Source organism: Devosia beringensis, assembly GCF_014926585.1.
Classification (GTDB): Bacteria; Pseudomonadota; Alphaproteobacteria; order Rhizobiales; family Devosiaceae; genus Devosia; species Devosia beringensis.
The window spans coordinates 727,350-783,263 of the sequence record NZ_CP045422.1; the positions used below are offsets into that span (position 1 = coordinate 727,350).

General features: G+C 63.9%; 58 protein-coding genes and 2 riboswitches (2 of these 60 running past the window's edge). Of the genes, 30 read left to right on the plus strand and 28 right to left on the minus strand.

Features of this window, described 5'->3' with window-relative positions; translation table 11 throughout:
* Window positions 1–610, minus strand: partial view of an SDR family NAD(P)-dependent oxidoreductase gene (locus tag GDR53_RS03590; protein WP_193336737.1) — the 5' portion only. 140 nt of this gene lie to the left of the window's left edge; 610 of the gene's 750 nt are visible here — the first part of the coding sequence; it begins with the start codon at window positions 608–610; its stop codon lies off the left edge, out of view.
* Window positions 611–762: 152 nt separating this feature from the next.
* Here GDR53_RS03590 and GDR53_RS03595 point away from each other — a divergent pair, with 152 nt between their 5' ends.
* Together GDR53_RS03595 and GDR53_RS03600 are read left to right on the plus strand one after the other, a co-directional pair.
* A complete protein-coding gene (locus GDR53_RS03595) occupies window positions 763–1,347 on the plus strand; it encodes a TetR/AcrR family transcriptional regulator (RefSeq protein WP_408639797.1) in 585 nt (194 codons plus the stop codon).
* Between the two features lie 88 nt (window positions 1,348–1,435).
* Window positions 1,436–1,801, plus strand: coding sequence for a cupin domain-containing protein (locus GDR53_RS03600; RefSeq protein WP_193336738.1), 366 nt, complete (start codon window positions 1,436–1,438; stop codon window positions 1,799–1,801).
* Between the two features lie 94 nt (window positions 1,802–1,895).
* On the opposite strand, the gene mutY is transcribed toward GDR53_RS03600, so the two are convergent.
* Complete coding sequence (gene mutY, locus GDR53_RS03605; protein WP_193336739.1) at window positions 1,896–2,948, minus strand: A/G-specific adenine glycosylase; 1,053 nt, start codon at window positions 2,946–2,948, stop codon at window positions 1,896–1,898.
* 69 nt (window positions 2,949–3,017) lie between these two features.
* Between mutY and GDR53_RS03610 the strand changes: the two genes are divergently transcribed.
* The 3 genes from GDR53_RS03610 (at window position 3,018) to smc (ending at window position 7,998) form a co-directional block, all read left to right on the plus strand.
* A complete protein-coding gene (locus GDR53_RS03610) occupies window positions 3,018–3,533 on the plus strand; it encodes a DUF721 domain-containing protein (RefSeq protein WP_193336740.1) in 516 nt (171 codons plus the stop codon).
* 88 nt (window positions 3,534–3,621) lie between these two features.
* Window positions 3,622–4,431: a thioredoxin domain-containing protein gene (locus GDR53_RS03615; protein WP_193336741.1), complete on the plus strand. Its 810-nt coding sequence runs from the start codon at window positions 3,622–3,624 to the stop codon at window positions 4,429–4,431.
* Window positions 4,432–4,542: 111 nt separating this feature from the next.
* Entirely contained in the window at window positions 4,543–7,998 is a 3,456-nt protein-coding gene (smc, locus tag GDR53_RS03620) for a chromosome segregation protein SMC (RefSeq protein ID WP_193336742.1), read from the plus strand.
* Here smc and GDR53_RS03625 read toward each other — a convergent pair whose 3' ends face one another.
* From GDR53_RS03625 to GDR53_RS03635, 3 genes are all read right to left on the minus strand, one after another.
* A complete protein-coding gene (locus tag GDR53_RS03625; RefSeq protein ID WP_193336743.1) occupies window positions 7,999–8,682 on the minus strand; it encodes a DUF2270 domain-containing protein in 684 nt (227 codons plus the stop codon).
* A gap of 95 nt (window positions 8,683–8,777) precedes the next feature.
* The gene (locus tag GDR53_RS03630; protein WP_193336744.1) at window positions 8,778–8,921 is read right to left on the minus strand and encodes a lmo0937 family membrane protein; all 144 of its coding nucleotides are present in this window, start codon (window positions 8,919–8,921) and stop codon (window positions 8,778–8,780) included.
* A gap of 322 nt (window positions 8,922–9,243) precedes the next feature.
* Complete coding sequence (locus tag GDR53_RS03635) at window positions 9,244–9,669, minus strand: hypothetical protein (protein WP_193336745.1); 426 nt, start codon at window positions 9,667–9,669, stop codon at window positions 9,244–9,246.
* Window positions 9,670–10,366: 697 nt separating this feature from the next.
* Here GDR53_RS03635 and GDR53_RS03640 point away from each other — a divergent pair.
* From GDR53_RS03640 to gcvPB, 10 genes are all read left to right on the plus strand, one after another.
* Complete coding sequence (locus GDR53_RS03640) at window positions 10,367–11,017, plus strand: DUF2161 domain-containing phosphodiesterase (RefSeq protein WP_193336746.1); 651 nt, start codon at window positions 10,367–10,369, stop codon at window positions 11,015–11,017.
* 560 nt (window positions 11,018–11,577) lie between these two features.
* Window positions 11,578–11,967, plus strand: coding sequence for an AtpZ/AtpI family protein (locus tag GDR53_RS03645; RefSeq protein WP_193336747.1), 390 nt, complete (start codon window positions 11,578–11,580; stop codon window positions 11,965–11,967).
* Between the two features lie 63 nt (window positions 11,968–12,030).
* The gene (locus GDR53_RS03650) at window positions 12,031–12,765 is read left to right on the plus strand and encodes a F0F1 ATP synthase subunit A (RefSeq protein ID WP_193337946.1); all 735 of its coding nucleotides are present in this window, start codon (window positions 12,031–12,033) and stop codon (window positions 12,763–12,765) included.
* Window positions 12,766–12,831: 66 nt separating this feature from the next.
* On the plus strand, window positions 12,832–13,059 hold the full coding sequence (locus GDR53_RS03655) for a F0F1 ATP synthase subunit C (RefSeq protein ID WP_108462026.1): 228 nt from the start codon (window positions 12,832–12,834) through the stop codon (window positions 13,057–13,059).
* A gap of 99 nt (window positions 13,060–13,158) precedes the next feature.
* On the plus strand, window positions 13,159–13,788 hold the full coding sequence (locus GDR53_RS03660) for a F0F1 ATP synthase subunit B (RefSeq protein ID WP_408639798.1): 630 nt from the start codon (window positions 13,159–13,161) through the stop codon (window positions 13,786–13,788).
* Window positions 13,789–13,794: 6 nt separating this feature from the next.
* A complete protein-coding gene (locus GDR53_RS03665) occupies window positions 13,795–14,277 on the plus strand; it encodes a F0F1 ATP synthase subunit B family protein (RefSeq protein WP_193336749.1) in 483 nt (160 codons plus the stop codon).
* A gap of 133 nt (window positions 14,278–14,410) precedes the next feature.
* Window positions 14,411–14,499, plus strand: a riboswitch (glycine riboswitch).
* Window positions 14,500–14,600: riboswitch (glycine riboswitch) on the plus strand.
* 57 nt (window positions 14,601–14,657) lie between these two features.
* Complete coding sequence (gcvT, locus tag GDR53_RS03670) at window positions 14,658–15,824, plus strand: glycine cleavage system aminomethyltransferase GcvT (RefSeq protein ID WP_193336750.1); 1,167 nt, start codon at window positions 14,658–14,660, stop codon at window positions 15,822–15,824.
* Window positions 15,825–15,834: 10 nt separating this feature from the next.
* Window positions 15,835–16,200: a glycine cleavage system protein GcvH gene (gene gcvH, locus GDR53_RS03675; protein WP_193336751.1), complete on the plus strand. Its 366-nt coding sequence runs from the start codon at window positions 15,835–15,837 to the stop codon at window positions 16,198–16,200.
* A gap of 9 nt (window positions 16,201–16,209) precedes the next feature.
* Window positions 16,210–17,553: an aminomethyl-transferring glycine dehydrogenase subunit GcvPA gene (gcvPA, locus tag GDR53_RS03680; RefSeq protein ID WP_193336752.1), complete on the plus strand. Its 1,344-nt coding sequence runs from the start codon at window positions 16,210–16,212 to the stop codon at window positions 17,551–17,553.
* Window positions 17,550–19,097, plus strand: a complete 1,548-nt coding sequence (gene gcvPB, locus GDR53_RS03685) for an aminomethyl-transferring glycine dehydrogenase subunit GcvPB (RefSeq protein ID WP_193336753.1) — start codon at window positions 17,550–17,552, stop codon at window positions 19,095–19,097. The genes gcvPA and gcvPB overlap by 4 nt, the downstream gene beginning before the upstream one ends.
* A gap of 57 nt (window positions 19,098–19,154) precedes the next feature.
* On the opposite strand, the gene GDR53_RS03690 is transcribed toward gcvPB, so the two are convergent.
* The 3 genes from GDR53_RS03690 to GDR53_RS03700 form a co-directional block, all read right to left on the minus strand.
* A complete protein-coding gene (locus tag GDR53_RS03690; protein ID WP_193336754.1) occupies window positions 19,155–19,742 on the minus strand; it encodes a hypothetical protein in 588 nt (195 codons plus the stop codon).
* 22 nt (window positions 19,743–19,764) lie between these two features.
* Complete coding sequence (locus GDR53_RS03695) at window positions 19,765–20,259, minus strand: peroxiredoxin family protein (protein ID WP_232846718.1); 495 nt, start codon at window positions 20,257–20,259, stop codon at window positions 19,765–19,767.
* 122 nt (window positions 20,260–20,381) lie between these two features.
* Entirely contained in the window at window positions 20,382–21,194 is an 813-nt protein-coding gene (locus tag GDR53_RS03700; RefSeq protein WP_193336755.1) for a protein-disulfide reductase DsbD domain-containing protein, read from the minus strand.
* 128 nt (window positions 21,195–21,322) lie between these two features.
* On the opposite strand from GDR53_RS03700, the gene GDR53_RS03705 reads away from it, so the two are divergent.
* The gene (locus GDR53_RS03705) at window positions 21,323–21,898 is read left to right on the plus strand and encodes a YqgE/AlgH family protein (RefSeq protein ID WP_193336756.1); all 576 of its coding nucleotides are present in this window, start codon (window positions 21,323–21,325) and stop codon (window positions 21,896–21,898) included.
* A 20-nt stretch (window positions 21,899–21,918) separates the two neighbouring features.
* Here the strand turns inward: GDR53_RS03705 and GDR53_RS03710 are convergent, their stop codons facing one another.
* The 12 genes from GDR53_RS03710 to coxB all read right to left on the minus strand — a co-directional run bounded on the left by GDR53_RS03710 (window position 21,919) and on the right by coxB (window position 34,780).
* The gene (locus GDR53_RS03710; RefSeq protein ID WP_193337948.1) at window positions 21,919–24,798 is read right to left on the minus strand and encodes a putative bifunctional diguanylate cyclase/phosphodiesterase; all 2,880 of its coding nucleotides are present in this window, start codon (window positions 24,796–24,798) and stop codon (window positions 21,919–21,921) included.
* A gap of 165 nt (window positions 24,799–24,963) precedes the next feature.
* Entirely contained in the window at window positions 24,964–25,587 is a 624-nt protein-coding gene (locus tag GDR53_RS03715; protein WP_193336757.1) for a GNAT family N-acetyltransferase, read from the minus strand.
* A complete protein-coding gene (locus tag GDR53_RS03720) occupies window positions 25,588–26,850 on the minus strand; it encodes a M16 family metallopeptidase (RefSeq protein WP_193336758.1) in 1,263 nt (420 codons plus the stop codon).
* A 52-nt stretch (window positions 26,851–26,902) separates the two neighbouring features.
* The gene (thrC, locus tag GDR53_RS03725; protein ID WP_193336759.1) at window positions 26,903–28,297 is read right to left on the minus strand and encodes a threonine synthase; all 1,395 of its coding nucleotides are present in this window, start codon (window positions 28,295–28,297) and stop codon (window positions 26,903–26,905) included.
* Between the two features lie 69 nt (window positions 28,298–28,366).
* Window positions 28,367–29,137, minus strand: a complete 771-nt coding sequence (locus GDR53_RS03730) for an SURF1 family protein (protein WP_193336760.1) — start codon at window positions 29,135–29,137, stop codon at window positions 28,367–28,369.
* A complete protein-coding gene (locus GDR53_RS03735; protein ID WP_232846719.1) occupies window positions 29,134–29,487 on the minus strand; it encodes a DUF983 domain-containing protein in 354 nt (117 codons plus the stop codon). Before GDR53_RS03735 ends, GDR53_RS03730 begins: the two co-directional genes overlap by 4 nt.
* A 66-nt stretch (window positions 29,488–29,553) precedes the next feature.
* Entirely contained in the window at window positions 29,554–30,387 is an 834-nt protein-coding gene (locus GDR53_RS03740; protein ID WP_193336761.1) for a cytochrome c oxidase subunit 3, read from the minus strand.
* 2 nt (window positions 30,388–30,389) lie between these two features.
* Window positions 30,390–30,950, minus strand: coding sequence for a cytochrome c oxidase assembly protein (locus GDR53_RS03745; RefSeq protein ID WP_193336762.1), 561 nt, complete (start codon window positions 30,948–30,950; stop codon window positions 30,390–30,392).
* Window positions 30,950–31,132, minus strand: a complete 183-nt coding sequence (locus GDR53_RS03750; RefSeq protein ID WP_193336763.1) for a hypothetical protein — start codon at window positions 31,130–31,132, stop codon at window positions 30,950–30,952. The genes GDR53_RS03745 and GDR53_RS03750 overlap by 1 nt, the downstream gene beginning before the upstream one ends.
* A complete protein-coding gene (locus GDR53_RS03755) occupies window positions 31,129–32,037 on the minus strand; it encodes a heme o synthase (RefSeq protein ID WP_193336764.1) in 909 nt (302 codons plus the stop codon). The genes GDR53_RS03750 and GDR53_RS03755 overlap by 4 nt, the downstream gene beginning before the upstream one ends.
* Before the next feature lie 92 nt (window positions 32,038–32,129).
* Window positions 32,130–33,824, minus strand: a complete 1,695-nt coding sequence (gene ctaD / locus GDR53_RS03760; protein ID WP_193336765.1) for a cytochrome c oxidase subunit I — start codon at window positions 33,822–33,824, stop codon at window positions 32,130–32,132.
* Between the two features lie 23 nt (window positions 33,825–33,847).
* Window positions 33,848–34,780 (minus strand): cytochrome c oxidase subunit II, encoded by a 933-nt coding sequence (gene coxB / locus GDR53_RS03765; protein ID WP_232846720.1) that lies wholly within the window; start codon window positions 34,778–34,780, stop codon window positions 33,848–33,850.
* Window positions 34,781–35,118: 338 nt separating this feature from the next.
* Here coxB and GDR53_RS03770 point away from each other — a divergent pair, with 338 nt between their 5' ends.
* Complete coding sequence (locus GDR53_RS03770) at window positions 35,119–35,631, plus strand: invasion associated locus B family protein (protein ID WP_408639784.1); 513 nt, start codon at window positions 35,119–35,121, stop codon at window positions 35,629–35,631.
* 173 nt (window positions 35,632–35,804) lie between these two features.
* On the opposite strand, the gene GDR53_RS03775 is transcribed toward GDR53_RS03770, so the two are convergent.
* Window positions 35,805–36,065 (minus strand): hypothetical protein, encoded by a 261-nt coding sequence (locus GDR53_RS03775; protein WP_193336767.1) that lies wholly within the window; start codon window positions 36,063–36,065, stop codon window positions 35,805–35,807.
* A 153-nt stretch (window positions 36,066–36,218) separates the two neighbouring features.
* Here GDR53_RS03775 and GDR53_RS03780 point away from each other — a divergent pair, with 153 nt between their 5' ends.
* Genes GDR53_RS03780 through GDR53_RS03795 form a run of 4 tightly spaced genes read left to right on the plus strand, consistent with a single transcriptional unit; the run spans window position 36,219 to window position 40,193 of the window.
* Entirely contained in the window at window positions 36,219–37,109 is an 891-nt protein-coding gene (locus tag GDR53_RS03780; protein WP_193336768.1) for a LysR family transcriptional regulator, read from the plus strand.
* 48 nt (window positions 37,110–37,157) lie between these two features.
* A complete protein-coding gene (gene xseA / locus GDR53_RS03785) occupies window positions 37,158–38,771 on the plus strand; it encodes an exodeoxyribonuclease VII large subunit (RefSeq protein WP_193336769.1) in 1,614 nt (537 codons plus the stop codon).
* Window positions 38,772–38,817: 46 nt separating this feature from the next.
* Window positions 38,818–39,039 (plus strand): DUF2093 domain-containing protein, encoded by a 222-nt coding sequence (locus GDR53_RS03790; RefSeq protein ID WP_193336770.1) that lies wholly within the window; start codon window positions 38,818–38,820, stop codon window positions 39,037–39,039.
* Window positions 39,039–40,193, plus strand: coding sequence for a glycosyltransferase family protein (locus GDR53_RS03795; RefSeq protein WP_193336771.1), 1,155 nt, complete (start codon window positions 39,039–39,041; stop codon window positions 40,191–40,193). Before GDR53_RS03790 ends, GDR53_RS03795 begins: the two co-directional genes overlap by 1 nt.
* 19 nt (window positions 40,194–40,212) lie before the next feature.
* Here GDR53_RS03795 and GDR53_RS03800 read toward each other — a convergent pair whose 3' ends face one another.
* Together GDR53_RS03800 and GDR53_RS03805 are read right to left on the minus strand one after the other, a co-directional pair.
* On the minus strand, window positions 40,213–40,458 hold the full coding sequence (locus GDR53_RS03800) for a DUF4170 domain-containing protein (RefSeq protein WP_193336772.1): 246 nt from the start codon (window positions 40,456–40,458) through the stop codon (window positions 40,213–40,215).
* A 3-nt stretch (window positions 40,459–40,461) separates the two neighbouring features.
* Window positions 40,462–41,316, minus strand: coding sequence for a 3'(2'),5'-bisphosphate nucleotidase CysQ (locus GDR53_RS03805; protein WP_193336773.1), 855 nt, complete (start codon window positions 41,314–41,316; stop codon window positions 40,462–40,464).
* Between the two features lie 268 nt (window positions 41,317–41,584).
* Here GDR53_RS03805 and GDR53_RS03810 point away from each other — a divergent pair, with 268 nt between their 5' ends.
* On the plus strand, window positions 41,585–42,097 hold the full coding sequence (locus GDR53_RS03810; protein ID WP_193336774.1) for a DUF6101 family protein: 513 nt from the start codon (window positions 41,585–41,587) through the stop codon (window positions 42,095–42,097).
* 128 nt (window positions 42,098–42,225) lie between these two features.
* Entirely contained in the window at window positions 42,226–43,017 is a 792-nt protein-coding gene (locus GDR53_RS03815; protein ID WP_193336775.1) for a class I SAM-dependent methyltransferase, read from the plus strand.
* A 3-nt stretch (window positions 43,018–43,020) separates the two neighbouring features.
* Here GDR53_RS03815 and ubiA read toward each other — a convergent pair whose 3' ends face one another.
* Window positions 43,021–43,953, minus strand: a complete 933-nt coding sequence (gene ubiA / locus GDR53_RS03820; protein ID WP_193336776.1) for a 4-hydroxybenzoate octaprenyltransferase — start codon at window positions 43,951–43,953, stop codon at window positions 43,021–43,023.
* 137 nt (window positions 43,954–44,090) lie between these two features.
* Between ubiA and GDR53_RS03825 the strand changes: the two genes are divergently transcribed.
* From GDR53_RS03825 to GDR53_RS03845, 5 genes are all read left to right on the plus strand, one after another.
* Window positions 44,091–44,831, plus strand: a complete 741-nt coding sequence (locus GDR53_RS03825) for a 16S rRNA (uracil(1498)-N(3))-methyltransferase (protein WP_193336777.1) — start codon at window positions 44,091–44,093, stop codon at window positions 44,829–44,831.
* Between the two features lie 74 nt (window positions 44,832–44,905).
* Window positions 44,906–46,276, plus strand: coding sequence for a glutamate--cysteine ligase (locus GDR53_RS03830; protein ID WP_193336778.1), 1,371 nt, complete (start codon window positions 44,906–44,908; stop codon window positions 46,274–46,276).
* A gap of 75 nt (window positions 46,277–46,351) precedes the next feature.
* On the plus strand, window positions 46,352–47,623 hold the full coding sequence (gene purD, locus GDR53_RS03835; RefSeq protein WP_193336779.1) for a phosphoribosylamine--glycine ligase: 1,272 nt from the start codon (window positions 46,352–46,354) through the stop codon (window positions 47,621–47,623).
* Window positions 47,624–47,677: 54 nt separating this feature from the next.
* A complete protein-coding gene (locus GDR53_RS03840) occupies window positions 47,678–48,577 on the plus strand; it encodes a patatin-like phospholipase family protein (protein ID WP_193336780.1) in 900 nt (299 codons plus the stop codon).
* 81 nt (window positions 48,578–48,658) lie between these two features.
* Window positions 48,659–49,027, plus strand: a complete 369-nt coding sequence (locus tag GDR53_RS03845) for a DoxX family protein (protein WP_193336781.1) — start codon at window positions 48,659–48,661, stop codon at window positions 49,025–49,027.
* 18 nt (window positions 49,028–49,045) lie between these two features.
* On the opposite strand, the gene GDR53_RS03850 is transcribed toward GDR53_RS03845, so the two are convergent.
* A complete protein-coding gene (locus GDR53_RS03850; protein WP_193336782.1) occupies window positions 49,046–50,113 on the minus strand; it encodes a sensor histidine kinase in 1,068 nt (355 codons plus the stop codon).
* Between the two features lie 113 nt (window positions 50,114–50,226).
* Window positions 50,227–50,661 (minus strand): nucleoside deaminase, encoded by a 435-nt coding sequence (locus GDR53_RS03855; RefSeq protein ID WP_232846721.1) that lies wholly within the window; start codon window positions 50,659–50,661, stop codon window positions 50,227–50,229.
* Between the two features lie 115 nt (window positions 50,662–50,776).
* On the opposite strand from GDR53_RS03855, the gene mutL reads away from it, so the two are divergent.
* Window positions 50,777–52,621: a DNA mismatch repair endonuclease MutL gene (mutL, locus tag GDR53_RS03860; RefSeq protein ID WP_193336783.1), complete on the plus strand. Its 1,845-nt coding sequence runs from the start codon at window positions 50,777–50,779 to the stop codon at window positions 52,619–52,621.
* Between the two features lie 362 nt (window positions 52,622–52,983).
* Complete coding sequence (locus tag GDR53_RS03865; protein ID WP_193336784.1) at window positions 52,984–53,418, plus strand: hypothetical protein; 435 nt, start codon at window positions 52,984–52,986, stop codon at window positions 53,416–53,418.
* 101 nt (window positions 53,419–53,519) lie between these two features.
* Here GDR53_RS03865 and edd read toward each other — a convergent pair whose 3' ends face one another.
* Entirely contained in the window at window positions 53,520–55,334 is a 1,815-nt protein-coding gene (edd, locus tag GDR53_RS03870; RefSeq protein ID WP_193336785.1) for a phosphogluconate dehydratase, read from the minus strand.
* A 68-nt stretch (window positions 55,335–55,402) separates the two neighbouring features.
* Window positions 55,403–55,914, minus strand: partial view of a 6-phosphogluconolactonase gene (gene pgl / locus GDR53_RS03875; protein ID WP_193336786.1) — the 3' portion only. The gene runs 193 nt beyond the window's last position; only the last 512 of its 705 coding nucleotides appear in the window; its start codon lies off the right edge, out of view — the gene reads right to left on this strand; its stop codon occupies window positions 55,403–55,405.

Sequence of the window (55,914 nt, forward strand, 5' to 3'; positions counted from 1 at the left end):
GACCTGGGCAGGCGATATTGACCTTGATGTTTGTGGCTTCAAGGGTGAGCGCAAAAGCCAGGGTGGCGGCATGCGCCGCCGTCTTGGACGACGAATAATTGCCATACATTGTACGATGCGCGTTGTCGGGCTTGGAATTTTCGCCCATCGAACCGCCGGAACTGCCGATCGTCACGATCCGACCTGCAGGAGACTGACTGAGCAGTGGCAGCATGGCCTGGGTGACGGCGATGAGGCCGAAGACATTGGTATCCCAGACCGCCCGGACATCGTCGATATCAGCGGTGGCGAGGGAGTTGGTCTTCATGATTTCCGGAAAAGTCATGCCGGGACGGCCGGCATGGGAGACACCGGCATTGTTGATCAGGATATCGAGGCGGCCAAATTCGGCGCGAATGCGCTCGGCTGCAGCGGCGATCGAGGCCGCGTCCGTTACGTCCAACTGAACTGCATGGGCGGCGGCGCCGATGCTTTTGGCAACAGCGGTGCCGTTTTCGAGATTGCGCGAGCCGACCAGGACGGTGAGGCCCTGCTTTGCCAGTCCCTGCGCAATGGCGAGGCCAATGCCCTTATTGGCGCCCGTTACGAGGGCAATGCGTTGATCGGTCATGAGAGTATCTCCAGGTGATTTTTGTTGTGACGTCGTTGCGGTTCCGATAAACACAAGCGGAACATCTGTCCGTTTAAATACGGAACAATGTTCCGTTTAACAAGGAGTATTCCGTGGACGACGCTGATTTGGCGCGAAATGGGCTCTCAACGCTGGACGAACAGCCACAGGCCGGTGGGCGCCGGGCTGATGCCAAGCGCAATCTGGAAAGCCTTTTGCAGGCCGCAAAAGCGGTCTTTGCCGAGACGGGCGTTGATGCCCCCGTGCGCGAAATTGCCGAACGGGCGGGGGTCGGCGTGGGCACCTTCTACCGGCACTTCCCCCAGCGCTCGGATCTGATCGAGGCGGTGTTTCGGCAGGAAGTGGATGTCTGTGCCGCCGCAGCATCGACCATTGCGGCAGACCACGAGCCGGAGCAGGCGCTTATGCTCTGGATGGAGCGCTATCTCGATTTCATCGCCACCAAGCGTGGATTGGCGAAATCACTGCATACCGGCAATCCGGCTTTTGCCACCTTGCCTGCCTATTTCGAGACCCGCCTCAAACCGGCCTGCGCGGCGCTGTTGCAGGCTGCTGTAGCGGCTGGAAAGGTTCGTGACGACGTTGACGCATGGGACCTGCTGCGGGCGATAGCGCTGCTCTCCACCCCGGACCATGATGGCAAGCCCGACCATTCCAACCAGATGGTTTCATTGCTTCTCGATGGCCTGAAACGCGGCGCGACTAGTCCCGATTAATCGCCCCGCAGGTGAAATGCGGCACTGAGCATCGCGCTATTCCCCGAGATTTCTTAGGTCTGCCCTTACCATCGCATTTGAGGTTCATATGCTTTCCCCTACAACCCTCGAGGCCGCGTTCGAACGCGTAACAGATTACTGGTCGCCAAAGGTTATCGGCCAAGTCAACGATCAACTCCTCAAGGCGGCCAAGCTCAAGGGCGAACTCGTTTGGCATGCCCATGACGGCGAGGACGAACTGTTTTACATCGTAAAGGGATCGCTCCGGATCGAATTCGAGGATGGCCCAATCGATCTAGAGAAGGGCGATTTCCTGACCGTGCCGAAAGGCGTTCGTCACAATCCCGTCGCGCATGAGGAATGCTGGGTGCTGCTGATCGAGCCAGCCTCGACCAAGCACACCGGCGACGAGATGACGTCACGCACGCGAAGCCTGGAAGATCAGCTTGGCTAAAATCTCCGCGGTTCTATGCATTTTGCGCCCAAAAGCCGCCGGTCCCCTCCCCATCCCGTTTCGATAATCACGCGCAAAAAACAGCGCGACGCCCTTACTCCAGACCCGCCTGAGCCAACACTTTCCGGAACAAAGTCGGTAGCGCCTCGCCCTTTAGTGCGGCGGGCTCGGCCCACCAGCCGCCGTCCAGCGTTTCCGGTTTCACCTCGGCCGACCAGACGTCAAGTTCGAGGCGGAAGTGGGTGAAGATGTGGATCACCTGGCCGCGATGGGACCAATCTGCCGCTAGCGGATAGGCGACCTCGGCCAGGTCGGCACCCCAGTCCGAGCCGGGCACTTCGGTCATGCCACCGAGCAGGCCCTTGGCCGGCCGGCTCTGGAGATAGACGTCGCCCTGGGCGTCGCGCATGACGAAGGCATGGCCCTTGCGCACCGGGCGCTCGGCCTTTTCCGGCTTGATCGGATAGATTGTCGGATCGCCCTGTCTGGTGGCGATACACCCGGGCTGGATGGGACACAGCAGGCAGGCGGCAGCGCGGGGGGCGCAGATGGTGGCGCCCAGATCCATCATGGCCTGGGCGAAATCGCCGGCGCGGGCCGGCACCGAGGCCTGCAGCGCCGCGCGCAGCTCGTCCTTGGCCTCGCGCACCGGCACGTCGAGCGCATAGTAGCGCGCCAGCACGCGATCGAGATTGCCGTCGAGTACGGCCACCGGCTCGTCAAAGCAGATGGCGGCAATGGCGGCGCTGGTATAGGCGCCGATGCCCGGCAGGGTCTGCAGCGCTTCGGACGTATTCGGGAACACTCCGTCATGCGCATTGACCACCGCCTGGGCGCAGGCATGTAGGTTCCTGGCGCGGGCATAATAGCCCAGGCCAGCCCATTCCTTGAGTACCGAATCCAGCGGCGCGGCAGCCAGGTCGAAGACCGTGGGCCAGAGGCTGGTGAAGCGGATGAAGTAGCTTTTGACGGTGGCCACCGTCGTCTGCTGCAGCATGACCTCGCTCAGCCAGACCCGATAGGGATCGGGGTGCTTTCCGGCCGCCCGATCCTTAGGCGCGATGCGCCAGGGCAGATCGCGGGCATGGCGATCATACCAGGCGAGCACGGCAGCGGCGTCGATGCGGGCGGGATTGGGGAGATGCATGGCGGGCAGATTTGGAGTAGGACACGCCAACGCGCAAGTCCCTAACCCCACAGTGTCACTGCCCAGCCCATGGCCAAAGACGATCTTCCAGAGCCCAAGCGTCGCAACCGGACCATGAGCGTGGCCGATGTGCTGGCGGGCGCGCTTGATCCGGTGCTGAAAAAGCGCGGCTTTGCCAGCCGGGACATCATCGCCCACTGGTCGGTGATGGCGCCCAAGCCCTATGACACCGTCGCCATTCCCGACAAGCTGAGCTGGCCGCGTGGCGAGCGCAGCGCCGAAGGGGCGACGCTGGTGCTGCGCTGCGTGCCGGGCCATGCGCTGGCCATTTCGCATGAGGGCGACAAGATCGCCGCGGCGATCAACCGCTATTTCGGCTTCGTGCTGGTGGGCTCTGTCCGCCTGTCGCCGGAGGCGTTCACCCCCGGTTCAGGCAAAAAGGTCGAGGCTCCGTTTCAACCCAGCCCGGATGTGCAGGCCAAGGTGGCCGCGCAACTGGCCGAGGTGGACAATGCCGAACTGCGCGAGGCGCTGCGGACCTTGGGCCATGCGCTATCGAGCCGGACGGAGCGCAACAACGGATAGTGCGTTCACCCAGCAGTGATAGTCATGCCCACTTGCTCCCACAATTGTCCCGTGTAGTGTCGCCGAAATCAAAACAGGAGCGTTAGCTGTGAATTTTACCCGTCGTGACACCCTTATGCTGGCCGCTGCCGCATCGGCTCTGAGCCTGTGTGGGGTCGCCACCGCCAATGCTGCTGAAGGCGACATGATCGCCGTCGACAAGCTGATGGCGCCCGCCGGTGACTATGTCGATCACGCCCAGGGCAGCGAAACCGCGCCGGTGACCGTGATCGAATATGCTTCGCCCACCTGCCCGCATTGTGCTGACTTCTCCAACAATGTGCTGCCCGGCTTCATTGCTGCCTATGTCGATACCGGCAAGGTGCGCCTGATCACCCGTCCCTTCGTGCGCAATGTGCTCGATGCCGCCGTGTTCATGCTGGCGGAAGCTGCCGGCCCGACCAATTACCACAATGTGGTCTCGACCTTCTTCAAGACGCAGACCACCTGGGCTGCCTCGGAAGCGCCGCGCGACGCGATCCTCGAAGTGGCCAAGCAGCTGGGCTTTACCCAGGAAACTTTCGATGCTGCATTGACGAATCAGGCCCTGTTTACCGGGATGGAAGCGGTGCGGGATCAGGCACTCAACGAATTCGGCCTTTCGGGAACCCCGACATTCTATGTCAATGGCAAGACGCTTAGTGGCGACAAGACGCTCGAGGAACTGGCGGCCGAAATCGACCCGTTGGTGCCGGCTGACTTTGTCGCGACCACGGGCGCCGCTACCCCGGCTGTTCCCGCTGCTGACACACCCGCTGCCACCACCGTTACCCCGGCTGAGCCGGCCGCGGCGCCCGCTGGCGGCGCAATGGCACCGGCCACACCCGATGCCATGGCTCCGGCTGCCCCTGCGCAGTAAGGCACTCTTCGGTAGCGCCACTTCGGTGGCGCGCCATTCGAGCGTAGCTCTTATGGCCTTCTCACCTCAAATCGCGCCACCGGCGCGATTTGCCCTGTGGGACGGTTCGAAGTGAAATTCTCCCGCCTCAGGCTGCATGGCTTCAAGTCGTTCAGCGACGAAACCACCCTGGTGATGGAGCCGGGCCTGACCGGCATTGTCGGCCCAAATGGCTGCGGCAAGTCCAATCTCGTCGAAGCCATGCGCTGGGTGATGGGCGAAAGCTCGTACAAGGCGATGCGCGCCTCGGGCATGGACGACGTGATCTTTTCCGGCTCGGGCAACCGGCCGGCACGCAATTCGGCCGAAGTCACGCTGGTGCTCGACAATTCCGATCGCACGGCGCCCGCCGCCCTCAACCATGCCGATATTCTCGAAGTCACCCGCCGCATCGAGCGCGAGGCTGGCTCGGTCTATCGTGTCAATGGCAAGGAAGTGCGCGCCCGCGACGTACAATTGCTGTTTGCCGACGCGTCCACGGGCGCCCATTCGCCGGCCATGGTGCGGCAGGGCCAGATCGGCGAACTGATCTCGGCCAAGCCGACCGCCCGCCGGGCCCTGCTCGAAGAGGCCGCCGGGATTTCCGGGCTGCATTCGCGCCGGCACGAGGCCGAACTGCGGCTGCGCGCGGCCGAGACCAATCTCGAACGGGTCGATGACATCATCGCCCAGGTCGACAGCCAGCTCGAAACCCTCAAGCGCCAGGCGCGGCTGGCCACACGCTATCGGGCGCTGAGCGGCGATATCCGCCGCGCCGAGGCGACGCTGTTTCATATCCGCTGGGTCGCCGCCCGCTATGCCGAGCAGGAAACCGCGGCGCAGCAGGCGGTGCTGATCCGCGAACTGGCCGATGCCACCCATCTCGAACTGCAGGCGCAAAAGGCGCTGGAAGCCGCCGATGCCGCGCTGCAGCCGCTGCGCGAGCGCGAGGCGGTAACCGGGGCGGTGCTGCAGCGTTATACGATCCTGGCCGAACAGCTGGCCGAGGAAAACCGCCGCGCCAGCCAGCGCCAGGCCGAACTGGAAGATCGCATCCGCCAGCTGGCGGCCGATGGCGCGCGCGAACGCGAGCTGGTGGCCGAAAGCGAGACCACGCTCGAATTCAACGCGGAGGAACTGGCCCGGCTGCAGGACGAGGGCGAAGAAGCCCAGACCGATTTCGACGTGGCGCGGCAGGCGGCGGATGACGCACGGGCCGCGGTCGACGCGGCGGAAGCCGCGGCGCGCGCCGCTGCAGATGCCCTGGCCGAAGTGCGGGCCCGACGCGACCAGGCCGCGCGCAGCGCTGCCGATGCGGCCGCCCGCACGGCGCGGCTCGGACAGCAGCTGGCCGAGGTCGATGCGGAGGCCCAGACCATTACCGCGAAGCTCGATGCCGACGAGACGCTTAGCCAGAAGCGGCAGGCGCTGTCCTTTGCCCAGGAGCGGACGGCCGAGGCCGAAGCGGCGGCCATCACCGCCGAGGAGGCCAGCGCCACCGCCCAGGCGAAACTGGATGCGGCAAGGCCGCGCCTGGCCGAGATCGATGCCGCGCTCAACCGGCTCGAAGCCGAGGCAGCGACGCTGGGCAAGATGCTCAATGTCGGCGCCAGCCTGTGGCCGGCCATTGTCGACGAACTTAAGGTGGCGCCGGGCTACGAGACCGCTCTGGGCGCTGCGCTCGGAGATGATCTCGAGGCCAGCTCCGATGCCGGGGCGCCGATGCACTGGTCGGTGCCGGTCGATCACAGCGATGATGCCGCCCTGCCCCAGGCGGCCGAACCGCTCAGCCGCTATGTCACGGGCAGCCCGTTGCTCAAGCGCCGGCTCGACCAGATCGGGCTGATCCATGCCGTGGATGGCCCCAGCCTGATGCATGCGCTCAAGCCGGGCCAGCGGCTAGTGACGCTGGAGGGCGCGGTGTGGCGCTGGGATGGCTTCATTGCCGCGGCCGATGCGCCGAGCGCCGCGGCGCAACGGCTGGCGCAGCGCAATCGCCTCGCCGAACTCGATGCCGAAATTGCCCAGATCAAAAGCGAGCGCAATGGCTGGAAGCGCGATGTCGATGGTCTGATCGCGGCGCTCGATGCTGCTCGGCAGGCCGAACGGCAAGAGCGCGAGGCCTGGCGTGCGGCGCAGCACGCCATTGGTGCGGCGCAGACCGAGGTGGACCGGGCGCAGCGCGCCATTGGCGATCTCACCACACGGCAGACCACGCTGGAGGAGGCCCGTACCCGGCTCGGCGCCAGCCTGGCGGAAGTCCAGGCCCAGCATGAGGCGGCCCAGCACGCTTTGGCCGAAGCGGGCACCGAGGACGATGCGGTGCGGCTTGCCGATGAGAAACAGGCCGTGCTGGTGGCGGCGCGTGAGCGGGCCGAGCAGGCGCGGCTCCGGCTGGGCGGGTTTGAAAATGCCGCCCGCCTGCGCGACAGCCGGCTGGCCCAGTTGCAGCGCGACAGCGAGAGCTGGACCCGCCGCCGCAACAGCGCCTTGGCACAGTTGGCCACGCTTGACCAGCGCAGCGCCGAGGTCAGCGCCCAGCTGGCCGCCTCGAGCCAGACCCCGGATGGCTTTGCCGCCCGCCGCGCGCAGCTGGACGATCAGATCGAGACGGCCAAACTTGAGCACCAGGCGGCCGGCGACCGCTTCAACCTGGCCCAGACCGGGCTGCGCGAGGCCGACAAGGCGCTGCGCGCCGCCAGCGAGACCCTCGCCAATGCGCGGATCGAGCTCACCCGCATCGAGGAGCGCGGCAAGGGCTTTATCGTGCAGCGCCAGCAGATCGAGCGGCAGATCGAGGAAACCCTCGATATTCCCGCCTCCAAGACGCTTGAGGCATCGGGCATCCGCCCCGAGGAAGCCCTGCCGGCCGAGGCGGCGACCGAGCAGAAGGTGGACCGGCTCAAGGCCGAGCGCGAGCGGCTGGGCGGGGTCAATCTCTCGGCCGAAAAGGAAGCCAATGAGGTGCAGGCCAGGCTCGACCTCATGGTCAAGGACAAGACCGACCTGATCGAGGCCATTGCCAAGCTGCGCACCGGGATTTCCTCGCTCAACCGGGAGGGCCGCGCCCGGCTCAACGAGGCCTTCATCAAGGTCAATGTGCATTTCCAGGAGCTGTTCACCACCCTGTTCGGCGGCGGCACCGCGGAGCTGACCTTTGTCGAAAGCGATGATCCGCTCGAGGCGGGCCTCGAGATCAGTGCCCGGCCGCCCGGCAAGAAGCCGCAGACCATGACGCTGCTCTCCGGCGGCGAGCAGGCGCTGACCGCCATGAGCCTGATCTTTGCGGTGTTCCTCACCAATCCGGCGCCGATCTGCGTGCTCGACGAGGTCGATGCGCCGCTCGACGACGCCAATGTCGAGCGCTTCTGCAACCTGCTCGATTCCATGCGCCAGCGCACCAATACGCGATTTATGGTCATCACCCACAATCCGATCACCATGAGCCGGGTCGACCGCCTGTTCGGCGTCACCATGGCCGAACGCGGCGTCAGCCAGCTGGTCTCGGTGGACCTGACGACGGCAGCGACGTTCCTCGAGGCTGGCTGATCACACATGCACCTCGTCGCCGCCCCGGTCCTTGCCCTTGAGGCAGGCGATGGCCAGACCCAGGTAAAAGCCCGCAACAAGCGTGAGCACCATCCAGCCGGGCACGGGGCCGACCGCCGCATGGCCGACAAGCGTGGCCACGGGGCGCGCGGCGTCCAGAGAGGCGCCGGCCTGCAGGTCGGGTGAGGCGATCTTGACGATCCAGGCGCAGAGCAGGATGGCGAACATCCACACATAGTTGCGGCGCAGACGACGCCTGAGGGCCAGGGCCAGGGTGATCCGGAACTTGGGGTGGCGCAGGTCCTGCGCCAGCATCTTGAGCCAGGGTTCGGGCCCACCCTGCGGGTCCGCCTCGAAGAACTGGCCGAAATAGTGCCGCTCGAACTGCCGGATCCGCATCCGGTAAACGTCGCAATACCGATAGCGCCGCGCTTCGACAAACAGCATCAGCAGGATGATGACCATGGCGAAGAGGGTCAGGCCATGATGCGCATTGGCATTGGAGAGCGACACGGAAAGCAGCGCCGCCACGACGGTGATGGCCCAGTTGCTGGTCAGGTCGAGCCGGGAGCGCCACGCATTCATCCGGGTCATTTCGGCCCGGTAATAGTGGATCATCAGGTTGGTCGCCTCGACCGAGTTGGTCGGCAGCGTGGGAGTCACGATGGGGAGTGTGTCAGGCATTGCCGGTCCAATCAGTGGCGAAAAGCCCTGATCAACGTCGGGAATGGTGTTGGGTTCACCCGATCAGAGGCTGACGGTGCGTCTGCCGGCAGTCATCAAGATTTCCGACCGGCAAACATCTTGAACAGGACCATGATCAAGGCGATCACCAGCAGAAGGTGGATCAGCGCACCCGCCACCTTGAAAGCCAGCCCTACAGCCCAGAGGATGAGCAGGATGATCGCAAGTGTCCAAAGCATGGGTAGTCTCCGTCCTGTTGCTCATCGGATGCATTGCTAATGTCTAACAGAGCAGGATGTTCCGAAAAATGCCAATGGGATTGAGGCGAGGCTAGCAGCCGAGGGGGAATGGGCTGGTTTCGACCCCATTTTGGACATTGACGACCGAAGTGCAGACGCCTGAAAACTGCCAATCCCAAGAGGCATCAGTTCTGTCCGATATGACATGGGCAGCCGTCTGCCTTTCCAAGGGCTAGTGCAGTGCCCTATCGGGCAACGAGAACGGCTTTAATGTCGGGCCAGCGGAGCGTCGTCGTCGGTCAAAATCTAATAAAAGTAACATCTACGAAGCAATCCAATTGCCATTCTTATCTTTCCACACCATCGGGGCAATCTCATAGAAGTATAAATTTAGCTCTTCGTCATCAAAGTGACGGGCGGAATTGGGCCAATGTTTCCGCAAATACGCCAAAATATCTTCGCTTGAAGCGATACAATGTGTCTCGATTTGTTTTGCTTGCCTTGTTGGCGGATCACGGTGCGCTACAAAGTATACATCCAATTCAGGATTGATAAACCGAATTATTCCATCGTCGATCAACCGCCCGACCAGGTATAAGAAAGCTTCCTTTAACTGGACAAAATCGTCGACACCGTCGTACCTGCGCCATAGACAATTTGACCAGAGACCGAAGCAATCTGCAGCAACAGCATCATATGCGGAATCTACCGATTTTCTTGTCTTCTCGCTCAGCCTATTACTGCTCAAGTTGAAGCCTCCGGCAAACCAGCGCAGTTAAATATCCGTTGCGACCGGTTTATTCTTAATCACAATTGAATGGCTTCTTTCGTCACCGCTAACATCAACAGCCGCCAGTCCGCAAGCCACCCCGAACAAGCTGGTCTGATGCCGACCCCATTTCGGCCGTTTGCGGTCAGACCGAAAGGCACCTAAAGCAGCCGCTCGTCCGCTAAGTCCGATTGCGACGCGGTCGCCGCATGATCATCGACGCTTTAATGCCAGCAACGAGAACAAAAAACAGGGTAGCCACCGCGACGATCCCGGTGATTGGTCCAATTCCAATATCGTGTCCAGACGGGCACGCGTCGGCGCAATTCAGAGTTGACCAAAAGTCAATCCAGAGCCCCATGAGGCATACGGTGCCGGGCAAGAGCACTAATAAAAACAGGGGCCAGTTCCGAGCCGACAGCAGAAAGCCTGATCCTACAACGACGGCAGATGCCAAAAAATAGATGTTTTCCACTTGGCCACCACTCTGGCATTGACGGGCAAAGCTTAGCTGAGAAGAGCCCGACCTCACAGCGGGATGTTACGGGGGCGGCAGCTTACGCTGGTGTGTGAGCCAACAGCGCCAGTCCGCTTTCCACCCCATCGTTTCCATACAGCGTGGCCTCACGGACTCAGTTACATCCAAGGCGTGAGCAACTCGATCTGAAGTGACCATGTGGCCGAAACTGACCTTTACCTTCCCCTGAAGGCCTTTCTGGAAAACGCTGGGTATGCCGTCAAAGGCGAGATCATCGATTGTGACCTGGTTGGCGTAAAAGACGGCGACCTGCCGGTGGTCATCGTCTGCGAAATGAAGCTGAGCTTCAATCTCGAACTGGTCATGCAGGGCGTCAAGCGGGCCGCGTTTTGCGATGAGGTATGGCTGGCGGCCCGAGCCTCCAAGACCGCGCGGGGGCGAGAGCATGATGCGCGTTTCCGCAATCTGTGTCGGCGGCTTGGCTTCGGGGTGATGGCCGTTTCGGACGCCGGCGATGTGTCTGTCATCGTCACTCCCTTTGCAGCCATGCCGCGCCGTGACGCCAAAAAACGGTCTCGCCTGCTCGACGAGCACAGACGCAGGGTGGGCGATCCGCAGAAGGGTGGCGGGCGTGGCAAGCCCGTGATGACCGCCTATCGACAGGATTGCATTTTGTGCGCCACCGCCTTGCTGAGCGGGCCACAGAGTCCAAAACAGCTCAAGGCACTGGTCGCCAGAGCGCCGGCAATATTGAGCCGCAATGTCTATGGTTGGTTCGTGCGGGAAAGCAGAGGCATCTACGGCTTGACCGAGTTGGGGAGAGCCGCCGTGTCGTCGCCACAGGACTGATAGGGTCAGCATCCGTCCGGGTGCGGCCCGGAAGCGCCACTTCGATCCTGCCTGATTTATCCCCGCCGCCAAAACCGCGCGCATAATCGCCCCATCACCCCACGCGGCGGCCTGCAGGCGAACAGTGGTGGGGTGGGCCGGGTGGAGGTTTTGCCTCTTCCACAGGTTCCGAGACGGCCGTGCGAGGACGAGCGATCCCGTGCCGCCGAACAGTTCCAAAAACCGGCACCCCGAGGCGGTTATCGTCTCACTTCTAAAACTACTCAGAGGCGAAAGCCGTCTCGGGGTCCGTCCATCACTTTCAGCACCCGGTTGGCGCCGTGTGGCGCTTCGGCATGCCCGGATGATGGCGAGAATCCCCCTGCCCCCGCCCTGACTCCACCATGATGGCGGGTGGACAGCATGCCGCACCCCGGCGACACCGCGTTTTATGACGCTATAACAATGGGTTACGGTGGGTAAGGTTATCTTGACACTCTCGGACCCCACTACTATGTTGCGCGCGACTAAAAAGGGCGTCCCGAAAAGAACGGGGCAAAGGCCGACCGAGGAGCGAGCGGATGGCAAAACCGCAAGATACCAAAGGTCGGTCCGACAACGCCCAGGGGGTGACGCACGATCTCGCATCGCGCATCGCCTCTGCCAAGCGGGACCGCGATATCGAGGACAACAGAGCCTCGAGAGAAGCTTCCCCGGAGATGAGTGGTATGGCGCGCGGCATGCGCATCGGTACCGAGTTCATCGCCGCGATCCTGGTGGGTGCCGTTATCGGCTACCTCATCGACCTTGGCCTGGGGACCAGCCCCTGGGGCTTGCTCATCATGCTACTGGTGGGCTTTGCTGCTGGAATACTCAATGTCACCCGCGTGGTGGCGCAAATGAATGCCGCTTCGCCTCCCCCGCCGGGGTCCGATCTCGGGCCAGACGTGGAAGACGAGACAGACAAATGATGACGCTTAGAGGGCTCTATCTTGGCCGGTACTGATCCGATCCACCAATTCGTCATCCAGGACATGTTCCCGCTGTTCACCCTGGGCGGTGACGGCACCGAAGGCAGCGGGATGAGCTTTGCCTTCACCAATTCGTCCCTGTTCATGGTCGCCACGGTGGCCATTATCGGGCTCTACCTGATCCTGTCGACGGGATCGAAGAGCGTGATCCCGGGCCGGGCGCAACTGCTGAGCGAACTGGTCTATGGCTTTGTCGCCAATATGGTGCGAAGTGCCGCCGGCACGGCCGGCATGACCTTCTTCCCGCTGGTGTTCAGCCTGTTCACCTTCATCTTCGTGGCCAATATGCTGGGCATGGTGCCGTATTTCTTCACCGTCACCAGCCACATCATCGTTACCTTCGCGCTGTCGATGCTGGTCTTCCTGACCGTTGTGATCTACGGCTTTGCCAAGAACGGCCCGAAATTCCTCAAGCTGTTCGTGCCCGCCGGCGTGCCCGGCTATATCCTTCCCATCGTGGCGCCTATCGAGTTCATCTCGTTCATGAGCCGCCCGATCTCGCTTTCCGTGCGTCTGTTCGGCAATATCCTGGCCGGTCACATCACGCTCAAAGTCTTCACCGGCTTCATCGTCACCATGGGCAGTCTGGGTTTCCTGGGCATCCTTGGTTCGGCGCTGCCGCTGATCATGGCCGTCGCGCTGACCGGTCTCGAATTTCTCGTCGGTGCGGTTCAGGCCTATGTCTTCGCGGTCCTGACCTGCATGTATCTCAACGACGCGATCCACCCATCTCACTAACTACCAGTCACGGCGGGCTGTTCCGCCAGAACCCCCGCTTAAAAGTCGCTTGAAAGGACTAATATTATGGAAGCTGAAGCCGCAAAGTACATCGGTGCCGGTATTGCTTGTTTCGGTATGGCTGGTGCCGCCATTGGCGTGGCCAACATTTTCGGCAACTTCCTGTCGGGCGCCCTGCGCAACCCGTCGGCAGCACCGAGCCAGTTCTCGAACCTGATCTTCGGCTTCGCCGTGACCGAAGCCCTGGGCATCTTCTCGTTCCTGGTCGCCCTGATCCTGCTGTTTGTGGTCTAAGACCCAACGCAGCGACCCAATCTTCCGCAGCCGGGCTCGGTCCGGCTGCGTGCTCTTTTCCGGCCTCGCGCCGGCTGACCGGATTTAACGGGACCTGACCTGATGGCAACGCAAGCCTACGCCCAAGAAGCGGTTGTACCGGCCGAAGAACCCGTCGCGGCGCCTGCCGTTGACGCAATTCACGCCGATCCCACTGCCGATACCCATGCCACGACCGAAGCCCATGGCGGCGAGCATGATACTGGCGTGTTCCCGCCGTTCGACCCCGCAACATTTCCATCGCAGCTGCTGTGGCTCGCCATTACCTTTGGCGCCCTGTACCTGGTGATGAGCCGGATTGCCCTGCCCCGCATTGGCGGCATCCTGGAAAACCGCAAATCCATCATCGATGCCGATCTGGCCGCTGCCGACGCCTCGCGTCAGAAGACCGATGCCGCCATCGCTGCCTATGAAGCCGCGCTGGCAGCCGCCAAGGCCAAGGCCCAGGGCATTGCCAATGAGAGCCGCGAGGCCATCCAGGCCGATCTGGCTGCCAAGCGCAGCGCCGTCGAGGCCGACCTGACCGCCAAGGTCAGCGCCGCCGAGGCCCGCATCATGACGACCAAGACCGAAGCGTTGACCCATGTCGACGAGATCGCCACCGAAACCGCCCAGACTGTCGTGAGCCAGCTGGTCGGCGACGTGTCGGCCGACAGCGTGCGCGCTGCGGTCGCCAAGGCCAAGGAGTAAGCGAGCATGGAATTCGACAACACTTTCTATGCCGCCGTAGCCCTGGTCATCTTCCTCGGCCTGGCGATGTATTTCGGCATCCACACGATCATCGCCAAGATGCTCGATGCGCAGATCAAGAAGATCGCCGACGACCTGGCCGAAGCCAAGAAGCTGCGCGAAGAAGCCGCCGCCCTGCTGGTCGAATATGAGCAGAAGCGCGTTGCCGCCGAGAGCGAAGCCGAGGGCATCATCGCTGCCGCCAAGGAAGAGGCCACCCGCCTCACCGCCGAGGCGCAGACCTCGCTGGCCGAGCTGATCACTCGCCGCACCAAGTCGGTGGAAGACAAGATCGCCCAGGCCGAATCGCAGGCCGTCGCCGAAGTGCGCGCCCGCTCGGCCGATATCGCCATCGAAGCGGCACGGCTGGTGCTGACCGACGAAATGAACCGCAAGGGCGGCCAAGTCGTCGACAAGGCCATCGCCGATGTGGGCAACCGCCTGAACTAGGCGTCGCGCCGATTTAAGATTTGAGGGCGGGCATTTATGCCCGCCCTTTTCGTTTGGGTTAAGCTCGTCCAGCACAAATCAATGTGGCCATGCACGCGGCGCAATTGACGCCCCCCGCTTTCTCCACCATGGTGCCGCCACTGCGGGAGAGACTGGTTTTTCTCCAGCGCCGAAGGAGCAACCGCCCCGGAAACTCTCAGGCAAAAGGACCGCAGCAGGCTACAACTCTGGAAAGCGGACCGCCCGATGGGCTGGGTCCCACCGAAGGAGCAACCGGCGCTCAGCCGGGAAATCTCTCAGGTGATCAGGACAGAGGGGGCACGGGATTCGCCGCAAGGTGAGTATAGTCGTGTCACCGTGTTCATTTCCGGGAAGTGTTGATGGCCCAGAGCCCCGCCGAAACTCTCAAGACAACGCCGCTGATCGCGCGCCATATCGCTGCCGGCGGCCGCATGGTCCCTTTTGGCGGCTACAATCTGCCAGTCCAGTACCCCAGCGGCATCATGGCCGAGCACAAGTGGACGCGCGAGCATGCGGGCCTCTTCGATGTCAGCCATATGGGCCCGAGCTTTCTCGTGCTCAACAATCCGAGCGGCGATGCCGAAGCTGACCATGCCGCCGTCGCGGCGCTCATCGAGCCGCTGATCTGCGGCGACATTGCCGGCCTCAAGCCCGGCCAGATCCGCTACACCATGCTGCTCAACGAGACGGGCGGCGTCATCGACGACCTTATGGTGGCGCGCTCGCCCAAAATGCCCGGCTCGCTCTATGTCGTGGTCAATGCCGGCACCAAGGACAATGACTTCGCGCTGATTGCTGCCGCGGCCGGCGACACGGCCAAGCTGACCCGCGCCGATAATGGCGCGCTGCTGGCACTGCAGGGCCCTGAAGCCGTCCTGGCCATCGCCGCTTTGGCGCCGGGTGCTGCAGAACTTGGCTTCATGAACTATGCCCCCTTTGAGTGGCAGGGCACGACCCTGGTCATCGGCCGCTGTGGCTATACCGGCGAGGATGGCTTTGAAATCCTCTGCGACGCCAACATGGCCGAAGCGGTCTGGGATGCGCTGGTCGCCGACGAGCGCGTCAGGCCGATCGGTCTGGGCGCCCGCGACAGCCTGCGCCTCGAGGCCGGCCTGCCGCTTTACGGCCATGACCTCAACGAAACCGTTTCACCCGTCGAAGCCGATCTGGGCTTTGCCCTCTCCAAGCGCCGCCGCGAGGCTGCCGATTTCCCCGGCGCCGCCCGGATCCTGGCCGAACGCGATGGCGCACCCAGCCGGATACGCGTCGGGCTGATCGTCGAGGGCGCTCCGGCCCGCGAGGGTGCCGAGATCCTCGATGCATCCGGCGCGGCCGTTGGCGTGGTCACCAGCGGTGGCTTTGCGCCCACGCTGGGCAGGGCAATAGCCCTGGGTTTCGTGCCGCCAGCGCATGCCGCCGTCGGCAGCAGCCTGCAGGTGAGCGTGCGCGGCCGGGCCCAGACCGCCGCAGTCGTCGAGACGCCTTTCGTGCCCCACACCTATTTCCGCAAGCCCAAAGCCAGTTGAGAGATCAGCCATGACCACCAAGTTCACCCCTGACCACGAATATATCCGCGTCGAGGGATCGACCGGCATTGTCGGCATCACCCCCTATGCCCAGGAAGCCCTGGGCGACATCGTCTTTGTCGAGCTGCCAGCCGTCGGCAAGGTGCTCAAGAAGGGCGACGAGGCCGCCGTCGTTGAATCGGTCAAGGCCGCTTCGGAAATCTACGCGCCGGTGTCCGGTACGGTCACCGAGGTCAACGAGACCCTCAGCGGCGAACCCGGCCTGATCAATGCCGATCCCGAGGCCAAGGGCTGGATCTACAAGATCGCCATCGCCGATGCCGGCGAGCTCGACGGTCTGCTCGATTCCGACGCCTATGCCGAACTGACCCTTTAAGAGTACCCCATGCGCTATCTCCCCCATTCCGATCACGAACGCGCCGAAATGCTGGGCGTCATCGGCGCGACCCATATCGACGAGTTGTTCAGCGCCGTCCCTTCGAGCGCTCTGAACAGTTTCGATCTGGGCCTGCCCGCCCATAGCCCGGAATTCCTCGTCGAAGCGCATATGAAGGCGCTGGCGGGCCAGAACCATGCGGGCGCCGACGGCCCGTTCTTTGTCGGCGCCGGCGCCTATCGCCACCATGTGCCGGCCACGGTGGACCACCTGATCCAGCGCTCGGAATTTCTGACCGCCTATACGCCTTACCAGCCGGAAATCTCGCAGGGCACGCTGCAGATGCTGTTCGAGTTCCAGACCCAGGTGGCCAAGCTCACCGGCATGGATGTGGCCAATGCGTCGCTCTATGACGGGTCCACCGGCACTGCCGAGGCCGTGCTGATGGCGCGGCGGCTGACCAAGCGCAACAAGATCGTGCTGTCGGGCGGGCTGCACCCGCATTACCGCGACGTGGTGAAGGCCTATCTCAAGGACGATGCCGATCTCGAATGTCTCTCGGCTTCACCGGAAGGCCAGGGCGACATTCTCGACCATATCGACGAGCAGACCGCCGCCATCGTGGTGCAGACGCCGGACTTCTACGGCCATCTGCGCAATATCAAGAAGGCCGCTGACGCCGCCCATGCCAAGGGCGCGCTGCTGATCGTGGTGATTACCGAGGTCGTCTCGCTTGGCCTGCTCGAAGCCCCCGGCGCCCTGGGCGCCGATATCGTGGTGGCCGAGGGCCAGTCGATCGGCAATGCACTCAACTTTGGCGGCCCCTATCTGGGCCTCCTCGCCACGCGCAAGGAATTCATCCGGCAGATGCCTGGCCGCATCTGCGGCGAGACGGTGGATGCCGAGGGCCAGCGCGGCTTCGTGCTGACGCTGTCGACCCGCGAGCAGCATATCCGCCGCGAGAAGGCGACCAGCAATATCTGCACCAATTCGGGGCTCTGTGCGCTGGCCTTCTCGATCCATATGGCGCTGCTGGGCGAAGCTGGCTTCACCCGGCTGGCCCGGCTCAACCACGCCAATGCCTGCAAGCTGGCCGATGCGCTGGCAGCGGTGCCCGGCGTCGAGGTGCTCAACAAGACCTTCTTCAACGAGATGACCATCCGTACCAGCAAGCCGGCTGCGGCACTGATCGAAGCCTTGGCCAAACGCGGCATTCTGGGCGGTGTCCCGGTCAGCCGGCTGGAGCCGACCGATGCCAGCGTCAACAACCTGATCGTGCTGGCGGCCACCGAACTGACGACCGAGACTGACATCGCCGCGCTCTGCGCCGCCCTGACGGAGGAACTGGCATGAGCATGAACAATCAAGGCCGCCCTACCGGCACCGGCACTTCGGGCTTTGCCTCCACCTCGGGCTCGTCGCTGCTGCCCAATGAACCGCTGCTGTTCGAGATCGGCGATACCGAGCATTCCGGTGTCGACCTGCCGGATGCAGAGATCAGCAATGACCGCCTGGGTGGCTTCGAGCGCAAGATGCCGCTCGATCTGGCCGGTCTGACCGAGCCGGAGGCGATGCGCCACTATGTGCGCCTCAGCCGCCTCAACCACTCGATCGATTCCGGCATGTATCCGCTGGGCTCGTGCACGATGAAGCACAATCCGCGCCTCAACGAGAAGATGGCCCGCCTGCCCGGCTTTGCCGATATCCACCCGCTGCAGCCGGTCTCGACCGTGCAGGGCGCGCTCAAGCTGATGAACGAGCTCAGCCACTGGCTGATGACGCTGACCAATACCTCGGCCGTGGCGCTCACGCCCAAGGCCGGTGCACATGGCGAGCTGCTGGGCATGATGGCGATCAAGGCGGCGCAGGAAGCCGCCGGTCAGGCGCACCGGACCATCGTGCTGGTGCCCGAAAGCGCGCATGGCACCAATCCGGCGACGGCAGCGTTCCTGGGCTATTCGGTCAAGTCGATCCCGGCCCGCGCCGATGGCACGGTCGACGTGCAGGCGGTCAAGGATGCGCTGTCGCCTGAAGTCGCGGCGATCATGCTGACCAATCCCAATACCTGCGGGCTCTTTGAACCTCAGGTCATCGAGATCGCCAAAGCCGTGCATGATGCCGGGGCCTTCTTCTATTGCGATGGCGCCAATTTCAACGCCATCATGGGCGTGGTGCGGCCGGGCGATCTGGGCATCGACGCCATGCACATCAACCTGCACAAGACCTTCTCGACGCCGCATGGCGGCGGCGGGCCGGGCGCCGGTCCCGTAGTGCTGTCGGCAGCGCTGGCGCCATTTGCGCCCGTGCCCTTCGTCCGCAAAGGCGCGGACGGGCTGGAACTGGTCGAGCATAACGAGGGCGAGGCGCTGGGGCGCATCACCGCCTTCCAGGGCCAGATGGGCATGTATGTCCGCGCCCTGACCTATATGCTCAGCCATGGCGGCGACGGGCTGGCCCAGGCGGCGCAGGATGCCGTGCTCAACGCCAACTATATCAAGGCGCGGCTGGGCCATGTGTTCTCGGTGCCGTTCCCCGATTACCCGACCATGCATGAGGCGCTGTTCGATGACAGCTTCCTTGCCGGCACCGGCGTCACCACGCTCGATTTCGCCAAGGCGCTGATCGACGAGGGCTTCCACCCGATGACCATGTATTTCCCGCTGGTGGTGCATGGGGCCATGCTGATCGAGCCGACCGAGAGCGAGAGCAAGCAGACGCTGGACCGCTTCTGCGACGTGATGGAAGAGCTGGCGCTGGACGCCAAGGCGGGCAATGCCACGCGCTTTACCGCTGCGCCGCTGTATGCCCCGCGCCGCCGTCTCGACGAGACACGGGCGGCCCGCTCGCCAATCCTGAAATGGGAACGGCCGGTCGAAACGCTGAAGGCCGCGGAATAAAGCAAAGGGCCCGTAGAGCGATCCACGGGCCCTTGTTCAAACTAAAATGGCGCCGCGTTAGTTGCGGGTGTCGAAGCCGACCCAGATGACGATGTCCTCGCCGCCCAGATAGGGGATGGCGACATTGTCGACGACCTGGACGAACTCGGCCGAACGGGCCGGTGCCACGACCGGCACGGCCACGGTGTATTTTTCGGAATAGACGGCCTGGCCGTCACGCTCGACGGCAAAGCGGATCGGGGCATTGACCGAGCTCTGATTGCCTTGGGGGCCGAGCAGCACCCGCCCGGTGACGCCCATATTGACGGTGATCAGCCCGTTGGAGACCACGCAATTGCGCGTCGTTTCGTCGATCACGCCCTGATATTGCAGCGCGCGGGCATCGCCCGTCTTGCCGCTACCGTAGTAGAACATGGCTTCGCTGCCCGGACGCACGCGGATCGGCGGGCACTGGGTGGCAATGGCCGGCAGAGCATTGGTCTGGGCCGCGGCGACCGCGGCGGGGGTCGGGGTGGCGTTCTGCAGGGTCTGGGTCTGGGTGGCATTACCGCCGCCAAACATGCCGCCCATCGAGCAGCCGGCCAGAACGGTCGCGGCAGCGGCGGCGGCAGACAAACGCAGGGCCAGGGGCGTGAAAAGGGTCATCGGCAAGTCTCCTGACGCAATACTAGCTGTTGGCGGCTTCAAGGGCCATCAGAATAGCGGGTGCCCCGCTGGCACCGACGCCAGGACCATCCTCGACAAACACATCCTGCACCACGCCATCGCGGATCAGCACGGCAGAGCGCGCAAAGCGCGGCCCCATGCCGGCGACCGTCAGGTCGAGCTGCAGGCCGAAGGCCTTGGCCATGGCGCCATTGCCATCGGCGAGGAAATCGATGTGACCCAGGGCGCCGGTATTCTCGGCCCAGGCCTTCATGACGTGGTGATCGTTGACCGAGGCGCAGACGATGCGCGTGACGCCGGCAGTCCTGAGTTTGGCCTCATTGGCCAGAAAGCCGGGCAAATGGTTGACATGGCAGGTGGGGGTGAAGGCGCCCGGCACGGTGAACAGCACGACCAGCCCCTGCCCCAGCACGTCGGTCGTGGTGGTGTCGGCAATGCCGTCGGCGTTGACGAGCTTGGTGGGGACGGACGGAAGTGCACTGCCGCGTTCAATCATAATTCGATAGCCCCGTGGATTGGGCCGCCCGCAGGCAGCGCTTCGCCTTGCTCAACATGTGTCCGGAATATGCGGCTTTGCTTCCGCAGACAAGGCCCTGCCGGCCTTTCCCCGTGCACTCTCTAGTCGGTTGGCGTTACCGTGACGGCGCGGTCGATTTCAAAGGCGCCGTGGTCCGTCATGAAGGTGAGTTCAACCGGCTGGTCCGCCAGATCGGTCTCGTCGACCTGCCCCAGAACCGGGATGAGTACTAGGTTTGGTTCCGGGCTTTTTTGCGGCGCGCCAAACAGGGGCAGCCCGCTGGCTGTGGCGGCAATCAGCGAGGTCGGATCGAGGGCGGGATCGCTGAGCGGTACCTCGAGCATGCCGGAGGCGGCGTCGTAGACGACTGTGCCAATGGGCGTGGTTGAATGATCCCAGTCGATGGGTGTGAGTGCCACGGCCTGGCGCAGGCGCAGGCCATTGGCGCGGTCGGGCGTGGCTTCTGCCAAGGCCAGGGAGAACCGCACCTGGGCCGGCACGCAGATGTCCGAACAGATGCCCAGCACCGCCGTCATGTCGGCATGCGGGGCATGGGGCGACACCGTCACCGCGATGGGCAAGACGGTGGGCCCATAATAGACGTAGTCGGCATAGCCATTGGTGGTGTCGAGCGTGGGATAGGGCCAGAGGATCTCGTGTGCGGTGACGGCCGACGCGCCGCCGAAATCGAGTTCGGTGGGCAGCCCGGTTTCGCCGGGCACGCGCCAATAGGTCTTGGTGCCGGCCGGCATGTCGATCTCAAGGCCGAGCAGCGTCGTGCCGTCGGGCTTGACCTCGCCGGTACTGATCAGCCGCAGCTTGACGCCAGGGGCCACCTCCTGCCACGGCGTTTCGCCCGCAAAGGCGGATTGGGTGAACAGCACTAGGGCAAGGACGAGCAAAATGGGACGCATGGCACTGCCAATAGCGCAGGAGAAGGTGAAGAAACAGCTGCGCAGCCATCATGCCTTCGTGAAGGCGACCTCGCGCCATCAGCCAATGAGGAACTTGGCAGCGGCGGCACAAGTGCTAGACTGCCCCCATGAACACGCTCGAAGGACAATTCCTGGTCGCCATGCCCGACATGGATGATGAACGCTTCGCCGAAAGCGTCATCCTGGTGGTTGGCCATGGCGGCGAAGGCGCGGTGGGTCTTGTGGTCAACCATGAGCTCGAAGAATTGCGCTTTGCCGACATTATCGACGAGCTCGACCTGGGCGATCCTGACAGCGTCATTCGCCTGCCCGACGAAATCCGGCAGCGTGCCGTGATGCGCGGCGGACCGGTCGAGCGGGGCCGCGGCTTCGTGCTGCATTCGCAGGACTATCACAGCGGCAACAGCTATCGCGTGGCCGAAGGCACCAGCCTGACGGCAACGCTGGACGTGCTCAAGGCCATGGCTTTCGGTCCGGCCCCCAAGGCGTCCCTGTTCGCGCTGGGCTGCTGCGGCTGGGGCGCCGGCCAGCTGGAAGACGAGATCGCCCGCAATGGCTGGCTCACCGCACCCTTCTCGCGCACGCTGGTATTCGATACGCCGGTCAAGGACCGCTATGCGGCGGCCCTGGCCAGCCTGCATATCACACGGGCCACGCTCAGCCCGGATGCCGGGCACGCCTAGCGCGCCTTGCGCAGGACGGCCTAGCGCTTGAGCTGGAAGGCCAGCTGCTTGCCGAATTCGGTACCCGTCATGGCCGCGCCAAAGACGAAGCCCTGGGCATAGCGACAGTTCAGCGTGCGCAGGCGCTCCAGCTCGTCCTGGTTTTCAACACCCTCGGCGATCACCATCAGATCGAGATCGCTGGCCAGCGTCACGATCGACTTGATGATCGGCACCTGGGTATGGGCGATGCCATGGCCCTCGCTCAGCCGCACGAAGGGCTGGGGAATCTTGATGGTGTCGAAGGGGAAGCGGTGCAGATAGCTCAGTGAGGAATGGCCGGTGCCGAAGTCGTCGAGTGCCAGGCCAAGGCCGAGATTGCGCAAAGCCTGCAGCATATAGGCGGAATGTTCGGGATTGGTCATCACCTGGCTCTCGGTGATTTCGAGCTTGAGGTGGCGGGCCAGTTCCTTGTCCTGGCTGACCAGGCTGCGCATGTCGTTGAGCAGGGTCTCGGTGGCCAGCTGGGTGGGCGAGAGATTGACCGAGATAAAGAAGTCCTCGGGCAGGCCGAAGGCTGTCATCCAATCCTTGGCCTGGGCAGCCGATTGCTCGAATGCCAGCCGGCCGAGCTTTTCGATCTGGCCGGAGCGCTCAGCCAAAGGCACAAACTCGTCGGGGCTGACCGAGCCGCGGGTGGGATGGGTCCAGCGCATCAGCGCCTCGGCCCCGACCATCTGGTTGGTCTGGATATCCATTACCGGCTGGAACTGCACATGCAGCTCGCCATGCTTCATGCCGCGCTCGAGATCTTCCTCGCTGGCGCGGTTATAGGCGGCAATCGAGCGCGCCGACGCGCGATAGGCCTCGATACGGTCGCCGCCCAACCGCTTGGCGTAATACATGGCCAGCTCGGCATCACGCAGCACGTCGACGGCCTCGGCGGGGTTGCTGTCATAGATGGTGACGCCAATCGAGGCAGTCAGCGTCAGGTCGCGGTCGCCGAAGTTGAACGGCGCCTTGAGTGCCTTGCGGATCTGCTCGGCCGTCTCGGCGATCTTGCCGGCGGCCTGCTCGGACGCCAGGATCACGGCGAACTGGTCGCCGGTAATGCGCGCCACCGTATCGAGCGGGCGCATGATGCGGGCAATACGCCGGGAAATGGCCAGCAGCACCGAGTCGGCCGCAGCGTGGCCGATGCGCTCCTCGAGCTCCATGAAGCGGTCGATATCGATAAGGAAGACGGCTGGCTTGGTGCCACCGGGCTGGCGGGCGCGCAGCAAAGCGCGCTCCAGCCGATCAAGGAACAACTGACGATTGGGCAGGCCGGTCAGGCTGTCATGAACAGCATCGTGCAGCAGGCGCTCGCGCGCGGCGCGGTCTTCGGTGACATCCTGCAAGGTGCCGACAATGCGGTTGACCTGGCCGTCGCCGCCCAGCACCGGCTTCACCCGCATGCGGAAGGCGCGGTAATTGCCGTCATGGCTGGCGATGCGCATGTCGGCGGACACCTTGCCGCGGCGCAGTTCGACCAGGGTATCGAAGGCGGTGCGGAAGCGATCGCGGTCATCGGGATGGACGCGATCGAGCCAGAGCTTGATGGCGCCGCGCAGGGCGCCGCGCCGTTCACCCAGGCGCACGGCCAGTTCGTCGCTGACGGCGACGCGATCGCGCTCGATATTCCAGTCAAAGACGAAATCGCCCGAACCGGTTAGCGCCAAAGCGCGGCGTTCGACTTCCGACAGCGTGCCGATGCTGACCTGGCCCTCGGAAAAGGCGTGCTGGACTGCAGTGAAGCCGAGCAGCATGACGATCAGCACAAGGCCGCCGCCCACTGCCGGCTGAGCCACGTCGTTGGAGACCTGGCCGGACACGACCAGCCAGGAATAGAACAGCCAGGCGATGACGATGATCCAGGTGGGTACCAGCAGCACGGCGCGGTCATAGCCGCGCAAGGCCAGTAGCAGGATCAGGAAAAAGCCCGAGAGGCCGAGCAGCGCCAACACCAGCCGGGCAATGGTCGCGGCGATGGCAGGCTCGAAAAAGGCAAAGCCGAAGAGGGCTAGGAACAGAGCCGCCAGCCCGAGCGCCAGATGGACGAAGCGCAGATGCCAGCGATGCAGATTGAGATAGATGAAGAGAAAGCCAGCCAGAGTGGTGGCTATACCCGCCTCGGCGGCGGCGCGCAGCGGCGGGACGCCGGTGGCCGAGAGACCCAGCAGGCGCCCCAGCACGCCGAAATCGATCAGCAGATAGATCAGCACCGCCCAGGCCACGGCAGCGGTGGCGGGAAACACGCCGCGCCCCTTGACCACGAACATGATGGACAGGAATACCGAAGCCAGCGAGGCCACGCCCAGCACTACGCCGCGGAACAGGGTGAAGGAGTTGACGTAGTCGCGATAGGCATTGGGCTGCCAGAGATAGAGCTCGGGCAGGCCGGCGCCGGTCAGTTCGGCGACAAAGGTGACGGTGGCGCCCGGATCAAGGGTGACCTCGAAGACGTCGGCCTCGGAATCGGTCAATCGTACCGGACGAATGCCGGCGCTGGGCGTCAGCGCGGTGATGCGATCGCTGCCCAGATCGGGCTGCACGATGCCCGAGCCGGGCAGACGATAGAACGGCGCCACCAGCAGTCGCTCGATCTGCTGGTCGCTGTCATTGCTCAGCGCAAACAGGGCAAAGCCGGGATCGGTACCCTTTTCGGAAGCCAGCACCTCGATGCGCCGTATGATGCCGTCGGCGCCGGGAGCGGTGGACAGTTCGACGCGACCGCCGTCGCCGGGCCGTATCTCCAGCACTTGGGACAGGTTGACGGCGTTGACATCGTCGGGGACCGAGATGACTTCCAGGGCTTGGGCGGGAGCGAGAGATGCCAGCACCAGGGCAAGACACATCGCGAGTGCATAAAAGTGACGCATCAAGGGCGAGTATATCCTGCGGTAGGCTTCATTGTGGCAGCGATCCGGCGACACACCGAATATTGGCGCGGCACGGAACGGCGTCCTCTTGAGGGGAGCGCCCTTTGGTAGCGGGGTTTGATCCGAGCGACAAGCTTGGCGAACTGTTGCCAAAAAGGCACACAGCTAGACCACCCGTCTGGCAAAGCAGGCCAGCTCGTAGCGTTCGCGGTTGAGACCGAACAGGACATGGTCTTCCCAGCGGCCATTGATCTGCAGATATTTCTCCGCGAAGCCCTCTTCCACGAAGCCATTCTTTTCGAGCACCCGGCGCGAGGCCATGTTGCCGGGCAGGAAGGCGGCGTGGATGCGGTGCAGGTCGAGGGTGTCGAAAACGAAGGGCAGACAGGCCGCCACAGCCTCGGTCATCAGGCCCTTGCCGGCATATTGCTGGCCCATCCAGTAGCCCAGATTGACGAACTGGGCAGCGCGGCGGCGCACATTGGACAGGGTAATGCCGCCCACCAGCGTTTCGTCCCGGCCATCGGGCAGGAAAATGAACAGGGCATAGTCAGTGCCCTCCTCCGCCTCTTCGCGGGCGCGCTTGACCCGGCTGGTGAAGACGCGGCGCGCCAGGTCCGCCTCGGTCCAGCGCGGTTCGAAAGGCATAAGGAAGGCCCGGCTGGAGCGGCGCAGGGATTGCCATTGCTCATAGTCCGACAGCTGCGGCAGGCGCAGGTGCACGCCGGCGCCGCGCAGGCTGATCAGCGATGGCGGCGACGACCAGGGCCAGAGCACGGCTTTGGCCATTCAACGCTTGAGATGATCGCCAATGGCCTGGACGTCCGCCAGATTGCCGATCGGCCCAATGCCGGCCAGGGTGGGCGTGCCCTGGGTGAATATCTGTTCGGCAATCTCCTGCACGCGTCGGGCGGTGATGGCGTTGATGCGGTCCACCGTCTCCTGCATGGGGATGGGGCGACCCCACAGGATCTGCTGGCGCGCCAGCTGGCCGGCGCGGGCCGAGGGGCTTTCGAGCGACATCAGCAGGCCGGCGCGGATCTGGTTGCGGACGCGGATCACTTCTTCGTCGGTGATGTTCTCGGTGGCGCGCTTGAGTTCGTCGAGCACGACCGGGACGAGGTCGGCGACTTCGTCGGCGCCGGTGGCTGCCGCGACGCCGAAGACGCCGCTATCGGCAAAGGCCCAGTGGAACGAATAAACCGAGTAGCAGAGGCCACGCTTTTCGCGGATTTCCTGGAACAGGCGCGAGCTCATGCCGCCACCCAAGATCGAGGCCAGCACCTGCGCTGCATAGAAGCCGTCGGCATTGTAGGCGCGACCCTCGAAGCCGACCACGATATGGGCCTGCTCATGGTCGGAAACCAGGCGTTCCTGGCCGCCCTGATATTCGGCGCGCTGCGGCGCCGGGGCGCCATTGGGCTTGAGAGTGGCAAAGCGCTCGCGCGCCACATCGACCAGGTTGTCGTGGCTGACATTGCCGGCCGCAGCCAGCACCATATGGTCGCCGACATAGTTGCGGTTCATATACTTGCGGATGGTGTCGGAATTGACCGCACGCACCGAATCCACCGTGCCCAGAATGGTGCGGCCGATCGGCTGGCTGGGAAAGGCGGCTTCCTGGAACAGGTCGAATACCTGATCATCGGGATTGTCGCGGGCGGCGCCGATTTCCTGGACGATGACCTGCTTTTCGCGGGTCAGCTCGTCCTCGTCGAACAGCGAATTCTGCAGGATGTCGGAGAGAATGTCGGCGGCCAGCACCACATCTTCCTTGAGTACCCGCGCAAAGTAACCGGTATGCTCGATGGAGGTCGCAGCGTTGAGGTCGCCGCCCACATTCTCGATGGCTTCGGCGATCTGGAGGGCATTGCGCGAGCTGGTGCCCTTGAAGGCCATGTGCTCGAGCAGATGGGAAATGCCGTGCTCGGTCTTGCGCTCGGAGCGCGCGCCTGCCTTGACCCAGACCCCCAGCGAAGCACTTTCGAGATGGGACATGTGATCGGTCAGGATCACCATGCCATTGTCCAGGGTCGTCGTTTCTACGCTCACTCAGGATTCTCCTCAGGCCCAGCGATCCGGTGACCGCTGGTCCCTCTTGTCGCTAGGCAGCGCGCGTGCGCGCTGAAATGAAATCTTCGACCGCCTGAGGGTCATTGGCAAGCACGCTGAGGCGCTCGGGCCGATCATAGAGATCGGCCAGCCAGGCCGGCAGCGCCGGATCGACGCCCGAGGCGGCCTTGACGGCGGCAGGAAACTTGGCTGGATGGGCCGTGGCCAGGGTAATCATCGGCGTCGCGCCCTGCGGCTGCAGAAGGGCAACATGCAGGCCCACGGCGGTGTGGGGATCGAGCAGATAGCCGCTCCCCTGCAGCGTTTCGGCAATGGTGGCGTGGGTGGCAGCCTCGTCTGTGGTGGCGGCGGCAAAGCCGGCGCGGATGGCCTTGAGCGCCGCTTCGGGCACGGCAAAGCCGCCCGACTGCTTGAGGCTATCCATCATGGCCAGCACGGCCGGTGCGTCACGCCCGGCAGCCTCGAACAGCAGGCGTTCGAAGTTGGACGAAATCTCGATATCCATGGACGGACTGATGGTGGGGGAAACCCCATCCATGTCGTAGCGGCCGGTCTCGATGGTGCGGCGCAGGATGTCATTGGCATTGGTGGCAATGACCAGGGTCTCGATCGGCAGACCCATGGCACGGGCGCAATAGCCGGCGAAGATATCGCCGAAATTGCCGGTCGGTACGGTGAAGCTGACTTTGCGATGCGGGGCGCCGAGGGATACCGCTGCGGTAAAATAATAGACGATCTGGGCGACGATGCGGCCCCAGTTGATCGAGTTCACGCCAGACAGGCGTACCCGGTCGCGGAAGGCGTGGTTGTTGAACATCGCCTTGACGATGTTCTGGCAGTCGTCAAACGTGCCCTCAAGCGCGATATTGTGGACATTGGCATCAAGCACGGTGGTCATCTGCAGTCGCTGCACCGGCGAGGTGCGCCCCTGGGGATGCAGGATGAAGATGTCGGTGGTGTCGCGACCGCGAAAGGCCTCGATGGCGGCCGAGCCGGTATCGCCCGAGGTGGCGCCGACAATGGTGGCCCGCAGGCCGCGCTCGAGCAGGATGTGGTCCATCACCCGGCTGAGGAACTGCATGGCGACGTCCTTGAAGGCCAGGGTCGGACCGTGGAACAGCTCGAGCAGGAAATGGCCCGGCGCCAGTTCGACCAGTGGCGCGACGGACGGGTGGCGGAACATGGCGTAGGAATCGTCGAGTATCTGCTTGAGCTTGGCCGGCGCAATCTCATCGCCGGTGAAGCGGCTGATGATGGCATAGGCGACATCGGCATAGGGCTTGCCGGCAAAACCGGCGATCTCGGCGGCGCTCAGCTGCGGCCAGGACTGGGGTACATAGAGCCCGCCATCGGCTGCCAGGCCAGCCAGTACTGCGTCAGAGAAGCCGAGCACGGGTGCCTGACCGCGCGTTGAGACAAACTGCATTGGGGGGAAGCGCCCTTTTAGAATTGTTGCAACGTAGTGAAACCGTCACCGAACCGCAAGTTCGCTGGCTCAGTTGGCGTCGGGGTTCTTGCTGCTGGCCCGCTGCCGCGCCAACCAGAAGCCCAGCATGACGACGGCGACAATGGCAAAGCCGAACCAGGTATAGGCATAGCCGAGATGGTTGTTGGGAAACTCGATCACCGTCTCGCCGCCCTGGGGCAGTTCGCCGGGCGCGCCGGCCGGCAGGTCGACATAGAAGGGCGCGATGGGCGCCAGCATGGGGTCGACCATGGCCGCCAACCGCATTGGATCGCGCACCCATTCGATGCGATTTGACGTGTCGGGCGCGGGGGTCATGAAGCCGGCCGCCTCGCCGGGACGCAGCAGGCCGAAAATGGTCACCGGGGTGACGTCGGCTTCGCCGTCGGTCACGGCGGCTTCCTGCAGCGCCGCGGGAACAAAGCCGCGATTGACGAAGACGGTGCCGCCCTGGGCCAGGACAAAGGGCGTGACCACCCAGTAGCCGGGACCGGAGGCCTGGCCGCGGGCATCGCCGAGGCTGGTGAAGACGGTGACGGTCTGGTTGTAGCGGAAGGCGCCGGTCAGCGTAACAGGGCGGAAGTTGAGATCGGCGAGATCAAGGTTCGCCCACTGGTCGGCACCTGGCACCGGGATCGGGGCGGCGTCGAGGCGTTGGTCGACGGCCAGGATCAGCGCCTCCTTCTCGGCCAGGCGCTCAAGCTGCCAGAAACCGAGCCAGCTGCAGGTGATGGCCAGCGCCAGCATCAGCACCACGAAGGTGGCGGTCTTGATACGACCCATGACCGGCGCCTGCTTCATTGATGCCCCTCATGGGCATCGTGACGATACTGCAGCGCCACCAGCACGCCCTTGAAAGGCGGCAGCAAAGCCAGCGACAGGACGATGGTGGCCGGGATCCACAGCATCAGATGCACATAGGGGGGCGGGTTGAATGCCGCGCTGACCATGAGCGCCAGGATAATGATGATGGGCGCGACGAGGAAGATCACAAAGATGGCGGGACCGTCGCCGCTATCGGCAAAGCCCAGATCGAGAGCGCAAACGGCGCATGTCGGCGCGACCTTGAGATAGCCCTTGAACAGTTTGCCCTCACCACAACGCGGGCAACGGCAGAGTAGACCGGCGACGAAGGGCGAAGGCTGGGCCAAAACAGGTCTCCAAAAAGGTTCGGGGCGCAGCTTATGCCACGCCCCGTGCAATCATTCAGGCGAACCCTAGTGTGACAGTGGAACGCCCCAGGCGCCCCAGACATAGATCGAGGCAAACAGGAACAGCCAGACCACGTCAACGAAATGCCAGTACCACGCGGCAAATTCGAAGCCGAGATGGCGCTCCGGCGTGAAGTCGCCGCGTTCGGCCCGGACCAGGCAGACGGCGAGGAACACGGTGCCGATGAAGACGTGGAAACCATGCAGGCCGGTGGCCATGAAGAAGGTGGCGCCATACATCGAACCGGCAAAGGCAAAGCCTGCTTCGGAATATTCCAGCAGCTGGGTGGCGGTGAACAGCGCGCCGAGGGCGACGGTGAGAACCAGGCCCCAGCGCAGGCCCTGGCGATCATTCTCGAGCAGAGCGTGATGCGCCCAGGTTACCGTGGTGCCGGAGGTCAGCAGGATCAGCGTGTTGAACAGCGGCAGGTGGAAGGGGTCGAACAGCTCGATGCCGGTCGGCGGCCAGACACCGCTGGTGGCAGCGACGCGGGCATATTGCTCGACGTCATCGAGGCGGAAGAAGCCGTCGAAATAGGCCCAAAAAAAGCCGAAAAACACCATCACTTCAGAGGCGATGAACAGCATCATGCCATAGCGGTGATGCATCTGCACGACCGGCGTATGGAAGCCCGTATTGGCTTCCCTGACCACGTCCGCCCACCAGGCATACATGGTGTAAAGCACGCCCACGAGGCCTACAAAGAACACCCACGGGGTCCAGTCATGCATCCAGAAGATGCCGCCCATGGCCATAATCAGTACAGCAACCGAGCCGACAAAGGGCCACGGGCTGGGTTCGACCATGTGATAGTCGTGGTTCTTTTCAATGGCGGACATGGTCAGCTTCCCTCGTTGTCTGAAGCGTAGAAGGTGTAAGAGAGGGTGATCTCTTTGATGGTGTCGAGTTCCTGATTGGTATCAAGCTCGGGATCGACGAAAAAGACGATCGGCATGTCCACGGTTTGCCCGGGCTGCAGCGTCTGCTCGGTGAAGCAGAAGCATTCGATCTTGTTGAAGTAAACGCCAGCTTTTTCGGGGGTCACATTGAAGATCGCCTGGCCGGTGACTGGCTTGTCCGAATAGTTGGTGGCGACGAAATTGACTGTGTCGACGGCGCCGATCCGGTCGGTGATCGGGCTGGCCGGGGTCACCTTCCAGGTCAGATCATGGGACACGTTGGAATCAAAGCGCACCTTCATTTCGCGGGCGATGAGGCCCTTGGGATTGTCGGTGGCGGTCTGTGTCGTGCCGCCAAAGCCGGTCGCCTGGCAGAACATCTGGTAGAGCGGCACCGAGGCATAGGCCAAGCCCACCATGCCCAGAGCGAGGCAGAGGCCAGCCAGGGCGGTACGGTTGTTGCGCTTGCCGGCCGAAACGGCGCCGTGGGAGATATCGGCCATCAGAGCGCCCTATCAAACAGAGCCGGGCCCATCTTGACGATGGTCAGCGTGTAAAAGGTCACGGCAAACAGCGCCAATGCGATCGCCAGGGCAATCGAGCGGCGGCGGCGTACCCGGGCGCGCGCGGCAGCCACTTCCGGGGTTTCCAGTTCGACAGCCCGGACTTCGTCTGGTGCGCTCATGACAGAACTCCCGGCAGGACGTTGAACCGGGCCAGCATATTGTCAACCAGCAGCGCGAAAAACAGCACGAACAGATAACCCAGCGAATAATTGAACAGCGTGCGGGCTGCCTTGCGCATGGCAACATCGGCGCCAGTGGCCAGCAGGCGCCAAGCCAGCAGCAGGAAGCCAGCGCCGGAGAGTACGGCTACCGCGGAATAGACCAAGCCGGCAAAACCAAGCAGTGTGGGCAGCATGGCGGCCAACGCCAGCAGCACCGAATAGACAAAGATCTGCACCTTGGTATGGGGCACGCCCTTGACGTTGGGCAGCATGGGAATGCCGGCCGCGCCATAGTCGGACTGCTTGTAGAGGGCCAGCGCCCAGAAGTGCGGCGGGGTCCACAGGAAGATGATGAGGAAGAGCGCGAGGCTTTCCACGGTAATGGTGCCGGTCACGGCGGCCCAGCCGACCATGGGCGGAAAGGCGCCGGCGGCGCCGCCGATGACGATGTTTTGCGGCGTCGAGCGCTTGAGCCAGACGGTATAGACGACGGCATAAAAGAAGATGGTGAAAGCCAGCAGGCCGCCAGCCACCCAGTTGGTGGCCAGGCCCAGCAGCGCCACAGAAAACACCGACAGCACGACGCCAAAGATCAGCGCCTCGCCGCCCGAGATGCGACCGGCCGGAATCGGCCGGTTCTGGGTGCGGCTCATGATGGCGTCGATATCGGCGTCGTACCACATGTTGAGCGCGCCCGAGGCCCCTGCTCCGATGGCGATGCAGAGCACGGCGATGAAGCCAACCAGGGGATTGATGCCGCCAGGGGCAACCAGCAGGCCGACAATGGCCGTGAACACCACCAGCTGCATGACGTTGGGCTTGAGCAGCGCGAGGTAATCCTCGACGCGTGCTTCGCCCGTCATGGCTGAGAGGTGTCTGCTGTCGTCAACTAAAGCCACTGGCTTTGCTTTCCTTGCGTCGTTTGTCGGGCCGCGCGGACGCGGCCCGGATGCACTCAATGCGCGTTGGTCGATTCGATCTTGGGCAGCGTGGTGAACTGGTGGAACGGTGGCGGGCTGGACAGGGTCCATTCCAGCGTCGTTGCGCCATCGCCCCATGGGCTGTCACCGGCGGGCCGCTTCTTCTTGAAGGCTTCCCAGGTGGCATAGAAGAAGATCGCCATGGCCACGAAGGTTATGTAGTAGCCGATCGAGGAGATGCGGTTAAAGAAGCCAAAGGCGTCCGGATAGTCGATGTAGCGGCGCGGCATGCCGGCCAGGCCGAGGAAATGCTGCGGGAAGAAGATCAGGTTCACGCCGACAAACATGATCCAGAAATGCGCCGCGGCCAGGGTCTCGTTGTACATGTAGCCGAACATCTTGGGGTACCAGTAGTACCAGGCCGCGAAGATCGAAAACACGGCACCCAGCGACAGCACATAGTGGAAGTGGGCGACCACATAATAGGTGTCGTGCAGGGCACGGTCGGCACCGGCATTGGCCAGCACCACGCCGGTCACACCACCAACGGTGAACAGGAAGATGAAGCCGATGGCCCAGAGCATGGGCGACTTGAAGGTGATCGAGCCGCCCCACATGGTGGCGATCCAGCTGAAGATCTTGACGCCGGTGGGCACCGCGATGACCATCGTGGCGGCCACAAAGTAGCGCTGCACGTCAAGGCTGAGGCCGGTGGTGTACATGTGATGCGCCCACACCACGAAGCCGACGAAGCCGATGGCGACCATGGCATAGGCCATAGCCATGTAGCCGAAGATCGGCTTGCGGCTGAAGGTGGAGACGATGTGGCTGATGATGCCGAAGCCCGGCAGGATCATGATGTACACTTCGGGATGGCCGAAGAACCAGAACAGGTGCTGGAACAGGATCGGATCGCCGCCCTCGGCAGGCTTGAAGAAGGCTGTGCCGAAATTGCGGTCGGTCAGCAGCATGGTGATGGCGCCGGCCAGCACGGGCAGAGCCAGCAGCAGCAGGAAGGCGGTGACCAGCACGGACCAGGCAAACAGCGGCATCTTGTGCAGCGTCATGCCGGGGGCACGCATGTTGAAAATGGTGGTGATCAGATTGATCGCGCCCAGGATCGAACTCACGCCCGCCACGTGCAGCGAGAGGATGGCAAAATCCATGGCCGGGCCGGGATGGCCGGTGGTCGAGAGCGGCGGATAGATGGTCCAGCCGCCACCAAAGCCGAGCGCACCCGGGCCGGTGCCTTCAAAGAACAGGCTCATCAGCAGCAGGATGAATGCCGGTGGCAGAAGCCAGAAGGCGATGTTGTTGATGCGCGGGAAAGCCGTGTCGGGCGCGCCGATCATCAGCGGGGCGAAATAGTTGGCAAAGCCACCCATGGTGGCCGGCATGACCACGAAGAACACCATGATCAGGGCATGGGCGGTGGTGAACACATTGTACATGTGCTTGCCCGCGTCGATCGCCGCGTCGCCGTCAACGCCATAGACCATGGCGGCAAGGCCGTGGAAAATTTGGATGCCGGGCTCCTGCAGCTCCATGCGCATGACGCCGGACAGCAGCCCGCCGATCACGCCGGTGATGATGGCAAACACCAGGTACATCACGCCGATGTCCTTGTGGTTGGTCGAGTAGACCCAGCGGCGCCAGCCGGTCGGCGTGTGATTGTCGTGGGCGGCGTCGTGTCCGGTGGCGTGGGCCTGGAGGTGAGCGGTGTCAGTCATGTGGTTATCCCCTGAGCCCTGGTCTACTGCACTGCGGCCAGCGTGGCATTGGCGGCAGCATAGTCGCCACCCTCAAACGCCGCGATGTAGGTGGCAAATTCTGCTTTGGTCACGACGCGGACGGCGATGGGCATGAAGGCATGGTCCTTGCCGCAGAGCTCGGAGCACTGGCCATAAAAAATGCCGGTTTCGCGCGAATTGAACCAGGTTTCGTTGAGCCGGCCGGGGACGGCATCGATCTTGATGCCGAAGGATGGGACGGCAAAGGCATGGATCACGCCCAGCGGATCGGCGGTAACCTGCAGGCGTACCGTGGTGTCGACGGGAACGACGAGTTCGTTGTCGACGGCCAGCAGGCGCGGCTGGTTCGGCTTTTCGGTCTGTTCGTAGTTGTCACCGGGCGCACCCAGGATCAGCGAGGAGAACTCGACGCCCTGATCGACATACTGATAGTCCCAGTACCACTGCTGGCCGGTGGCCTTGACGGTAAGTTCGGGGGCCGGAACCTCGACTTCGCCGAAGGAGAAGATGTTGGAGCCGAGATACTTGCGCTCGCCATCAGGTGTGGTCAGCTGGTCGGACAGCACGCCGAAGGAGGGAATGGCGATAACGATCAGCACGACGATGGGCAGCACCGTCCAGGCGATCTCGACCATGGTATTGTGGGTGAAGCCGGCCGGGACCGGATTGCGCTTGGCGTTGAAGCGGATGACGATCCACACCAGCAGCACCAGCACGAGGACGACGATCAGGCTGATGGTCCACAGCAGGATGCCGTCGTGAAAGCTGACGATGGAGTCCATGATCGGGGTAACCGAGCGCTGCAGGTGATACTGCCCGGGCAGCGGATGGCCGGTGGCTTCCAGCGGAGCATCCTGGGCCACAGCAAGAGCCGGGGCCAGCGCCATTGCGGCCGCTGCAGCAGCGCCCATCTTTCTCAAGAACTGACCGGTCACCATAAACCCCTGTGTCGACTTCAATTGGTGCATCCGCACCGGGATTGAGTGGCAATACAGCGGCATAGATAACGCCGCCCCGACTCAACCTCGGAGCGAAAACTCTTCCGGTGACCTAAATCATATCGCTGCGGGCAAGTCCATTGCGGCTTGACTGTGTCATGCTGCGTCATATTGCGCCGCGCTGGGCCACAAACCGCCTCATCCCCGCCGCACTCTGGGGCGCATATCCCGGGCAATCGGGCGGTTTGCGGGCGGTTTGGTTGACTTGAGCCACAGCCTAGCGGAAACACAGAGCGCCTGGAACAGACCCACGATTCGGCGGGAGTATTGATCGAGTGAAGCGGATTTTGAATCGTCATCTGGCCGGCCTTGGCCTGGCTGTCCTAGCCCTTGCCGCCGGCGGCAGCGCCGTGCTGGGTCAGGGCGTGGTGCGCGCCCAGTATGGTGACTGGCAGATGAGCTGCGACACGCCGCCTGGCGCCAGCTTTGAGCAATGCGCCATCATCCAGAACGTGCTGGCGGAAGACCAGCCCAATGTAGGGCTGTCGGTGATCATCCTGCGCACGGCCGACCGTGAGGCCCGCCTGCTGCGCGTGCTGGCGCCACTGGGCGTGCTGCTGCCCAACGGGCTGGGTCTGAATGTGGACGGCGAAGACATGGGTCGCGTGGCTTTCGTGCGCTGCCTGCCCAATGGCTGTGTCGCCGAAGTCGTGCTGGACGATGCGCTGGTGGAAACGCTGACCAACGGGACGAGCGCGATCTTTGTGGTGTTCAAGACGCCCGAAGAAGGCATCGGCATTCCGGTGTCGCTGAACGGGCTGAAAGACGGCTTCGCCCAGCTCCCCTAGAGCGGCATCCCAAAAAAAGCCGGACAGGTGCAAGCACCGTCCGGCAAGTCATCAGGAAACGGGATCGGCGGCAAAACCGACCCGGGAGATGGCACGCGCTCGCAAAAGCAAAACGTACCAACCTTGGAGGTGCCGACCGCAGCGATGCGGCCGGCGCAATTCATATTAACGGCCTAGAGCCGGGCGTTGCGGGCGCGGGCGGCGTTGAGCACATGCTCGGTGCCGCCATAGGCGCGGGTCGACAGCGCAGCAGTGATGTCGGCCCGGGTAATGCCCAGGTCATCGAGGCGGCCGGAGTCGAGTGCCAGCAAGGCGGTCAGCGCGGTCCGGCGGGTACGGGCGGCGTTTGCCTCGGCGATCCAGCGCGCAAGCGCAGCAAGGGGACTAGACGAGGCGGCCGCTGGTGACCGCTCGCCGGAAAGCGAGATAGCCATGGGAATTCTCCACTCATGGGTTGCGCCAACGGGAGGTTGGCGACGCAGCGCCAGAGGTGCTGGAGCCGATGACAGCAAAATACCGCTCTGGACATTCATTCGTCCAACAAATAGATTTCATCTACTTCATCAATTTGAGTGATGTGAGGGGCCATGGCCGCACCGCTTGATCTGGACCAGTTGCAGAGCTTCTGCGCCATTGCCGATTGCGGCAGCTTCACCGAAGCGGCGCGGCGGGTGAACAAGACCCAATCGGCCGTGTCGATGCAGATCAAGCGACTCGAGGAGCGGCTGGGCCAGTCGTTGCTGGCGCGTGACGGGCGCAGCGTGACTCTGACCGCCCATGGCGACGCGCTCTATGCCCGGGCACGCAAGATGCTGCGCACCAATGCCGAAATCATGGATCATTTTTCCGATGGCGTGCTGGCCGGCTCGATCCGCTTCGGCGTGCCGGACGACTATGCGGTGCGGCTGCTGCCCGTCATTTTGTCGAGCTTCCAGCGGACGCATCCGCGGATTGCAGTCGACGTGGCCTGCATGGCCTCGGAGGAACTGCTCAACGGCATGCGGGCGGGTCGCTATGACCTCATCGTCTTCACGCAGGGAACCGAGCAGAATTACGGCGAATTGTTCCGCACCGAAAAGATGCACTGGGTGACCAGCCATGGCGGGCGGGCCCTGGCCAGCGAGCCGGTTGCCATTGCCTGCGGGCCGTCATGCTGCATCTGGCGCAAGGATGCGCTGGCGGCCCTCGATCGCACCGGCAAGGACTATCGCGTCGCTTACACGTCATCGAACGCCACGGCGATTTCGAGCGCCGTGCTGTCGGACCTGGCTATCGGCTTCCTGCCCGAGAGCGCGTTGCAGCCGGGCATGCGGGTGATCAGCGATGATTATGGGCTGCCGCGGCTGGGCGATGCGCAGATCGCGCTGATGCGGGCCAGCCACGCCTATGGCGGCATCTATGACGCGCTGGCTAGCCATATCGTGCAGTCCATGGGGAACCTGCAAACCGCCCTGCCCGACGCAGAAGCTGCGGAGTAAGCCGGCGCGGCTCTTGACCTGCCCCGGCCGATGTCGCACCAACGCAGGATGGCCGACATCCTCACCAATGCCACCGAATTCAGCGTCAGCGAAATTGCCCAAGCGGTCAAACGCACCGTCGAGGACGAGTTTGGCCATGTGCGCGTGCGCGGCGAGATATCCGGCTTTCGCGGCCAGCATTCCTCGGGCCACGCCTATTTCACCCTCAAGGACGAGGGGGCGGCCATCGACGCCGTCGTGTGGAAGGGCAATTACGCCAAGCTGAGCTTCAAGCCTCAAGAAGGGCTCGAGGTCATCGCCACCGGGCGGCTGACCACCTTCCCGCGTTCGAGCAAATACCAGATCGTCATCGACAATATCGAGCCGGCCGGGGCCGGGGCGTTGATGGCACTGCTCGAGGAACGCAAGCGCAAGCTGGCCGCCGAGGGCCTGTTCGACCGCGAGCGCAAGCGGGCCCTGCCCTATCTGCCGCGGGTCATCGGCGTCATCACCTCGCCTACCGGGGCGGTGATCCGCGATATCCTGCATCGCCTGGCCGACCGCTTTCCCAGCCATGTCATGGTGTGGCCGGTGCGGGTGCAGGGCGATACCTGTGCGACCGAAGTGGTCAATGCCATCGAAGGCTTCAATGCCATGGTGCCGGGCGGGGTCATGCCGCGGCCGGACCTGCTGATCGTGGCGCGCGGCGGCGGCTCGATCGAGGACCTGTGGGGCTTCAACGAGGAAGCGGTGGTGCGCGCCGTTGCCGCCAGCGGCATTCCGATCATTTCGGCCGTCGGCCACGAGACCGATACGACGCTGATCGACTATGCTGCCGACATGCGGGCACCGACGCCGACGGCGGCCGCCGAGGCGGCCGTGCCGGTGCGGATCGAACTGGTCGGCTATGTCGACGATCTGGGCGGAAGGCAGCGGCAGGCCACGCGACGGGTGGCAGCCAGTGCCCGCGACCGGCTGCGGGCGGCGGTGGCCGGCATGCCCCGGCCGGGGGACCTGGTGGCGCTGCAGCGCCAGCAACTCGATCATGCGGCAGCCAACCTCCTGGGCAATCTGCGCCACTCGGTGCAGTCGCTGCGGCTGCGCTATGCGCGCACCGATTCCAAGCTGACGCCGCGCCTGCTGCAGGGACAGCGCCAGGAAGCTGCCGAGAGGCTGCGCAACCTGTCGCTGCGCGCCGAGACCGGGCTGCGAAAGACGGTGGACCGGACGCGTCTAACTTACGATCCGCGCGCGGCGCAGCTGGGCACTTCGATGGTGCGGCTAGTGGAGCGCAAACAGGCGCAATTGGCCCGCATAGCGCCGCAGCTATCCCCGACTACGCTCAAGGCCGAGCTACGCCATGCGCATAGCCAGCTCAGCCCGCTGGCGGCCCGGATGCGCGCCGGCATGGCGCTGGGTCTGGGTGACAGCCGCACCGCTTTGGGGCAATGGGGCAAGCTTCTGGCCTCGCTTAGTTACAAAAGCGTACTTGCGCGCGGATATGCGGTGATCAAGGATGTGGACGGCAACCTGGTCCAGCAGCGGGCCAATCTGTCTGCCGGTGATATGGTGGCCATCGAATTTGCCGATGGAGCGGTCGGCGCGACAATTGCAGGCAGTCCGGTGATCAAGAAGAAACCACGCGACCAACAGGGCAGCGGCGCGCAGGAAAGCCTCTTCTGAACGACATGAAAGCTCGCTATATCACTCAGGCCGAAGGATTTTCAGCATGAACATTTTTGACAAGAATATTGCCCCTGCCGAGGCCGTGATCCGTTACCTGGACGGCGACTATGTCGTGCTCAAGCCGGGCAGTTTTGCCCGCTGCGCCATTACCGGCAAGCCGATCCCGCTCGATGAGTTGTTTTACTGGAATGTTGACCGGCAGGAGGCCTATGCCGATGCCACGGTCGCGAACACCGCGTTCGAACGGTTTGGCCTGGGCGCCTGATGGTCGAGGAAGCGTCTGCCTCACGTCGTCGTTTCCTTTTCATATCCAACGGCCACGGCGAAGACTGGATTGCCGCGGCCATCGTTGCCCGCCTGCCGCGATCGATCGAGGTGGAAGCCTATCCGATGATCGGCGCAGGCAATGCCTATACCGGTGTCTGCCCGATGGTGGGCCCGCGCGCCACACTTGCCTCGGAAGGCTGGCGCAACGTCAAGGGATCACTGCAGCGCGACCTGGCCAATGGCGGGCTGATGACCGTGCCGCCCGCCCTGCGCTTCCTGCGCAGCATCCGCGGCAAGTATGAGCGCATTGTCGTGGTCGGCGATGTCACCGGCGTGCTGGCGGCCTATGCCACCGGCCATCGGGACCTGATCTATCTTGATGTCTACAAGACCGGCGCCGCCCGGCTCTATTCGGCCGCCGAGCGCTTCATCATCAAGCGCGCCTGCAGCACGGTGTTCTGCCGCGCCGACAGCCTGGCGCAGACCCTGCATGATGCGGGCGTCGATGCCCGCTCCGCCGGCAATGTGATGATGGATACCATTCCCCATGGTGGCTATGACGCGGCGTGCCGGCGCAGTAGGCCCCTGGCCGTCACGCTGCTGCCGGGCAGCCGGGCGCTGACCTCGGAGAGCTTCGAGCTGCAGATCGATGCGCTGCGCACGCTGCCGGAAGCGGAACGGCCCGATATCTTCCTCGCGGTGGCCGGCGGCATCAATATCGATGACCTGGCCAAGAAGACCGGATTGCGGCGGACCCATATGCTGAGCGTCGAACCGGACGATCTGGGCGAGCTCACCGATGGCACGCTGACCGTCCACATGGCCCGCGGCGGGGCAATGGGCAATCTGCTCGAAGCCTCGGACGTGGTGCTGTCGCAGGCAGGGACGGCGACGGTGCAGGCTTTGGGCCTGGGCCGGCCGGTCATCACCTTCGTCAATCCGCGCGACCGGCGTTCACGCTTCAGCGACGAGCAGAAGCTGTTCGGCGATGCCCGCACCGTGGTGCCGGCCGATGCTGCCGCGATCGGCGGTGCCGTGCGGCAGCTGTTGGGCAATGATGAAGAGCGGCGGCGGCTGGCCAATCTGGGCCGCCAGCGCATCGGTGGCCCAGGCGCGATGCAGGCGATATTGGAGGCGCTGGAGGCCCCTTAGGCCCCCAGCGCGACCCGGCCTACTTCTTGTCGGTCTGCGGATCGAGCAGGCGGTGCAGGTGCACGATGAAATAGCGCGTCTGCGCGCTGTCCACGGTCATCTGCGCCTTCTGCTTCCAGGCGACCAGCGCGCTGGCATAATTGGGATAGAGACCGACGATATCGACCTTGTCGAGATCGGCGAAGGTCACGCCCTCAATGCTGGAGAGTTCGCCCCCGATCACCAGGTGCAGCAATTGTTCCTTGGGGACGTTGTTTTCAGCCATGGGTCATATCCGTTCATCGGTCGGTTGAGAGTGTGCGGTCGGCGCCGCTTCATCCGGGGGGCAGCCATAGACCTCGATCAGCGCGGCATGCAGCAGCGGTTTTAGGCTCATGTCACCCAAAGCCGCAAGCGCCCCGTGGCGCACATCACGTCTGTTGAATTGCGGGAAGCCGCGGCAGACATCGGCAATGTCGATGCCGCATTCATCCAGGATGACAGTAGCGGCAGCGATATCCCAATCCTGGCTGCCGCGGCGGCTGACCACGGCGTCGAGCTTGCCGGTAGCTACCTGGACCAGGCGATAGGCGAGCGAGGGATAATGCGGGCCGCGGGTATAGTTGAGGCCGGCCTGCTGCAATTGCTGATGCACGGCGCCGGCGGCGGGAATGACCGGCGGCGCGCCGGGGCGACGGCGGCGCTGGATGGGCTTGCCATTGAGCCGGCTGCCCTCGCCCCTGACCGCCTCATAGAGTTCATCGCGCATCGGTGCATAGACAACGCCGGCGACGGGGACGCCATTCTCGACCACCGCCAGGCAGACCGTCCAGCTGTCCTCGCCGCGCAGGAAGCCGCGCGTGCCGTCGATGGGGTCGACGATGAAGACGCGCTCGCAATCAAGGCGTGAAGGATTGTCGACGGTTTCCTCGCTCAGCCAGCCATAGGTGGGGCGCGCCTGCAGCAAGGCGGAGGCCAGATAACGGTCCACCAGGATGTCGGCTTCGCTCACCGGGGAGGCATTTTCCTTGTTCCAGCTCTTTACTTCGCGCCGGAAGAAGCTGCTGGCAATGATGCCCGCTGCCACCGCCGAGGAGCGGAGCAGTTCGAGATCGTCGGCATAGGTGGTGGGCGGAATGGGCATATTCCGGGCCTTTTAGGCTTGCCCCGGCTTTTGGACAAGAGGCCCCGACCATAGCACCCCCATCGGGCCGCAAAGGGCAGCGTTAACAGGCTGCCAAAGGGCTCGGTTAACCGGGTGCTACCTGGTGCAAGACACTGCTAACCCTCTCGAAAAACAAGATAAACTTAACCCAACCGATTAAGGTGGCGGGTAAGTCCTGGCGCTATGTTGAGCCTACAAAGAGAGCACCAAAAACCAGCTCTCGAAGTTGACAGGAAGGCATATTCAGATGGTTCATGGCGTTGCAATGGAAGGGTCCTCGGTCGTTTTGGCTTTCGGCCGGCCCGCAGTGGCGGAGCGCCGGTTCGTTGCCGCAAACGACAACGGCCCCAAGGACCCGATCAAGACCGTCACCATACGCCGCATGCTCGAGCAGAGCGGCGTGGCGATCAAGATCAAGGTGCCGGTCACCGAATTCATCGGCGTCGCCGTGGCGACCGCCATCTCGGAACAGGGCGTGCTGACCAGCTCGATCGAGCTGGTGCATTCCGATCATGAACTCAACTACCGGGTGTTCGAGGAAGACGGCAATCACAACGTCGTCGCCGAATGGCAGAACTGGGGCAAGAAGCTCCGCCTGCCGCTGTTCATCAAGGCCGGTGACGGCGCCTATATGCCCTATAGCCAGCAGGTCGACGGCGTCATGGTTGGCTCGAGCCAGGCCCGCCGTAAGCTGGTGGCCGAGGCCGGTCGCCGCCCCCGCTTCCTCAACCGCCGCAAGCCCGGCCAGCTCGACGCCTAAAGTTTACCTGCCTCCAAAGCACGTCTGAAGGGTTGACCGGTGGTGCGGTCAGCCCTTTTGGCGTTTTACCCCGCTGGTTTTCCGCCAGGACAGGCATATGCTGACCCCGTCAGCGCCGGGAGGCCGAAATGGTCGATAAGGGATTTGCGGGCAGCATCGCGCAGCACTACGACGATGGGCTGGCTTCGTTCATCTTTGATGACATCGCTGCCGATCTGGCCAGACGCGTCGCGGTCAGTGCCCCGCAGCGGGTTCTGGAGACGGCAGCGGGCACGGGCATTCTGACTCGGGCCCTGCGCCATGCCCTGCCCGCCGGTGCAGAACTGACGGCCACCGACATCAGTCCACCCATGCTCGATCTGGCACGGCTGCGTCTGGGCGGCGCAGACGTCGACTTTGTCATTGCTGACGCGACCGACCTGCCGTTTGCCGATGCCTCCTTCGATGCGTTGGCCTGCCAGCTCGGGGTGATGTTCTTTCCCGACAAGGCCCAGAGCTTCGCCGAAGCCAAGCGTGTACTGCGGCGCGGCGGGCTCTATTTCTTGAACGTCTGGGATGGTCACAAGTACAACCCGTTCGGGCGAATCTCCCACGCCGTCGTGGAAAGTTTCTTTCCGATCGATCCACCGCAGTTTCAGCGTATCCCGTTCTTTTATCCATTCGAGGCAATCAAGGACGCGCTTTTGGACGCCGGGTTCCTGGAGATCACCGGCACCATCGTGCGTGCTGACAAGGCGCTGCCGGATGTCGCCCGCCTGGCTCGTGGCATTGTCTATGGCAGCCCGTTAATCGAGCAGATCAGAAGCCGTGGCACGGTCCCTGCCGAAATCATCCTTGCTGCCATGACGACCGCCTTCGCCAGCGAATTTGCATCGGGTAGCATGCCGCTGCAGGCGCTGGTCATGTCGGCTCGCGCCTGATTGCTACCAGACCCAATCGGCCAGAAGCGCCAGCGACAGGGCCACGCCGACATAGTGGTTGCTGTAGAAGCGCGCGCGCGGATTGTCCGGCTGGGCGGGATCGACAGTCCAGACCTGCCAGCCCAGCAGCGCGATGGCCGCCAGCGACAGCACGGCAAAGATTAGGCCGCCGCCGACCAGCACCACTGCCGCGGCCCAGAGCATATAGGCGGCGAGATAGAGCACGGCGACGACGGGGCGGACATGCTCGCCGAACAGCCGGGCGGTCGACTTGACGCCGATCAGCGCGTCGTCCTCGATATCCTGCAGCGCATAGAGCGTATCATATCCGATGACCCAGAGGATGGTGCCGGCATAGAGCAGCACCGGCGCCCAGCTCAGGCCTCCGGTCTGGGAGCTCCAGCCGACCAGGGCTCCATAGGAAAAGGCGAGGCCGAGGAAAGCCTGCGGCCACCAGGTGATGCGCTTCATGAAGGGATAGATGGCCACCAGCACCAACGAGGCCACCGCGGCCCAGACGGTGAAGCGGTTGAACTGGAACAGGACGGCCGAGGCCAGCAGGGCCTGGGCAACCATGAAATAGAGGGCGTCGCGGGCGGTAACCTGGCCGGAGGGAATCGGGCGCGAGCGGGTGCGGGCCACCTTGTCATCGATATCGCGGTCGACAATGTCGTTGAAGGTGCAGCCGGCGCCGCGCATCAGCACCGCGCCCACCAGCATGAGCAGGGCGGCGGGAAAGTCGAAGCCGCGCTCGGGCACGGCAATGGCGGCCAGGGCCAGACCCCAGATACAGGGCCAGAACAGCAGCCAGAAGCCGATCGGCCGATCCCAGCGCGCCAGGCGGGCATAGGGCTTGAGCCAATCGGGTGCATGACGATCGACCCAGTTGTCGGCCTGGGCATCGGCGACGGTGCTGGGCTGGTTGGCATCGGACATGGGGACAACTCCTTGGCGCAAGCTCCCCGCCACGTGCAGAGAATCTTGAGGTCATTGATTAGCAGAAATTCTCGACGAGGCAGAATTGGCACCGTGGAAAGATGACAATGGGGGCGGCGCGATGGTATCAGCGGGCCATGCCCCGCACCCATGCCACCCTGCCCCGCCTTTATGTCGATGCCGATCTTGCTGCCGGGGGCCAACTGACCCTGGGCAAGGAGCAGTCGCTTTATCTTGCGGCAGTGCTGCGCAAGAGTGTCGGGGACGCGGTCGTGCTGTTCAATGGACGGGACGGCGCCTGGCGCTGCGTGCTGACGGCCGACTCGAAAAAATCCGTCCAGCTCGACCTGGTCGAGCAGATCGCCAGACAGACCCCGGCTTCTGACCTCTGGTATGGCTTTGCGCCGCTCAAGAGCGAGCGGCTGGATTATGTGATCCAGAAGGCGGTGGAAATGGGCGTGGGCACCATCCAGCCGGTGATCACCCAGCGGACACAGGTCAGCCGGCTCAAGCATGAGCGGCTGGTGGCCAATGCGATCGAGGCCGCCGAACAGTGCGAAGTGCTCAGCGTACCGGTGGTGGCAGCCGAGATCACGCTGGAAAAGCTGCTCGATGGCTGGCCGGCCGAACGGGTGCTGATCGTGGCCGATGAGGCGGCGGCATCGGCCTCGCCGGTCGAGACGCTTGCTGCGCTCAAGCGACGACCGATTGGCCTGCTGGTCGGGCCTGAGGGCGGATTTTCCGAGATCGAACGGGTCAAAATGCTGGCTTTGCCCTTTGTCGTGCCGATCAGCCTGGGGCCGCGCATCCTGCGCGCCGATACGGCGGCGGTGGCGGGGCTGGCGGTGATTCAGGCAATCATCGGTGATTGGCGATAAAAGGCGATTGCTTTCGGCTTGCGCAACGTTATGTTCCGGCCAACATTGACCCCCTCTGCATCCGAGGACTCCGCATGGCCGGCGCCGATATCGATAGCCCTCTGATTGACTCGCGTGCCGACCTGATCGAGGCGATGGCGCGCGGGTGCAAACCCGAGAGCGAGTGGCGCATCGGCACCGAGCACGAAAAGCACGTGTTCCACACCAATCCGCTACGCCCGGTGGCCTATGACGGCCCCAATGGCATTCGCGCCCTGCTCGAGGGCGTGCAGGCCGAGACCGGCTGGCATCCGTTCTACGATGGCGACAATGTCATCGGGCTGCGCAATGACGCCGAAGCCGGCGGCATTTCGCTCGAGCCCGGCGGGCAGTTCGAACTGTCGGGCGCGCCGCAGGCGGACATGCATGCCAGCGCGGCCGAACTGGCCGAGCATATGCGGATCGCCAAGAAGGTCGCCGGCCCGCTCGACATCAATTTCCTCGGCCTTGGCGTGACGCCGCTCTGGAGCGTCGACGAAATCCCGGCGATGCCGAAATCGCGTTACGGCATCATGAAGCCCTATATGGAAAAGGTCGGCACGCTGGGGACCTCGATGATGTTCCGCTCCTGCACCGTGCAGGCAAACCTGGATTTCTCCAGCGAAGCCGACATGGTCAAGAAGCTGCGCGTGGCCGTGGCGCTGCAGCCGATCGCCACCGCCCTGTTTGCCAATTCGCCCTTCGTGGATGGCAAGGAAAGCGGCTTTCTGAGCTTCCGCAGCCATATCTGGCTCAATACCGACGACGCGCGCACCGGCATGCTGCCCTTCGCCTTCGACGAGGGCTTCGGCTTCGAGCAATATGCCGATTATGCGCTCGACGTTCCGATGTATTTCGTCATCCGCGACGGCTCCTATGTGAACGTGGCCGGCGAGAGCTTCCGGGATTTCCTGCGCGGTGAGCTGCCGCAACTGCCGGGCGACAGGCCCACCATCAAGGACTGGGAAGACCACCTCTCGACGATTTTTCCCGAAGTGCGGCTCAAGCAGTTCCTTGAAATGCGCGGTGCCGACATGGGCGACGAGAAATCGGTGACGGCGCTGTCGGCTTTCTGGACCGGGCTGCTCTATGACAGCGTGTCGCTTGAAGCCGCCTATGAGATGATAATGCCCTGGACCCAGGACGAGCGCGACGACATGCGCCGGGAAGTGCCGCGGCTGGGCATGGAAACGCCGGTCGGCCGCACCAATGTCTATGATTTTGCGGCGCAGGCAGTGGGCATTGCCGAGGCGGGCCTGGTCCGCCGCAACCGGTTGAATGCCGCCGGCCAGGACGAATCCATCCATATGGCGCCGCTGGAAGAGACCATCCGCCTGGCCAAGACCCCGGCCGAACGCTGGCTGGAAAAACTGCACGGCGAATGGGCCGGCGATCTCAGCCGGATTTTCGTCGACGCCCGGATGTAGACGCGGCGCCAACAAATCCTTGCCTCTCCACACGCTCTGGTGCATCACCCCGGCAACAGGTGCGGAGGCAGGTGCATGCGGGTTCTGGTGATTGGTTCGGGTGGCCGCGAGCATGCGCTGGCGTGGAAAATCGCCCAGTCGCCCAGGCTGAGCAAGCTGTTCGTTGCCCCCGGCAATGGCGGCACCGGGGCGGTGGCGGAAAATGTCGCGCTCGATATTACCGACCATGCGGCCGTGGTGGCTTTCTGCCAGAGCGCGGCGATCGACTTCGTCGTGGTCGGGCCCGATGCCCAGGTGGTGGCAGGGCTGGGCGACGATGTGCGCACCGCCGGCTTTACCTGCTTCTGCCCCTCCAAGGCCGCGGGGCAGCTCGAAGGCTCCAAGGGCTTTACCAAGGCGCTGTGCGACGAGATGGGCATTCCCACCGCCGCCTATGGCCGCTTCGACAATGAAGCGGCGGCTTTGGCCTATCTTTACACACAGGGAGCGCCGATCGTCATCAAAGCCGACGGCCTGGCCGCCGGCAAGGGCGTCACCGTGGCGATGAGCGTGGACGAAGCGGAAGCCGCGATCATCGACTGCTTTGCCGGGGCCTTTGGTGCCTCCGGCGCCGAGGTGGTGATCGAGGAATTCATGATGGGCGAGGAGGTCAGCCTCTTCGTGCTGTGCGACGGCACCGACATCCTGCCGCTGACCACGGCGCAGGACCACAAGCGGGCCTTTGACGGCGATACCGGCCCCAATACCGGCGGCATGGGCGCCTATTCGCCGGCTCCGGTAATGACGCCCGAGATCTATCAGGAGACGCTCGAACGGGTGATCTGGCCGACGGTGCGGGGCCTCGCCGCGCGCGGCACGCCCTATCAGGGCGTGCTCTATGCCGGGCTGATGCTGACCGAGACCGGGCCGCGGCTGGTGGAATACAATGCCCGCTTCGGCGACCCGGAAACCCAGGTCATGGTGATGCGGCTCGACAGCGACCTGCTGGACCTGCTGCATGCCACCGCCACCGGCACGCTGGCGGGGCATGAGGCGGTCTGGAAAGACCAGTTTGCCCTGACGGTGATCATGGCGACAAAGGGCTATCCCGGCAGCTATGGCAAGGGTTCGGAAATCACCGGCGCCGATGCCGTCAACTCCGAGACGCTGCAGGTTTTCCATGCCGGAACGCGACGCGAGGACGGGCGTTTACTGGCCGAGGGCGGTCGCGTGCTCAATGTGACCGCGCTGGGAGCCAGTGCGCGGGAGGCGCAGCAGCGTGCCTATGCAGGGGTGGACAGCATTGTCTGGCCAGAGGGCTTCTGCCGCCGCGATATCGGCTGGCGCGAATTGGCCCGCAGCGTCTGAACCTTTCCTCAACCTCGCGGGTCTAGGCTGATGCCAGACAAGGAGCGGGGCGACATGAGCACGATTTCTGGTCCGAGAATTGGCGTGGCCTTGGGCGGCGGCTCGGCCCGTGGCCTTACCCATATTCCTTATATCGAGGCCATGGACGAGCTGGGGCTGCGGCCCTCGGTGATTTCGGGCACCTCGATTGGCGCACTGATCGGGGCCGGCTGGGCCGCCGGCATGACCGGGGCGGAACTGCGCGAGCATTCCTATGCCGTGCTGGGCACCATGCGGACGATCGCGACCAAACTCTGGGCCATCCAGCTGCGCGGCCTGGGCGGCATTCTCAAGAACGGCATTTCGATGCAGCTCGATGCCTCGAGCATCGTCGACAGCTTCATTCCCGACGGTTTCCCGCTCGAATTCAAGGATCTCAAGATCCCGCTCTATGTGGTGGCGACCGATTTCCAGAGCTGGCACCAGGTGGTGTTCAATTCAGGCGCGCTGCGGCCGGCCATTGCCGGCTCAATCGCCATACCGAGCCTGTTCAAACCCGTCACCTATGCCAATCACATCCTGGTCGACGGCGGCGTGGTCAATCCGCTGCCGCTCGACCAGGCCGATATCGGCACCGATTTCCTCATCGGCATCGACGTCAATGGTGATCCATCCGAGGGCATAGCCAAGACCGACCACAAGGCGCTCGACCTGTGGTTCGGCTCGGCGCAGATCATGATGCACTCGCTGACCGCCCATATGATGGCAGCCTATCCGCCCGACATCTATATCAGGCCCCATGTCGCCAATTTCGGCGCGCTCGAATTCTGGCGGGTGCGCGAGATCGTCTCGCATGCCGAGGCCGAGAAGGATCGCTTCAAGCGTATCCTGGCGCAGAAGATCGAGGACTATATCCAGGGCCGACTGCCCGCCATTGGCAGCCCGGCAGGCCGACGGACCGGCACGGCGAAATAATTGCGGTCGCCGTCGAAAGCTGCTCCCCTTCATTCGTCATGGTGCTGAGGCAGCAATCAGGCTGCGGATACGGGGACGACAATGGTACTGGCGGGCTGGATTCTGAGCGGATTGCTGATCGTGTTTATCCTGGGGGCCTCGGTGGCGCCCAAACTGCTGGGCCTGCAGGCGGCCATCGATCCGCTCACCGTGGTGGGCTGGCCGCTCAAATACATGCTGCTGATCGGCAGCATCGAGTTGGCCTGCATGGTGCTCTACGCCTTTCCGCGCACCGCCCTGCTCGGCGCGGTGCTGATGACCGGACTGCTGGCGGCGGCGCTGGCTGCCAATCTGCGGGTGGACAATCCACTCTGGAGCCACACGCTGTTCAGCGTCTATTTCGGCGTGGCCATGTGGGCAGCTTTGTGGCTGCGCGAGCCGAAAATCCGGAATGTGTTTCCGTTTACCTAGCGCCGGACGCGGCCAGGCTCAGGCGGAGCGCTCGGACTGCATGGCGGCCAGGTCGGCCGACAGTTGACACTGCAGGCCATCGGGATGGAATTCGAGGACGACACTGGCCGGGGCGCCCGGCAGGCCGGCCCGGATCAGTCTGGTACCGAAACCCTTGCCGACCGGCTCGATCACTTGCGGGCCGCCCTGTTCGCGCCAGCGCAGCACGAAGCTGGGCTGGCCGTCGATGTCCTCGATGCCCCAGTCGATGCTGACCACGCCATCGGGCGCGGAGAGCGCGCCATATTTGGTGGCATTGGTGCCCAGCTCGTGCAGGATCATGGACAGCGACAGTGCCGGGCGCGAGGCCAGCTTGACCGGCGGGCCATCGACCAGGAAGCGGGACTGCAACTGATCGCCATGCAGGTCGACCACCTTGCGCACAATCTCCTGTACACCGGCCTGACCCACCATGCCCAGGATCACCATGTCCTGCGCCTCGGCCAGGACGGTGATCCGGTCGGTGATCGCCTTGGCGATAGTGGGCAAGTCCGACTGGCTGCGCATGGACTGGGTGACAATGGCCTGGACGATCGAGAGCTGGTTCTTCAGGCGATGGCCGATTTCATGCGACAGCACCTGCTGCTCGCGCTCGCTCTGGGCCAGCGTCAGGTTGGACTGCTGCAGGGATTTGGCCAGCTCGGACATGGATTCGCGCTCGGCCTGCAAGTGCTGGGCGGTCACGGTGACGCCGTGGATGATGAAGATATCGACAGTGACGATGAAGGCATAAAAGCCCAGCGCCGTCAGCGCGCCCGGATTGAGATCGAGGGAATAGGCGGGCGCAATGAAGAAGAACCAGGCGGCCAGGCCACAGAGGATTGCCGAGACGATGCCCGGCCACAGCCCGGCCAGCAGCGTCGTGACGATGACAGCCGGAAAGAAGGTCAGATAGGGGAAACCCGGTGGCAGCGCGTCATTGATAGCATAGCGCACCGCCAAGGCCAGCACGAACAGGCCAAAAGCGAGAGACCAACGGAATTGCGGCGAGCGTTCGCGGGTGACGATACGCTGCAGTGCTGCCGTAAAACTGCCTTGGTCGCTCAAGCATCACCTCGCAGGGCTCAATTTCGTTTCACCCATGGCAGGCTAATTCACGCCGAGCAACAGCATTAACGTGATTGGTACGGCTTCGATCCACGGCCTGGATCATTTCCGGGTCAGCGCTCGCGCAGGCCGCGGAAGAAATCCTTGAGCAGGGTCTCCGCCCGATCAGCGCCGATGCCGGAAATGACCTCGGGCTGGTGATGGCAGCTGGGCTGCCGGAACAGCCGCACGCCATTTTCCACCGCGCCGGCCTTGGTGTCCTCGGCGGCAAAGTAGACGCGGCGAAGCCGCGTATGGGCGATGGCGCCGGCGCACATGGCGCAGGGCTCGAGCGTCACATAGAGATCGCAGCCATCCAGCCGTCCGGTGCCGCGTTTGGCCAAGGCGGCGCGCATGGCCAGCAGTTCGGCATGGGCGGTGGGATCGTTGAGCGCCTGCATGCGGTTGCGCTCGGCGGCCAGCACCACATCGCCCTCCATGATGACCGCGCCGACCGGGGCCTCGCCCAGGGCGGCGGCCTCCTCGGCCAGCGCCAGAGCGTGGTTCATCGGTGTGCTGAAAGGGCTCGCCATGGCGTGGTGATAGTGGCCGGGGGCAAATTGCACAAGCGGGTCGGAAAGGCCGGGCGAACCGCCTATATTGGCGCCTCAGGAGAATCGCCCTTTGCCCATCCGCCAGCTACCCGAAGACCTGATCAACCGCATCGCTGCCGGCGAGGTGGTGGAGCGGCCCGCCAGCGTGGTCAAGGAATTGGTGGAAAATGCCATCGATGCCGGCGCCAACCGGATCGTGGTGACCACGGCGGGCGGCGGCAAGACCCTGTTGCGCATCGAGGATGACGGGCACGGCATGGACGAGGCCGATCTGGTGCTGTCGGTGGAGCGGCACGCGACCTCCAAGCTGAGCACTGACGATCTCGACGATATCCGCAGCCTCGGCTTTCGCGGCGAGGCGCTCGCCTCGATCGGCTCGGTGGCCGAGCTGAGCATCGCCTCGCGCCCGGCCGATGCCGAAAGCGGGCTGGCCATCTCGGTCCGCAATGGCGTGCGCTCCGGGCCGGTGCCGCAGGCGCTCAACCGGGGCACGGTGGTGGAGGTCAAGAACCTCTTTGCCAATGTCCCTGCCCGGCTCAAATTCCTCAAGACCGACCGCGGCGAAGCGGGTGCCATTACCGATGTGCTCAAGCGACTGGCGATGGCCAATCCGGGCGTGCATTTCGTACTCAATGGCAGCGACCGTTCACCCGCCAACTGGCCAGCCGTCAGCGGCACGGGCGCCCTGCCCGCCCGGCTGGCGCAGGTGATCGGCGATGATTTCGCGCAGAACGCGGTGACGCTGGGGCATAGCCGGCACGGCGTGGTGGTGGCGGGCCTGGCGGGCCTGCCGACCTATACGCGTGCCAATAGCCTCAGCCAGTTCTTCTTCGTCAATGGCCGCTCGGTGCGTGACAAGGTGCTGGTGGGCGCGGTGCGCGCGGCCTATGCCGATTATATCTTCCGCGACCGCTTTCCGGTGGTGGCGCTCTATGTGGCGATCGATCCAGCAGAAGTTGACGTCAATGTCCACCCGGCCAAGGCCGAGTTGCGCTTCCGCGATGGCGGGGCGGTGCGCAGCGCGGTGATAAGGGCGATTGGCGAGGCCCTGGCGGCAGCAGGCTTCAAGGCCTCGAGCAGCGTGGCCGACGATGTGCTGGGGGCGTTTACCGCGCCCGGCCAGCAACCGGCCACGACACCGCAGGCGCCGACCGGTTCGCCGTCCGCCTTCCCCTATCGGGCTGCCCAGCCGCTGCCCTTTGCCGGCTATGAGCGGGTCACCGGCACCGGCCGCAGCAACCCATTCTCGCCCGCTTACGGCCAGGGTGGCCTTGAGGGCCTCAACGAGCCGAGCGCCCGCGTCGAGGCCGAAGCCGACCCCGCTCTGATCGATTTTCCGCTTGGCACCGCGCGGGCGCAGATGTTCGACAATTTCATCATCGCCCAGAATGGCGAGGGCCTGCTGCTGGTCGACCAGCACGCCGCCCATGAGCGGCTGGTCTATGAGCGGTTCAAGGCGCAGCTGGCATCCGGCCCGGTGCCCAGCCAGGCGCAGTTGATCCCGCTGGTGGTAGAGCTGCCCGAGGAGGATTGCGCGCGGCTCGAAGAGGCCGCGCCGGAACTGGAAAGGTTCGGACTCTATCTCGAACGCTTCGGTCCGCGCGCCATTGCCGTGCGCGAGACCCCGGCTTTGCTGGGCAGTTCGGACATTGATGGCCTGGTGCGCGATATCGCCGACGGCCTGGCCGAATGGGATTCCATCGCTGCGGTCAGCGATCGCATGGAGGCCATCATCGCCCGCATGGCTTGCCACGGCTCGGTGCGGTCGGGCCGCCGGCTGCGGGTGGACGAAATGAACGCCCTGCTGCGCGACATGGAAGCAACGCCCCATTCGGGCCAGTGCATCCACGGCCGGCCGACCTATGTCGAGCTCAAGCAAAAGGACATCGAGCGGTTGTTCGGGCGGAGTCGTTAACGAATCACTCTCGATTCACGGTATCTGTTCATGCAATGTTCTCTTGAACAAAGAGGGAACAATTATGCGTGAGGGCGCTATTGGATTTGTTTGGGTGATGTCGTCGAAATTTGTCGGCCGAGCCAACGATTGGGCATGGCCAAGGCCATTGCCCGGCTGAGCCGAACCCCAACTGACATGACCGCACGGCACGGCGCCTTGCCCGGCCACGGCGGGGAATTGCCGCGATAGCCGGCGAAGCTCACGCCCGTCCCGCATCACTGACTGAACGCCGTCAACCTGCCCGCCGGCGTAACCCGGCGGCACGGAAAAGCACGCCTATTGATCCTTTGCACCCAGTTTGCCAACAACAGGAAATAGCCATGCGCATCAGCCTGCTTATCCTGGTCTGCATCCTGTCAGCGACCAGGCCCAGCCTTGCCCAATTTTACACCGTGCCCGCGCCCCATGATCCGGGCCGTCCGGCAACAGGCGTGGTTCACGTTCCGGTGGGGAGCGCGGAGGGGCTGCACCAGTTGGAAAGCGCCGCCTGGCGGGGAGACCGTCGCGCCTCGGCGCTGCTGGCGGCGCTGCTGCAGGACCGGCCGGAGATCGCGGACGGGCTCGTCACATCCGCCCTGCACTTTCAGGTGGCGATCGCTGCAGGATATACTGATCTGGACGGGCTGAGCGCCCAAGCGGTGGCACGGCTGTCAGCTGAGCAAAGCCTGGCCTACCAGAAGGCGCTGCCGCTCTGGGTTCCAGAAGGCGGCAGGTCCGTGATGGCCGGCCTCAAAGGGCGATGCCTGACCTGGTAGGCGCCCTGCCAGCAGCCTGAGCCATTCCGCCATAGGCATCATGGCCTTCTCGCCTCAAATCGCTCCGCAGAAGCGTTTTGGCTCTGCGGGTCGGCTCGACGCTACTGAAACACGCTCGCGCCCTTGTCGGCGACGCCGACCATGGCGCGGAAGCCGGCGAAGAGTTCGCGGCCCATGCCGAAATGCTGGCTGGTGAGATCTTCGGTGGCCAGGGGCCGGGCGAAGAATTCGGCTTCGTCGCCGAGGAAGGTCAGCGTGCCGGCATTGGCGTCCAGCCGGATCATGTCGCCGTCGCGGATGCGGGCGATGGGTCCGCCATTGACCGCTTCAGGCGTCATGTGGATGGCGGCGGGCACCTTGCCGGAGGCGCCGGACATGCGGCCATCGGTGAGCAGGGCCACCTGGAAGCCGCGATCCTGCAGGATGCCCAAAGGCGGCGTCAGCTTGTGCAGTTCGGGCATGCCGAGCGCCTTGGGGCCGGAAAAGCGCACCACCGCGATCATATCGCCATTGAGCTGGCCGGCCTTGAACGCCACCTGCAGCGCTTCCTGGCCGTGGAACACCTTGGCGGGTGCCTCGATGACGCGGTGCTCGGGCTTGACGGCGGAGACCTTGATCACCGAGCGGCCGAGATTGCCGCTGAGGAGCTTCAGGCCACCCGTTTCCTGGAAGGGCGTCGCCACCTTGGTCAGCACCTTGGGCAAAGCCGATTCCTTGGGCGAAGCCTCATAGGCCAGCTTGTCTTCGATCAGCTTGGCTTCCACCGTATAGTTTGAGAGGCCATTGCCCCAGACCGTCTTGACGTCCTCGTGCAGGTGGCCGCTTTCGAGCAGTTCCTGGATCAGGAAACCCATGCCGCCGGCGGCGTGGAAATGGTTCACGTCGGCCACGCCATTGGGATAGACGCGGGCCAGCAGCGGGGTAGCGTCGCTGAGGTCGCTCATGTCGTCCCAGGTCACCTGCAGGCCAGCAGCGGCAGCGATCGCGATCAGGTGCATGGTGTGGTTGGTCGAGCCGCCGGTGGCGTGCAGGCCGACCAGGCCATTGACGATGGCCTTTTCGTCCACGATGTGGCCGACCGGGGTATAGTTGTTGCCCATGGCGCTGAGCGAGAGCGCGCGCACGCTGGCCTCGCGGGTCAGGGCATCGCGCAAAGGCGTGCCGGGATTGACGAAGCTGGCGCCCGGCAGGTGCAGACCCATGATTTCCATGAGCATCTGGTTGGAATTGGCGGTGCCGTAGAAGGTGCAGGTGCCGGCCGAATGGTATGACTTGGACTCGGCCTCGAGCAGTTCGGCGCGGCCGACCTTGCCCTCCATATAGAGCTGGCGGACCTTGGACTTTTCGTCATTGGGCAGGCCCGAGGGCATGGGGCCGGCGGGCACGAAGACAGCCGGCAGATGGCCGAAGGTCAGCGCGCCGATCAGCAGGCCCGGGACGATCTTGTCGCAGATGCCGAGATAAACGGCGGCGTCGAACATGTTGTGGCTGAGCGAAATGGCCGTGGCCATGGCAATGACGTCGCGGCTGAACAGGCTGAGGTCCATGCCCGGCTGGCCCTGGGTGACGCCGTCACACATGGCGGGCACGCCGCCGGCGACCTGGGCGGTGGCGCCAATGCTGCGCGCGGCTTCCTTGATGATATCGGGATAGAATTGATAAGGCTGATGGGCGCTCAGCATATCATTATAGCTGGTGACGATGCCCAGATTGAGCGCCTTGCTGCCGGCCAGCTGCGCCTTTTCGGCGGGGGTGCAGGCAGCAAAGGCGTGAGCGAGATTGCCGCAGGACAGCACCGTGCGGTTGACCCCGGCTTCGCGGGCGCCTTCGAGACGGCTCAGATAATCGGCGCGGCTGTCGCGGCTGCGTGCGGCGATGCGATCGGTAACATCCTGGATGGCCTGACGGACAGACATAGGCGAGCTCCTGGTTTAGCTGGAGCCCTTCGTGGCCAGAGCGGTCGATTGGGGAGCGCTGAGGGGACTTAGGGGCACCAGTAGACGTTGACGGCGTGACCGGAGCGCAGGACGGCGCGAATGGGCATGTCCGCGACCGGACCATCCCCCAAAGCAGCGTCCAGCACGGCGGCCTTTTCCTCCCCCTCGATATGAAGGTACAGCCCATCCGCGCGGAGGAGACGCGGCAGGGTAAAGGTGATGCGCGGTTCGCCCGCGCCGGGGGCGCGGATCGCCAGGGTTGGCCCCTCGGCGGTCAGCGCTTCATCAAGCGTGTCGCCGCCCGGGAAGAACGAGGCCGTATGGCCATCATTGCCCATGCCCAGCACGACGGCGGCAAACTGCTCGGGCAGGCCTTCCAGCAGGGTATTGGTGCGGCCGACGGCAGCGGCATCGGGTTCGTCGCCGCCCGAAAAAAGCGGAAAGAAGCGCGCCACGGCGGCCGGGCCCTGAAGCATGCGTTCATTGACCAGCAGGGCATTGGAGCGCTCGCTGGTCTCGTCGACCCAGCGTTCGTCGACCAGGGTGACGATGACCTTGG

Excerpts from the sequence above, each read along its gene's own strand:
- mutY (WP_193336739.1), bottom strand. The coding sequence starts at position 2,948 with ATGCATCTCCCCAATCCCGCCCGCATCGACGCCGCTGCCGTGCTCGCC.
- GDR53_RS03710 (WP_193337948.1), bottom strand. The coding sequence starts at position 24,798 with ATGCGTCACTTTTATGCACTCGCGATGTGTCTTGCCCTGGTGCTGGCA.
- GDR53_RS03805 (WP_193336773.1), bottom strand. The coding sequence starts at position 41,316 with ATGCCCATTCCGCCCACCACCTATGCCGACGATCTCGAACTGCTCCGC.
- GDR53_RS03745 (WP_193336762.1), bottom strand. The coding sequence starts at position 30,950 with ATGGCCGATATCTCCCACGGCGCCGTTTCGGCCGGCAAGCGCAACAAC.
- GDR53_RS03700 (WP_193336755.1), bottom strand. The coding sequence starts at position 21,194 with ATGCGTCCCATTTTGCTCGTCCTTGCCCTAGTGCTGTTCACCCAATCC.
- GDR53_RS03655 (WP_108462026.1), top strand. The coding sequence starts at position 12,832 with ATGGAAGCTGAAGCCGCAAAGTACATCGGTGCCGGTATTGCTTGTTTC.
- gcvT (WP_193336750.1), top strand. The coding sequence starts at position 14,658 with ATGGCCCAGAGCCCCGCCGAAACTCTCAAGACAACGCCGCTGATCGCG.
- GDR53_RS03865 (WP_193336784.1), top strand. The coding sequence starts at position 52,984 with ATGCGCATCAGCCTGCTTATCCTGGTCTGCATCCTGTCAGCGACCAGG.
- GDR53_RS03645 (WP_193336747.1), top strand. The coding sequence starts at position 11,578 with ATGGCAAAACCGCAAGATACCAAAGGTCGGTCCGACAACGCCCAGGGG.
- GDR53_RS03855 (WP_232846721.1), bottom strand. The coding sequence starts at position 50,661 with ATGAACCACGCTCTGGCGCTGGCCGAGGAGGCCGCCGCCCTGGGCGAG.
- GDR53_RS03740 (WP_193336761.1), bottom strand. The coding sequence starts at position 30,387 with ATGTCCGCCATTGAAAAGAACCACGACTATCACATGGTCGAACCCAGC.
- GDR53_RS03830 (WP_193336778.1), top strand. The coding sequence starts at position 44,906 with ATGGCCGGCGCCGATATCGATAGCCCTCTGATTGACTCGCGTGCCGAC.
- GDR53_RS03630 (WP_193336744.1), bottom strand. The coding sequence starts at position 8,921 with ATGCTTTGGACACTTGCGATCATCCTGCTCATCCTCTGGGCTGTAGGG.
- GDR53_RS03800 (WP_193336772.1), bottom strand. The coding sequence starts at position 40,458 with ATGGCTGAAAACAACGTCCCCAAGGAACAATTGCTGCACCTGGTGATC.
- GDR53_RS03775 (WP_193336767.1), bottom strand. The coding sequence starts at position 36,065 with ATGGCTATCTCGCTTTCCGGCGAGCGGTCACCAGCGGCCGCCTCGTCT.
- GDR53_RS03600 (WP_193336738.1), top strand. The coding sequence starts at position 1,436 with ATGCTTTCCCCTACAACCCTCGAGGCCGCGTTCGAACGCGTAACAGAT.
- xseA (WP_193336769.1), top strand. The coding sequence starts at position 37,158 with ATGGCCGACATCCTCACCAATGCCACCGAATTCAGCGTCAGCGAAATT.
- GDR53_RS03790 (WP_193336770.1), top strand. The coding sequence starts at position 38,818 with ATGAACATTTTTGACAAGAATATTGCCCCTGCCGAGGCCGTGATCCGT.
- GDR53_RS03665 (WP_193336749.1), top strand. The coding sequence starts at position 13,795 with ATGGAATTCGACAACACTTTCTATGCCGCCGTAGCCCTGGTCATCTTC.
- GDR53_RS03730 (WP_193336760.1), bottom strand. The coding sequence starts at position 29,137 with ATGAAGCAGGCGCCGGTCATGGGTCGTATCAAGACCGCCACCTTCGTG.
- GDR53_RS03610 (WP_193336740.1), top strand. The coding sequence starts at position 3,018 with ATGGCCAAAGACGATCTTCCAGAGCCCAAGCGTCGCAACCGGACCATG.
- thrC (WP_193336759.1), bottom strand. The coding sequence starts at position 28,297 with ATGCAGTTTGTCTCAACGCGCGGTCAGGCACCCGTGCTCGGCTTCTCT.
- GDR53_RS03625 (WP_193336743.1), bottom strand. The coding sequence starts at position 8,682 with ATGCCTGACACACTCCCCATCGTGACTCCCACGCTGCCGACCAACTCG.
- GDR53_RS03650 (WP_193337946.1), top strand. The coding sequence starts at position 12,031 with ATGTTCCCGCTGTTCACCCTGGGCGGTGACGGCACCGAAGGCAGCGGG.
- GDR53_RS03815 (WP_193336775.1), top strand. The coding sequence starts at position 42,226 with ATGGTCGATAAGGGATTTGCGGGCAGCATCGCGCAGCACTACGACGAT.
- GDR53_RS03695 (WP_232846718.1), bottom strand. The coding sequence starts at position 20,259 with ATGATTGAACGCGGCAGTGCACTTCCGTCCGTCCCCACCAAGCTCGTC.
- gcvPB (WP_193336753.1), top strand. The coding sequence starts at position 17,550 with ATGAGCATGAACAATCAAGGCCGCCCTACCGGCACCGGCACTTCGGGC.
- GDR53_RS03750 (WP_193336763.1), bottom strand. The coding sequence starts at position 31,132 with ATGAGCGCACCAGACGAAGTCCGGGCTGTCGAACTGGAAACCCCGGAA.
- GDR53_RS03690 (WP_193336754.1), bottom strand. The coding sequence starts at position 19,742 with ATGACCCTTTTCACGCCCCTGGCCCTGCGTTTGTCTGCCGCCGCCGCT.
- GDR53_RS03845 (WP_193336781.1), top strand. The coding sequence starts at position 48,659 with ATGGTACTGGCGGGCTGGATTCTGAGCGGATTGCTGATCGTGTTTATC.
- purD (WP_193336779.1), top strand. The coding sequence starts at position 46,352 with ATGCGGGTTCTGGTGATTGGTTCGGGTGGCCGCGAGCATGCGCTGGCG.
- ubiA (WP_193336776.1), bottom strand. The coding sequence starts at position 43,953 with ATGTCCGATGCCAACCAGCCCAGCACCGTCGCCGATGCCCAGGCCGAC.
- GDR53_RS03780 (WP_193336768.1), top strand. The coding sequence starts at position 36,219 with ATGGCCGCACCGCTTGATCTGGACCAGTTGCAGAGCTTCTGCGCCATT.
- gcvH (WP_193336751.1), top strand. The coding sequence starts at position 15,835 with ATGACCACCAAGTTCACCCCTGACCACGAATATATCCGCGTCGAGGGA.
- GDR53_RS03755 (WP_193336764.1), bottom strand. The coding sequence starts at position 32,037 with ATGACGGGCGAAGCACGCGTCGAGGATTACCTCGCGCTGCTCAAGCCC.
- ctaD (WP_193336765.1), bottom strand. The coding sequence starts at position 33,824 with ATGACTGACACCGCTCACCTCCAGGCCCACGCCACCGGACACGACGCC.
- GDR53_RS03715 (WP_193336757.1), bottom strand. The coding sequence starts at position 25,587 with ATGGCCAAAGCCGTGCTCTGGCCCTGGTCGTCGCCGCCATCGCTGATC.
- GDR53_RS03825 (WP_193336777.1), top strand. The coding sequence starts at position 44,091 with ATGCCCCGCACCCATGCCACCCTGCCCCGCCTTTATGTCGATGCCGAT.
- GDR53_RS03810 (WP_193336774.1), top strand. The coding sequence starts at position 41,585 with ATGGTTCATGGCGTTGCAATGGAAGGGTCCTCGGTCGTTTTGGCTTTC.
- GDR53_RS03795 (WP_193336771.1), top strand. The coding sequence starts at position 39,039 with ATGGTCGAGGAAGCGTCTGCCTCACGTCGTCGTTTCCTTTTCATATCC.
- edd (WP_193336785.1), bottom strand. The coding sequence starts at position 55,334 with ATGTCTGTCCGTCAGGCCATCCAGGATGTTACCGATCGCATCGCCGCA.
- gcvPA (WP_193336752.1), top strand. The coding sequence starts at position 16,210 with ATGCGCTATCTCCCCCATTCCGATCACGAACGCGCCGAAATGCTGGGC.
- GDR53_RS03705 (WP_193336756.1), top strand. The coding sequence starts at position 21,323 with ATGAACACGCTCGAAGGACAATTCCTGGTCGCCATGCCCGACATGGAT.
- GDR53_RS03840 (WP_193336780.1), top strand. The coding sequence starts at position 47,678 with ATGAGCACGATTTCTGGTCCGAGAATTGGCGTGGCCTTGGGCGGCGGC.